Source organism: Selenomonas sp. oral taxon 137 str. F0430 (assembly GCF_000183625.1).
Taxonomy (GTDB): Bacteria; Bacillota; Negativicutes; order Selenomonadales; family Selenomonadaceae; genus Centipeda; species Centipeda artemidis.
This window is the reverse complement of record NZ_AENV01000008.1, coordinates 115344-173014: the sequence shown is the minus strand read 5'-3', so window position 1 is coordinate 173014 and position 57671 is coordinate 115344. Positions and strand designations below refer to the sequence as shown.

Here is a 57671-nt window from a genome sequence, read left to right as displayed (position 1 = left end):
AGTCCGCGCAGACCGAGGCGGTCGCGTTCCTCCTCGGTGAAGGCGCTTCCTTTGTTGAGGAACGGATTGTTCAGAATGTCATACGGTGTCATGATAGATCCTCCCATGTCCCATATATCTAAAAGCTAAATCTAGCATAACACAAAACGAGACGTTTTGGTGCAGGAAAATTGGTGAGTACGTAAAAATACCCTGCGTGGAAATGCCGCACAGGGATGTTGTGTGAGATTAGACCTCTGCTTCGCGCGCCGCGATGATGGCGTCGATTTCGCGCTGTTGTGCGCGCTCCATGCGTTTTTGGATGAAGATATTCGGGATGGAGACGCCGACGACGATGGCGAGGATGATGGTGATGCCGTCGACGCCGAAGCGCAGTGCCTCGAGCAGCTCCTCCACGGAGATGGTCTGTATGTGGAGGATGGCGAAGAGGAGTCGGTAGAGGAGGACGCACGGGACGAGCGGAATGACGGGCGGGATGATGAGGACGGTATTCGGCGTGTGGACGATGTGGATGATCTTCAGCGCGGCGATGCCGACGACGGCGGCGGCGACAAATGAGCCGATCGCCTGCGGCAGTCCGAACTCAAGCATGATGACGTTGCGGATCAGCATAGTCACGATGCCTTCGACGGCGACGACGGCAAGCAGTTTTTTCGGCGTGTTGAACATGATGGAGAAGCCGCCGGCCGCAAGCGCCGCCGCAATCGCTTGGTTGAGATAGGTATCCGTCGGCTGAATGTGGACGTCGGAGATGTTGTGGATCCCGGCGATGAGGATGGCAAACGCGATGCCGAAGGTGAGCCCGCCGATGATCAGCATGGTGTCCATGGCGCGCGTCATGCCGGACGTGATAAACCGATTGAGCATGTCGCTCGCGGCATTGACCGACGGGAACCCCGGCATCAGAAAGATGGTGCAGGCGACGAGCGCATACCACATCGTCTCCAGTCCGAGCGCCGTCGGGATGACCCATGCGCAGAGCGTGGCCGTAAAGCCCGTGATCATGGCGCAGGCATACGGGTTGAACGCATACCTCGTGCTGAGACGATGCGCGATGAAGCCGACGAGTGCCGCGATCGTTGCGACGAGCGCCTCGAGCCAGCTGCCCCCGAACAGCTTGCATGAGCCGCCGGAGCCGACGGCCGCGCCGAGTGCGATGAGCCACGCGGGGTAGCAGAGCGGGCGTTCCCGGATGCGCGCGATGGCGCGCTCGATGGGACGTATGGAGGTGTTGCCGCGCAGGATGCGCCAGGTGAGTTTGCTGACGGCGGCGATGACGGCGAGGTTGACGCCGTGCTTCATACACTTGCGGAACTGCGTGAAGGAGCGCTCGCCGTCGCTGACGCTCAGCATGAGGGTCGTATAGGTGACGTGGGACTGTATCTGGTCGGAGGGAATGCGCAGATGCGCGGCGGCGCGCGTCATATCGCGGATGATGCGCGCGCAGTCCGCGCCGCTCTCCATGAGTGTCTGCCCGATGTCAAGCAGAATTTTCATCTTGCGGTTGAGGGTCTTGTTGTCGTCGCTTTTCGCATTTTGAATGCGCGTTGTTTCCATAGAAGCTACCGTGTGCCTTTCTCATCTATTTACAACTTTTACACATTATAGCATAGAGCCTTGGAAGGGGGAACCGGATGAGGCACGATTTTGAAAGTTTTTCTCCATGGAAAGTACCGGAGACTATGGAAGCGGGACGGCGGCAAAACTTGTTTCGCCCCATTCGAATACGGCGCGTCCCGCTGTTTGATCGGTCAGCGCGCGGGCATGAGTGTCGCATTCTTCCGGGGGGAGGAGGAGCGTCAATGTCACGGTGTCCGTATAGACAGCATCGCCCATGTGGAGTGCGGCATCTCGGATATAGCGTTCGACAGAGCTGAGCAGGTCATAGCCGATGTGCAGGCGCAATGTGCGCAGGGGCGTCATACGTACTTTTGCAGCGGCATCGAGTCCGAGCCCCGCTGCGTGTGCATAGGCTCGGATAAGACCGCCGGCGCCGAGCTTGATGCCGCCGAAATAACGGACAACGGCAACGGCGGCGTTTGTGATGCCGCGCGCCTTGATCGCCGCGAGGATGGGACTGCCCGCCGTGCCGCCCGGCTCGCCGTCGTCGCTCGAGCGCTGCCTGTCGGCGGATGCACCGCAGACAAAGGCGTACGGCGTGTGGCGCGCGTCGAAATGCTTCTTTCGGATCTCCTCGAGCCAAACGCGAACAGAGCTCTCCTCCTCGGCGTGACGAACATAGGAGAGGAAGCGAGAGCGCTCAATTTCATACGCAACAGGGGAGACGCCTGCGATCGGCGTCTCCCCTGTCTTAACAGTTATATAGGATGCAATGGTCATTTGTTTTACGGTTGAAGTAGTCGACGATGGAGGCGTCGAGCAGAATGTAGGTCGGCCCCGTGCTCGCCGTGAGCTCGCCTGCTTGGAAGATGGGGCAGACGAAGCCGCGCCCGCCGAGGAAGTAGTTCACGGGAACCTCTTGGACGGATTTCTCCGGTCGGATGGGGGTGTTGCGGCCCTGCTCGTTGTAGAGGTGTCCGCTGACCGCTTCGCCGTCGAGATCAGACGGTGTGACATGCACGAAGAACGCGAGCGGGAGCCTCTGCCCCGTCTTTTTATAATAGACGAAGCCGTAGTCACGGCGCACGGGCGTGTTCTCGCGCAGGGCATAGCGCAGGTCGGAAAACGTCACGGAGAGGAAATTGTCGTCGTCGAGATGGACGCGATAGCCGAGCTCACCGCGGTAGAATGCGCCGCTCTCAAACTGCGCGCGGTAGCTTTCCGCGAACGCCCGGATATCGGCGTTGATGCGATCTGCGGCAGCCGTGTCGTCAAGACTGAGCACGGGATAGGCGACGGAGAGGTTTACCGCAGTCTCGCGGTGGTCGGTGACGGCAGCAGAAGAAATTCCCGCAGTGCCGAAAACGAGGGCGAGTGCAAGCAATAAGGCTCTAAATTTCATAATGTAACGGCCTCCTTAACTATGGATAATCAAATCATAATAAAAATTTACGTTTTTGTCAAATAAATGATAGTAATCGCCGCGGTCTTGTAGTATGATGAAAGCGGTTTTTTTAAGGACTGTGTTCAAATGCGAAGAAAGGTTGTGTTATCAAGGCAATGAGCGAATCGACCATGCAGCGGAAGCTGAAGCATCGGCATCTTCAGCTCATCTCCATCGGCGGTGTCATTGGGAGCGGATATTTTCTCGGTACGGGCTATGTGATCGAGCAGGCGGGACCTGCATCCGTGATCTCGTATCTGCTCGGTGGACTCATCGTCCTCGCGGTTATGCTCTGTCTCGCGGAACTTGCGGTAGAGAAACCGCTGTCCGGTTCGTTTGTTGTCTATGCGCGGGAAAATATTTCGGCGGCGTGGGCGTGCGGCGTCGGGTGGTCGTACTGGGTGACGTGGGTCTCCTATGTGCCCTCCGAGATGATTGCGGCGGGCATCATCATGAACTCATTCCTGCCCGAGGTCGGGACAATTTGGTGGGCAGTATTCTTCGGACTCATCGTGACGGTCATCAATCTGTTCCGTGTGGATAAATTTGGAGAGAGCGAGTTTTGGCTCTCGCTCTGCAAGATTCTTGCGCTCGTGGCGTTCAGTATCGTTGCGCTCCTCATTTGTCTCGGACTCATCGGGGAGGAGGGCTTTATCGGCACGCGCATCCTTCTCGGGAGCGGGGGCTTTGCTCCGCATGGATATTGGAGCATCGCGCTCACGATGGTCATTATCCTTGTCAACTTCCAGGGGGCGGAGATCATCGGGCTTGCGGCGGGGGAGACAGCGGATCCCGCGCGCAGCATTCCGTTCGCAGTGCGCAATGTGACGTGGCGCATCATCGCGCTCTACATCGTTCCCATTACGCTGCTCATCTCCATTCTGCCGTGGGATCGGGCAACGCTCACGGAGAGTGTGTTTGCAGCGGCGCTCGAGGCGCACGGATTTTCGCAGCTTGCGGCGTTCTTCTCTCTCGTTGTGCTGACGGCGGCGATCTCGTGCTCGAACTCGGGACTATACGGTGCGGCACGCACGGTTCATGCCCTCGCGACGATGGGGATGGCACCGCGGATACTCGGCGGCCTGAACGGGAAGGGAATTCCTTCGCGTGCAATCTATGCATCCATCGCTTTTTGCTGGGTGGTCATCGGCATTTATGCAGCGAACCCCCATGCTGCACTTTACACTTATCTGCTCGCGCTCTCCGGATTCTCGGGGGCGGCGGCGTGGATCTCGATCTGCTGGAGCCAATATCGGCGGCGGCGCACACTCGAGGCACGGGGCGAGGTCTCACTGCTGCGCTACCGTATGCCGCTGTTCCCCTATGTGACACTCTTCGGCATTTGGGCACAGGTGCTCTGTCTCGTGTTCATGATCTTTACGCCCGAACTGCGTGCCGCACTCTATCTTGGCGTACCGATGCTCATCGTACCGATGCTCGTCTATCGCGTTTTACACCGCACGCGCTGACGTGATATAATGAGGAAAACAGAGAGAGGGAGGAAGTAAATATGTTCGGTTTTTTGGGGAAGAAAAAAGAGGAGTCGGAAGTATCTCTCGCGGATCGGATTAAGGCAAAGCCGCTGACGTCCGGGGATACGCCCAAAGAGACGCCTGCCAAAGCACACGTGCCCTTTGAGGGGCTCGGGGCACCGGTCGGAGGCGCAGACATCAAGACAGCGTATCTTTCGCGCGCGGAGCTGACGGCGGAGCGGCTGCGGGAACTATATGACTTGCCGGGCGGACCTGCCGTTGTTTTGGGATTCGTTTCGGCGGATCTTTCAATGGAAGACGTCTCACGTGCCGTATCCGCCGCGTCACCGCCGAATGTGAAGATCCTTCTCATGACGACCTGCGGGGAGCTTGCCTATGAGCAGGGATCGCGTTCCTATTACTTAGATGCGAAGGAAGGGCGTGCAAAGATCCTGCTGCAGGCGTTCTCTCAGCGGATGATCGTGCAGTCGCATATGCTGACGCTCTCTCTGCATAACGACGACATGCGGCGGGGCGTGTCCGAGCTCACACCGGCAGAGCGTACCCGGCGCATACGTGAAGATCTGCGTCACGAGAGTATTCCGTTTCCGGTACGTTTTGACGATACGTTCGCCTTCGTTTATGTCGACGGGGTGAGTTCATGCGAATCCTTTGTGCTCAAGGGGATCTATGACGCAGGAATTTTGCCTTGTCCCTATATTGGCGGCAGTGCGGGCGGTGCGCTGGATTTCTCGCATACCTACATCTACGACGGGAAAAAGGTTCTTGAGAACCATGCGGCTGTTCTTGTTGTCAAGCTTGCCGAAAGTTACCGCTATGCAATATTTAAGACGCAGGCGGTAGAGGATACGGGGAAGAAGTGGACGGTCATCGGGTCAGATTCGACATTCCGCACTGTGGATACTGTTGCAGATGCTGACGGGCATCCTGTATCGTTTGCCGAAGTGCTGATGAAAGAGCTGCATGTTTCCGACATCTCCGGGCTTATAGATGCTATGGCAGGTTATAATTTTGCAACGCGCATCGGACGCGAACTTTGTATCCGGGCACTGCACAGCATCGATGAGAAGACCAAGAGCCTGCGCCTTTACTGCGATATCACGGCAGGGGAAGAAATCCGTCTGGTGCGCCGCACCAAGCTCATCGAAACCCTCAAAGCGGATTATCGCGCGTTCGCAAAGGGAAAACCGACGCCGATCGGTGCGGTGCTCAACGACTGTGTGTCGCGGCGGCTCGTTTTTTCGGCCGAACTGGCGGGCGCAGATCTCTTCGCGGGCATTCCTGTGGCAGGGTATTCCGCACTTGGCGAAATCTCGGGAGTACACCTCAACGAGACATTGACGGCAATTTTCTTTTATCGGATGTCCGGCGAAAAATTTGAAGATAATTATCTGGATCATTTTCCGACGATCTATGCAGACTGTCAAAAGTCGTTCCTCACGCGTGAAATCACCCACATGCAGATTATCGGCGATTTGAAGGACGGCATCATTGGTGAGTTCGCTTCCTATCGAAGCCAAATGGCGGGGCTGGCGGAGACGATGATGCGTGTCTCCGAGAGCGCCGGAAATGTTTCGGAACTTGTGGGGACGCTGAGCAGCAGTCTCGGCGGGCAGGGGGATATGACCAAAGAACTCCTTGGACGCAACGCTGAGATCACACCAAAGCTGCAGACCCTCACAGAGAGCACGAAGAAGATCGAACAGGTTATGCAGATGATTACGGAGATCTCGGCACAGATCAATCTCCTCGCGCTCAACGCGGCGATCGAAGCCGCTCGTGCAGGCGAGGCGGGACGCGGATTTGCCGTTGTGGCAGGAGAGGTACGAAAGCTCTCCGAGAATACGCGCGAACGCCTGGAGGCTTCCGATGAGGCGATTACGCAGCTCCTGCGCGATGTACAGGAGATTGACAAAATGCTTGCGACGAATCAAGAGTTTGAAGAGAAGGTCGAGACCTTTGAACACGGCTTTGACGGACAGATCGAGACCCTGCGTCGGAATCTCGACGGTGCGCTGAGCGCAGTTCAAAGTTCCGGCGCGTCCATCGAAAAAGCGGCAGAGCTCGGAGAGAGCCTAGGACGGCGCTTTGACGAATTGGAAGCGGTTCTCCGGTCGATTCGCTGAGAAACGTATCCATAAAAATGCGGTCAATTGACCGCGTTTTTTATTGCATCAAAGTGATTTCCCCACGATTGAGATAATCGTGTAGATCGAGGCGATGTAGAGGATGATGAAGATGAATTTGCGAAAGAAGGATGCGGGGATATAGCGCATGGAGAAATGTCCGGCGATGATGCCGGTGACGAGCGCAGGCAGGAGATAGAGAAACTGATTGAACGCACCCGTAAGCGGATAGCCGCCGATGAGATAACTGACGAGCGAGGTCGCGTTGCCGAGGAAAAAATAGATGAAGCAGGTCGCGCGAAAAACGTTTGCGGGCATTTCGGTATACGCGAGATAGATGAGGAAAGGGAGACCGCCCATTCCCGTCGTGATGGCGGTGAACCCCGAGAGCATTCCCGTGATGATCGTGTTGCGGCGGCACTGGGTGATGCGTCGGTGAGAGACGTGCATGAGGAGGAGGGTCAGCAGAACGACGACATTAATGAATACCTTGAGCGCGTCGTTCGAGATGTAGGTAAAAAGAAAAATCCGAAGGGCTGACCGAGCAGCATACCGAGATAGAGCGTGCCGATGAGCGGATAGTTTGCCCGGCGCCGCATGAGAAAACCCTGTACCGAGTTGCTGCTGCAAGCGATGAGCAGCATGATGGGGACGGTGAGCTTTGGCTCGTAAAAGAACATGAGCAGGGGCGCGGCGATGATGACGAGACCAAATCCGGTAATGGACTGAATGAATGCCGCGCAGAAAACAGCAAGTGCGGGGCCTGCGTGCGCAGCGACGCCTGAAAGATACGCGTCCAAGCGAAAATCCCCCTTTTTGTTACAGTCGATAATTCTGTCTATTATAGCATAAAAATGCATGGGATGCACTGCAGCCATAACATGTATGCATGAAAAGAAATATAAGAAAAAAGTCCTAATTATTTTTGCTGTGTGATAGGAATAGCGATTGACGCTTTCCATGGCTTTAAGGTATAATGTATTACATCTATATATGATGATGAGAGAGCTATGAGCCGCGTTCACGGGGACGCAGTTTTGCCGTTTGATATTGGGAGGAGCACGAGGAACGTGGAGAGATATTGCCCGCAGGAGATTGAGGCAAAGTGGCAGGAGATATGGGACAAGGAGCATAGCTATCGGACGCAGCAGGATCCCGCAAAACCGAAATACTATGTACTGGAGATGTTTCCGTACCCTTCGGGCAACCTCCATATGGGTCATGTCCGCAATTACTCGATCGGGGACGTTGTGGCGCGCTTCCGCACGATGGCAGGATACAACGTACTGCATCCGATGGGCTTCGACTCTTTCGGGATGCCCGCGGAGAACGCGGCGATCAAGAACAATGTGCATCCCGCTGCGTGGACGTATGCGAACATCGAGAATATGAAGCGCCAGCAGCGCGCGATGGGGCTCTCCTACGATTGGGATCGCGAGGTCGTGACTTGCCGCGAGGATTACTACCGCTGGACGCAGTGGATTTTCGAACTCTTTTATAAAAAGGGACTTGCCTATAAGAAGGAAGCGTCTGTCAACTGGTGCGATACCTGCGGCACGGTGCTCGCGAACGAACAGGTAGAGGACGGAAAATGCTGGCGCTGCAAGTCCGAGGTGCAGAAGAAAAATCTCGCGCAGTGGTTCTTCAAGATCACGGACTATGCGGACGAGCTGCTTGCCGACCTTGACAAGCTGCCGGGATGGCCGGAGCGCGTCAAGACAATGCAGGAGAACTGGATCGGGCGCAGCGAGGGACTGGAATTCCAACTGCCTGCCCCCGCCCTTGATACGGAGATTCCCGTCTATACGACGCGCCCGGACACGGCGTTCGGTATCACGTTCCTCGCACTCGCACCCGAGCATCCGCTTGTGGAGAAGATCTGTGAGGGCAATCCAAAGGCGGACGAGATTCGCGCATTCTGCACGCGCGTGCGCAGACAGTCGGACATCGAGCGCGCCTCGAGCGAGTCGGAGAAGGAGGGCATCTTCACCGGCGTTTACTGCACGAATCCGTTCAACGGGGCGCAGGTGGAGATCTGGATCACGAACTACGTCCTCTTCGAATACGGCACGGGCGCGGTTATGGGCGTGCCGTCGGGTGATCAGCGCGATTGGATGTTCGCGACAAAGTACGACATCCGAAAGATTCTTACCTTGCAGCCAAAGGATCGCGCGCTGAACATTGACGAGATGACCGAGGCATACGTCGAAAAGGACGGCGTGCTCGTGAACTCCGGCAGGTTCACGGGGATGGAGATGCACGCGGCAATGTCGGCGATCATGGACGAGGCGGAGGAACGCGGCTTCGGGAAACGCCGCGTCAACTATCGCCTGCGCGATTGGCTGATCTCGCGTCAGCGATACTGGGGGGCGCCAATTCCGATTGTGAACTGTCCGCAGTGCGGAGAGGTACTCGTCCCCGAGAACGAACTTCCCGTGCGGCTGCCCGAAGACGTTTCGTTCGCACAGGGAGCGGTGTCGCCGCTCTCGAGCAGCGAGAGCTTCCTGCACTGCAAGTGCCCCAAATGCGGCGGCGACGCGACGCGCGAGACGGATACGATGGATACGTTCATCTGCTCGTCGTGGTATTACTTCCGCTACGCTGACCCGCACAATGCGGAGCGTCCGTTTGACCGCGATGCCGTGAACTACTGGGCGCCGGTCGATCAGTACATCGGCGGCATCGAGCACGCGATTCTGCATCTCCTCTATGCACGCTTCTTTACAAAGGTGCTGCGCGACACGGAGATGCTCGACTTCGACGAGCCGTTCACGAACCTCCTGACGCAGGGCATGGTTATTAAGGATGGCGCGAAGATGTCCAAGTCGCTCGGCAACGTCGTCTCGCCTGAAGAGATCATTGATCGCTACGGCGCAGATACGGCGCGCCTTTTTATCCTCTTCGCCGCACCCGTCGAGCGTGATCTCGACTGGAGCGATCAGGGAGTCGAGGGTGCATTCCGCTTCCTCAGCCGCGTATGGCGCATCCTGGGGCAGTTTGAGGAGACGATCCGATCGGCATCCGATGCCTATGATACCGACACCCTTAGTACCGAGGAGACGGAGCTGCGCCGTGTACTCCACAGTACCGTGAAGAAGGTCACGGAGGATGTACGCGACCGATTCATGTTCAACACGGCGATCTCCTCCGTTATGGAGCTGGTCAATGCATTTTATGCCTTCCAAGACCGTGCACTGCATCCGGGACTGGCACGGGAGGCAGCCTCTGCACTTGTGCGCATGCTCGCACCCTTTGCGCCGCATATTACGGCGGAACTTTGGTCACGCCTCTTTACAGGGAGCGTTCATGTGCAGCGGTGGCCGCAATACGATGAGGAAGCATTGGTACAGGATGAGATCGAAGTTGTTCTGCAGATCAACGGGAAAGTCCGCGATCGCGTGAAGATCGCCGCCGATCTTGACAGAAAATCGATGGAGCAGATCGTCATGGAGCTGCCGCGGGCAAAGGAACTGACCGCGGGAAAGACCGTTGTAAAGGTCGTCTGTGTGCCGAAGAAGCTCGTGAACATCGTTGTAAAATAAATCGGGGAAGATTTTACAAAAGGAAAAGGGAGAGAAAGCCATCATGTTAAAAGCATTTGCCGTTCGGAGCCTCTTGCCGGACATGCTCGTCGGCCGTACGGTCTATGAGGGAGATACCGACATTGTGCTCATCGAGGGCGGAACTGTTCTCGACCGTGAGAAGATCAAGCTTCTCAAGGAAAAAGAGGTTGCATCGGTCTATGTGGATGAGGACAGTATTCTGAGCGCCGTCCAAAAGGAGAAAAAGGCAAAGGAAGAGCGTTCTTCCGCCGAGGAAGAGGCGCCGCTCTTTAATATTACCGTGCTGCCGGAGCGCGATGCCCTCGTAGATACCAAATATGAAGAGGACTACAAATTCGTCTATGGCGAAATGGAAAAGCTCTTCGCAGATGCCGCGCTCACGGGGAAGCTCAACATGGACATCCTTCAGCCCGTGATGGCAAGTCAGCGCCTGCGCGACCTCTACAAGGAGGGCGCGACAGCCGTCTCCATGATTTACAGTATGAACCAAGAGGGAGACTACAACATTCACCATTGCGTGCATCTCGCCATTCTCGGTGGACTGATGGCAAAATGGATGCACCTCTCGGGCATTGATCGTCAAAATCTTGTGCTTGCAGGGCTCTTCCTCGATATAGGAAAACAGTTTATCCCGCATGAAATTTTGGAAAAGAAGGGAAAACTCACAGACGAGGAGTTTGACCTCATGAAGAATCATGTCGTGGACAGCTTTAAGCTCGTTGAGGGCAGCCCTCTCGCAGGGCGCAGTGACCTGATGAACGGCATTATTCAGCACCATGAGCGCAGCGACGGATCGGGCTATCCGTCGGCGCTTCAGGGAGAGCAGATATCGACATTTGGGCGCGTGCTTGCCGTCCTCGACAGCTACGATGCCATGGCGTCGAGCCGCGCCTACGCACAAAAGCGCGCACCGTTCGAGGTGTTTAAGGTGCTCTATGCGGACGTGCTCGATGGGAAACTCGACTCGGAATACGCGGTGCTCTTCATGCGTAAGCTCAACGCCGCCCTCAACGGCTGTTGGCTGCGACTTTCGGACGGAACAGCAGGGCGTATCGTTTATATCGACGAGTCGCGTGTCACTGCAATGCCTGTTGTGCAGCTTGATTCGGGCGGATTCCTTGACCTCAATACGGTTAAGGATATCACCGTCGTTGAGATCATGACAGCGGCGGAGGTCAGCGCACTCTAAGCACAGCATCAATCAAAGAGAAAAGAGGATACTGCACGGATCATTCGTGCAGTATCCTCTTTTTGTGTGTTGTTTGACGTATCTTTTATTTGCGTGCGTTCTTTGCCGCGCGTCCGCGTGCCGTACGGTCGAGAATTGCCTTGCGCAGACGGATGTTCTCCGGTGTCACCTCGACGAGCTCGTCGTCGTTGATGTATTCAAGCGCCTGCTCGAGACTCAGGATGCGCGGCGGGGTGAGGCGGATCGCCTCATCCGATGCCGAGGTGCGCATATTCGTGACATTTTTCTTCTTGCACGGATTGATGTCCATGTCGATGTCGCGCGAGTTCTCGCCGACGATCATACCCTCGTAGACTTGCTGTCCCGGCGAGATGAACATCGTGCCGCGGTCTTGGAGGGAGAAAATGCCGTAGCCCGTCGTCTCTCCCTGCTCGAACGCGACCAGCGAGCCGTGCGAACGTCCGCTCATATCCCCCTTGTACGGTACATAGCCGTGGAAGATATGGTTCATGATGCCGTTGCCCTTTGTGCTCGTGAGGAGCTCCGAGCGGAAGCCGATCAGCCCGCGCGCGGGAATGAAGAACTCCATGCGGATGTATCCCGAGAGCTCCGTCATGTTCGAGAGCTCCGCCTTGCGTGTGCCGAGCGCCTCCATAACGGCACCCATGTATTCCTGCGGCACCTCGACCGTCAGATTTTCCATCGGCTCGCAGCGCTGTCCGTTGATCGTCTTGTAGACGACCTCGGGCTTGCCGACCTGCAGCTCGTAACCCTCGCGGCGCATCTGTTCAATCAAAATCGAGAGATGAAGCTCGCCGCGCCCCGAGACCTTGAACACATCCGCCGAGTCCGTTTCCTCGACGTGCATGGCGACGTTCGTCTCGATTTCCTTAAAGAGACGGTCGCGCAGGTGACGCGACGTCACGAACTGCCCCTCGCGTCCCGCGAACGGGCTTGTGTTGACGCCAAACGTCATGGAGAGCGTCGGCTCGTCGATGTTGATGGTCGGCAGCGCCTCCGGATTCTCCGCATCCGCAACCGTGTAGCCGATGCTCACATCGCCGAGACCTGTCAGCGCAACGATCTCGCCCATGCCCGCCTCGTTTACGTCCACGCGCTTGAGTCCCTGATAGACATAGACCTTGCCGACCTTTGCCTTCGTCTCATGATCGCCGCTGATGACGACCACGTTTTGATTCGGCCTCACAGAGCCGCGGATGATGCGCCCGATCGCCACGCGGCCGACATAGTCGTCTGCCTCAAGTGTCGTCACCATCATCTGAAGAGGCCCTTCCGCATCCCCCTGCGGTGCGGGAATCTCCTTCACAATCGTCTGCATCAGCGGCTCGAGGTTATCGCTTTCATCCTCCATGTTGAACTTTGCAATGCCGTCGCGCGCCGTCGCATAGATCACGGGGAAGTCGAGCTGATCGTCGTCCGCATCGAGCTCCATGAAGAGCTCGAGCACTTCGTCGTATACATCATCCACACGCTGATCCGGACGGTCAATTTTATTGATGACAACGATGGGCTTGAGCTTTTGCTCCAGCGCCTTGCGCAGCACATATTTCGTCTGCGGCATCGGCCCCTCGAACGCGTCCACGAGGAGCAGGACACCGTCCACCATATTCAGGACGCGCTCCACCTCGCCGCCGAAATCCGCGTGACCTGGTGTATCCACGATGTTGATCTTGATGCCGTCGTAGAGAATCGCCGTGTTTTTCGAAAGAATCGTAATGCCGCGCTCGCGCTCAATGTCGCCCGAGTCCATCACGCGCTCGCCGACCTGCTCGTTCGAGCGGAACACATGACTCTGACGCAGCATCGCATCGACCAGTGTCGTCTTGCCGTGGTCAACGTGTGCGATGATCGCAATGTTGCGCAGCTTCTCATTTGTACTCATATAAAAATTAACCTCCCCAAGGTACCCGTTCAAAAATAGCTTTTCTATCTTATTACAGCCTGCCCCTTTTGTCAACAAATGAAACGCCGGCGCTCAAATTTTGGCGATAGACCACCGTGGTAATGTGCCTTTCTGCTCTCTTCCGGCTTTTTCTATGGCTGTCTATTGCTATTCGTATCCTTAAATCGTATAATGGAGAAATGATTTTTTACGAAGCGGCATAAAGGAGGGCGTGTGATGGCGACGGTTCCAAAACTCAATACGACGAATTTGGGGGAGGAGATCCCGTTCAAGGTTATTGCGCCCTTTGAGCCGATGGGGGATCAGCCGCACGCGATCGCGGATCTTGCGGGCGGCATTGAGAACGGGCAGACGGCGCAGGTGCTGCTCGGCGCGACGGGGACGGGCAAGACCTACACGATGGCAAAGGTCATTGAGCGCGTGCAGCGTCCGACGCTCGTCATCGCGCACAACAAGACGCTTGCCGCGCAGCTTGCGAGCGAGTTCAAATCGTTCTTTCCAAATAATTACGTCGGCTACTTCGTCAGCTACTACGACTACTATCAGCCGGAGGCGTACATCGCGCAGACGGACACCTACATCGAGAAGGACGCGTCCATCAACGACGAGATCGACGAACTGCGTCACTCCGCGACCTGCTCGCTGTTCGAGCGGCGCGACGTCATCATCGTGGCAAGCGTCTCCTGCATCTACGGTCTCGGTTCGCCGGAGAGCTATCACGAGATGGTCCTCTCCGTGCACAAGGGGCAGACGATCCCGCGCGAGGAGATTCTGCAAAAACTCGTCTCCATCCGCTACGAGCGCAACGACATCGCCTTTGAGCGCGGACGGTTCCGCGTGCGCGGCGACGTCGTAGAGATCTTCCCCGCGGGGTACAACAACCGCGGCGTGCGCATCGAGATGTTCGGCGACGAGGTGGAGCGCATCATCGAGTTCGACGTAGTCTCGGGTGAAATCTACGGAGAACGCCTGCATTCGATGGTCTTTCCCGCGTCGCATTACGTCACCGAGGACGAGGATATGAAAATCGCGATGGCGGATATCCGCACGGAACTCGAAGAGCAGCTTGCCATGCTCAAGGGCGAGGGGAAACTTCTCGAGGCACAGCGGCTCGAGCAACGGACGAATTACGACCTCGAGATGATGCAGGAGATGGGCTACTGCTCCGGCATCGAAAACTACTCGCGGCATCTGACGCACCGCAAAGCGGGCGAAACGCCGTACACACTGCTCGACTACTTCCCCGAGGACTTTCTCATCATGATCGACGAGTCCCATGTGACCTTGCCGCAGATTCACGCGATGTACGGCGGCGACCGCAGCCGTAAGGTCTCGCTCGTGGACAACGGGTTTCGCCTGCCGTCGGCGTTTGACAATCGCCCGCTGACGTTCGACGAGTTCGCGGCGCGCGTGAATCAGATCGTCTACGTCTCGGCGACGCCCGGGAAATACGAGATGCAGCAGGCGCAGCAGGTGACGCAGCAGATCATCCGCCCGACCGGACTGCTCGACCCCGTCGTCGAGGTGCGCCCGCTCGACGGGCAGATCGACGATCTGCTCTCAGAGATTCGTCTGCGCATCGAACGCCGGGAGCGCGTGCTCGTCACGACGCTGACGAAGCGCATGGCGGAGCATTTGACGGACTACCTGCGCGAGGCGGGGGTGAAGGTGCGCTACCTCCACTCCGACATCGCGACCATCGAGCGTGCGGAGATCATTCACGACCTGCGCGCGGGCGAGTTCGACGTCCTCGTCGGCATCAACCTCCTGCGTGAGGGACTCGACATGCCCGAGGTCTCGCTCATCGCAATCCTCGACGCGGACAAGGAGGGCTTCCTGCGCTCCGACACCTCGCTCATCCAGACCATCGGACGCGCCGCGCGCAACGCGAGCGGGCATGTCATCATGTACGGCGACGTCGTGACCGGCTCCATGCGGCGCGCGATCGACGAGACGGAGCGCCGCCGCGAGATACAGGAAGCCTACAATAAAGAACACGGCATCGTGCCCAAGACCATCGTCAAGCCCGTCGTCCCGCTCATCGAGATGACATTGGTCGCAGCCGAGGGGACTGCGCCCTATGGGAAAAAGGACGGGAAAAAGAAGAAACTCGGCAAAAAGGAGCGGGAAAACCTCGTCAAGAGTCTCCTGCGCGAAATGCAGCAGGCGTCGCGCGCCCTCGAATTTGAGCGGGCGGCGGAACTGCGCGATATGATTGTCGAATTGGAGGGCGAACTTCCAAAGAAAAAATAGGGGAAAATATGAACGAAAGCATTAAGATAGAGGGCGCGCGCGCCCATAACCTCAAGAATATCAACGTCGAAATCCCGCGCGACAAACTCGTCGTCGTGACGGGGCTCTCCGGCTCGGGGAAATCCTCACTCGCGTTCGACACGATCTATGCCGAGGGACAGCGACGCTACGTTGAGTCGCTGTCCGCCTATGCGCGGCAGTTTCTCGGGCAGATGGACAAGCCCGATGTGGATAATATAGAAGGATTGTCGCCCGCGATTTCGATCGACCAAAAGACCACGAGCCACAATCCGCGCTCGACGGTCGGCACGGTCACGGAGATCTACGACTACCTGCGCCTGCTCTATGCGCGCGTGGGGCGTCCGCACTGCCCGAGCTGCGGCAAGCCCATCGCACAGCAGAGCGTCGATCAGATGGTGGATCAGATCAAAATTTTGCCCGAGGGGACGAAGCTGCTCATCATGGCGCAGCTCGTGCGAGGGAAAAAGGGCGAGCACCGCAAGGTCCTTGACCAAATGCGCCGCGACGGCTATGTGCGCGTCCGCATCGACGGCGAGGTACGCGACCTCGGCGAGGAAATCGCACTCGAAAAGCAGAAGAAACATACCATCGAGGTCGTCGTTGACCGCCTTGTCGTGCGTGCAGGGATGGAGAGCCGTCTCACGGACTCCCTCGAGACTGCCCTGCGCGCGGGCGGCGGCGTCGTCTATGTGCAGATCGTAGACGGCGAACTCCTCATGTTCAGCGAGAACTTTGCCTGCGTGGACTGCGGCATCTCTCTGCCTGAGATCGCGCCGCGCATGTTCTCGTTCAACAGTCCGTTCGGTGCGTGTCCCGTCTGCACGGGACTCGGCAGTCACAAGGAGTTCGATCCCGAGCTCGTTCTGCCCGACCCGACGCTCAGCGTTGCGGACGGCGTATTTGCGCCGCTCTCGAAAAACCCGAACTCCTACAGTATGCGTGCGATCTCTGCGCTCCTCGACGCGCATGACTACGACGTTCACACGCAGTGGAACCGCATGGACAAAAAGACACAGCATCTCCTGCTGCACGGCGCACCCGACGAATATGTCTCCTTTCGCTATGTCAACATGTTCGGCGAGGAGAAGGAGTACAACGTCCCGTTCGAGGGGGTCCTGCCCGCGCTTGCGCGCCGCTACCGCGAGACGGACTCCGAGGAGATGCGCGAGAGCTACGAGGACTACATGACGGATACCCCGTGTACGGCGTGCCGGGGCGCACGTCTGAAGCCCGAAACGCTTGCCGTCACGATCGGCGGGAAGAACATCGCACAGCTCACCGCGCTGACCATTCACGAGGCGGACGATTTTCTCACGGCGGCGGCACAGGAGTTCAGTCCGCGCGAGGCGAAGATTGCCGTGGAGATATTGAAGGAAATCCACGCGCGTCTGCATTTCCTGCTCGACGTGGGGCTTGACTACCTGACGCTCTCGCGTGCGGCGGGGACGCTCTCGGGCGGCGAGGCACAGCGCATTCGGCTCGCGACGCAGATCGGCTCGGGGCTGATGGGCGTGCTCTACATCCTCGACGAGCCGAGCATCGGTCTGCATCAGCGCGACAACAACCGCCTGCTCGCGACGCTCCGGCACCTGCGCGACCTCGGCAACACGCTCATCGTCGTCGAGCACGACGAGGACACGATGTATGCCGCCGACCACATCATCGACATCGGCCCCGGCGCGGGCGAACATGGCGGCGAGGTCGTCGCGGAGGGCACGGCTGAGGAGATTATGCGCGTTCCCGCCTCCGTGACGGGCGCATATCTCTCGCGGAAAAAATTCATCCCTGTGCCGGAGACGCGGCGCAAGGGGAACGGGAACGCGCTCGAAATCGTCGGCGCGCAGGAGAACAACCTCAAGAATATCAACGTGAAATTCCCGCTCGGCACGCTGACGCTCGTCACGGGCGTCTCCGGCTCGGGCAAATCCACGCTCGTCAACGAGATTCTCTACCGCGGCGTCGCCTCGCGCCTCTATCGTGCGAAGGGAAAGCCCGGCAAACACAAGAAGATCAAGGGACTTGAGCACATCGACAAGGTGATCAACATCGACCAGCAGCCGATCGGGCGCACGCCGCGCTCGAATCCTGCAACGTATACGGGCGTCTTTGACGCGATTCGCGAGCTGTTCAGCCAAGTTTCAGAGTCGCGGATGCGCGGATACAAGGCGGGGCGGTTCAGCTTCAACGTCAAGGGCGGGCGCTGTGAGGCGTGCCGCGGCGACGGCATCCTCAAGATCGAGATGCAGTTCCTCCCGGACGTCTACGTCCCGTGCGAGGTATGCAAGGGCGCGCGCTACAACCGCGAGACGCTCGAAGTGCATTACAAGGGCAAGACCATCGCCGAGGTGCTCGACATGACGATCGACGAGGCGGTGGAGTTTTTTCAAAATGTGCCGCGCATCGCACGCAAGCTTGAGATCATTCGCGATGTCGGGCTCGGCTACATCCGGCTCGGGCAGCCCGCGACGACGCTCTCGGGCGGCGAGGCGCAGCGCGTCAAGCTCGCGACGGAGCTCGCCAAGCGCAGCACGGGCAAGACGCTCTACATCCTCGACGAGCCGACGACGGGACTGCACGCGGCGGATATTCATAAGCTGCTCGTCATCCTCCAGCGTCTCGTAGACGGCGGGGATACGGTCGTCGTGATCGAGCACAACCTCGACGTCATCAAGGCGGCGGACTATGTTATCGACCTTGGTCCCGAGGGCGGCGTACGCGGCGGTACCGTTGTGGCGAAGGGAACGCCCGAGCAGATCGTCAAGGTCAAAGAATCCTACACGGGGCAATTTCTAAAGCCCCTCTTGGAAGAGAAGCATTGAACTGTGGGAATGGGAAATGAAGAAGGTAATTTAAGATGCTCATTTTAGGCCAGATGGTCGTATTTTTTCTAATGATCTTTGCGGGCGCGCTTGCACGGCGGTACAACATCATCATCCCGAACAATCAGGAGCAGTTTTCCTCGCTGATTGTCAACATCGCATGTCCGGCGCTCATCATCTCCGCCGCGATGCACGCGGAGGAACACATGGGGCTCGCGCAGGTCATCGAGACCTATACGGCGTACGCCGTACTGCTCGCCATGATGTGCATCGTCGGCTTCCTCCTGCCGCTCATCCTGCGGTTTCGCGGGCGTCTGCGCGGCGCGGTGAACCTCTCGTTCTGGTTCAACAACTCGCTCTTTATGGGATTGCCGCTCGTGCAGGGCGTGTACGGCGATCAGGCGGTCGTCTATATGACGCTCTTCTTCATCCCCGTGAATCTGCTGTTCTTCGTCTACGGCGTGTCGTCCATCAGCATTCACAAGCGGCGCGGCGCAGACCTCATCCGTATGCTGATCAACCCCGGCATTGTCGCATCGCTGATTGCGTGCGTGATCTATTTTGCCGAAATCCCGACGCCGGCGCTGCTCATGCAGGCGTTCACGATGATCGGCGCGCTCACGGCGCCGCTCGCGATGATGATGATCGGCGCGTCGCTCAAGGACATCCATGTGCGCCATATGCTGACGGATCGAAAACTGCTCCTCTATACCTTTTTGAAAGCGGTGGTGCTCCCGATTCCGCTGCTCCTCATCATGAAACTCTTCGTCACGAATCCGTATATCCTCGGGTGCAGTCTCGTCATCGTCGCCGCGCCGACGGGCGGCATGGTCGCGATGGTCGCGCTGCTCTACAACAAGGTCGCCTATCCGCTCATGACGGAGATCATCGCGCTCTCGACGATGATTTCGGTGGCGACCATACCGCTCGTCTCGGTGCTCACCGGCATCTGAGTTCGTGCAGAAAGGGGCGCCCTTGCTCATATTCACTTTGATCCTCATCGGAGCGGTCGGCCTGATCCTCGGCGCGTCGCTGTATTTCCTGCGCTATCTCGCCGCGGGGCGGCGGCTGTTCTTTGCGCGTCTCGGCGTCTCGGCGTTTGACATCCTCGGTATCGGCAGTCTGATCCTCTTCATTCGCAATGCATTCATGCACGGTGGGGCGCGGCGGTCGCGTTTCTCATCATTCTGCTCTTTACGGCGCAGTGGATTACGCTTGCGGCGGTCGTCGCGGGCGTCACACTGCGGTATCTGCGACGCAGACTGCTCGCTGCGCCGTATGATCCCGCACGGCGGCGGATGCTCACGGGTGCTGCCGCCTATCCTGCGGTAGGGCTGCTGCTCAGCGGATATGGCGCGTTCTTCGAACGTCTGCATACGGTACAAAACGACTATACGATTCCCATCGCGCGCCTTCCGCACGAGGCGGAGGGCATGGTCGTCGCGCAGATCAGCGACATGCATCTGGGACCCTATTTTTCCGTGGAGGATTTTGAGCAGCTGCTCGGGGAGGTCGCCGCGCGCGGCGCGGATCTCCTCGCCGTGACGGGTGATCTCTTCGACGATGAGCGTCAAAATGAGGCGGCGGCAGAGACGCTTGCCGCACATGTCAGAGATTATTCGAACGGCATTTGGTACTGCATCGGCAACCACGAATACTATCACGACGGGCGGCGCATCGTAGACGCGATGGCGCGCGCGGGGCGTGTGCGGGTCGTGCTGAACGGTGCGGCTGAGGTGCCGGGGCGCGGCATCTATATCGCAGGCGTCGATTATCCCTTTGCGCACGGTGACGGATTTGCGGCGCAGAAGGCGGCGTTTTTCGATGCGGCGATGGCGGATGTCCCGCCGGATGCCGTGACCGTCCTGCTCGCGCATCACCCGGAGTTCATCGACGACGCGGCGGCACGCGGCAATGTACCGCTGACGCTCACGGGGCATACCCATGGGAGCCAGTTCGGCTTCCTCGGGCTTCCGCTGTTCCCCGTATTCAAATACACGCGCGGCATGGTGCGCATCGGCGACAACTACGGCTACGTGCACGTGGGCAACGGAAGCTGGTTTCCTCTGCGCATCGGATGCCCGCCTGAAATCGCATTTTTTAGACTGGAAAGGAAAAAAGAGCAATGAGTTGGATGGAGGACTACAGCGCGATTCGCGAGGATATTCACACGGGATACATCTATGAGGCGATTGAAGCGATCCTGCACATGCGCCGCAACAACGAGATCCCGGACGAGGAACAGTGGCGCTTCTCCGAGATGATGGGCGCGTGCTGCGGCGCGCTCGCCGATACGGAGGGCGCGCTCGCCTCGTATTTTGAAGCGGCGACGGAGGATAAATTTCTGCGGAGTCAGCGCGAGCACTTCTCCAACTACCTCTACCTCTGCCATGCCGTGCCGAACCTCACGCCGAAGGAGCTCAAGGCGCAGTTCGACATGTACGCGACGCTCTACCGCCACGAAGAACCGCTTGCACCGCGTGAGAACGTACGGCATGAGCGTCTGCGCATCGGCTTTATCGCACCGCATTTCCTCGATTCGTCCTCATCGCTCTTTTACGCGGGGCTGATGCGCGGCCTCAGGGAAAAATACGATATTTACGCATACTCGCTCAGCGACCGCGCGGATGCGTTCACGGAGTCCCTGTGCGCCGACGTACGCTATGCGTCTCTTGAGAACATCTCCATCGAGGAGCAGGCGGAGTGCATTCGCACTGATGAGATCGACGTGCTCGTCGACCTCGGCGGACATACCGAGGGCGGCATGACGCTCATGGTGCTCGCACGCTGCCCTGCGCCCGTGCAGATCTCCGGCATCGGCTGGTTCGCGACGACGGGGGTGTCCTTTGTCGACGGCTTCCTGACGGACGAAGTACTCTCGCCGGCGGGGACGGAGGAGTTTTACAGCGAGGAGCTGCTGCGTCTCCCGCACGCGTTTGTCATGACGCCGACCGCCGAGATGCGCGCCGCGAAGGTCTCCGCGCGCCCAGCAGATGAGCCGGTGACCTTCGGCGTCCTGCAAAACTTTATGAAAATCAACGAGGCGGTTCTGAAGGTGTGGGAGCGCATCCTCAAAAAGGTGCCAAAATCGCGTCTCGTGCTCCAAGATGCCGTGGACAGTCCCCTGCGCGTGACGACCATTCTCGAGATGCTTGACGGCATGAAGATGTCGATGAAGCGCATCTTCGTGCGCCGCGGCAAGCAGGACTATCTCGCAGACTACGGCGACATCGACATCGCGCTCGACACATTCCCCTATGCGGGCGGCGCATCCACGGCGACCGCACTCTACATGGGCGTTCCCGTCGTCTCCCTGCGCGGAGAGACCCATGCCGCGCGGTTGGGGGCGAGCATCCTCACGGCGGCGGGACATACGGAGTGGATCGGCGCGGACGAACGCGCCTATGAGCAGATCGCCGTCGATCTCGCGGGACGCATCGGCGAGGTGCGCGCGGGACGCGCGGCACTCCGTGCGCAGGTGGAGACGTCGCCGCTGATGGACGAGGCGGCATATCTGCGTGCCGCCGAGGAAGCGATTGCGCGTATCTGGGCAGAACGCGGAGACTTTGCATTGTGAAAACGGATTTGGCGGAGCTGCTGACCGAAAGCCCCGAGCGGTTGACGATCCTCATTATCAACGGATCGGAGCGGCTCGCGCATCTGCGCGCGCTTTACCCGAACGCCGAGATTCATGCCGTCACGCCTTACGAAGAGGTCGCGGCACATGAAACGCTCGCGCCGCTTCGGATACACTGGCATGTGACGGACTGGCAAAAAGAAATTCTGCCGTTCCCCGAGGAAATGTTCGACCGGATCATCGCGGAGTTTGCGCTCGAGTTCGCACACGAACCTTACGACGTCCTCATGGCGCTGAACCGCAGGCTCAAGGAGACGGGGACGCTCTACACGAGCTATCCGAACGTGCGCTACCACGGCATGCTCGACCTCCTGCGCGCGGGTGATTTCCCCGTGCGCGGCGAGCGTAGGCTCTATGCCAAGCCCGAGATCGTGCGCCTCCTGAACGACGCGCTCTATAAGGAGATTCACTTTACGCCCGGCGATCGGGACGACGATCTCTCGGCGGGGGAGGAATGGGCGCGTGAGGGCTTCGCAAATGTCAATGACGACCTCTCGACGCGCACATGGCTCGTGCGTGCAGAGCGCAGTACGGCGGCGGTTGCAAATCTAAAGCTGCTCTTTAGCGCCGAGACGCGGCGGGAGCTCGCGCGGCTTCTGCATCGCATCGAGTACGGCCTCGCGCCGGAGGAGAGCAAGGCGGCGCTGCACGCGCTCTGCGTACGCGAGGGGATCTTTCCGGAATACCTCGCGGATTTCATCAATGAGGTCTGCGTGCACACCGCGCGCGTTCATGCGGAGCTGCGGGAACTCTTCGAAAATATGTGAAAAGTAAACAGTAAACTAAATATCTAGTTGACGGAATACGATTCCTGTTTTATAATAAGCAAAATAAAAATTACTTATGATAAGGCAGGGATTTTTGTATGCGCAAAGGATATATCGCAGAACTTACCCAAAAGATCATCGCGGGCTATCGTCTGGGATGCGACACCGACCGATCGCTGTTCCTCGAAGCTCCGCTCGACGAGCTCAAGGAGGGGGCATACCGGCTTCAGCGGCAGTTCTGCGGCAACCATATCGACCTGTGCACCATCGTCAACGGGCGCAGCGGGCGCTGCGGCGAGAACTGCAAATACTGCGCACAGGCGGCGTGCCATAAGACAGGTGTCGAGACCTACAGCTTCCTCCCGCAGGAGGAGATCATCGCGCACGCAAAGGCGAATCAGGACGCCGGCGCAAATCGGTTCTCCATCGTCACTTCGGGCGGTGCGCTCAGCGGCAAAGAATTTGAACAGGCGATCGATACCTACAAAGAGATCAAGCGCACGCTCACGATCGATCTCTGCGCCTCGCACGGACTCCTCTCGCGCATCCAGCTCCGCCGTCTCCGCGAGATCGGCGTGACGAGCTATCATCACAACATCGAGACCTCCGAGCGCTATTTCCCTGAAATCTGCACGACGCACACCTATGCCGACCGCATCCGTACGATCAAGGACGCGCAGGCGGAAGGGCTCTGCGTCTGCTCCGGCGGCATTATCGGCATGGGCGAGACATGGGACGACCGCTTCGAGATGGCGTTCGCGCTCCAAGAGCTCGGCATCGAGTCCATCCCGCTCAACTCCCTCATGGCGATCCCCGGAACTGCGCTCGAGCATCTCGAGCCGCTCTCGGGCGACGAGATCCTGCGCACGATTGCGATCTTCCGCTTCATTAATCCGACGGCGAACGTCCGCCTCGGTGCGGGACGCAAGCTCCTCCCCGAGAATGGTGCAACCGCGTTCAAGGCGGGCGCATCCGCATCCATCACCGGTAACATGCTCACCACCTCCGGCACAACGATTGCAGAGGACATGGAGCTGTTGCGTGAACTCGGCATGACGAATAAGGATGAGGATTGTAGGGCTTTAACAGGAACCTGCGGCGCTCGGTAGGCGTGACGTGCGATATTTGCGCATGGCGGCGTCATATCGTCGAATGCTTCGTCGACGTAGGTTGCATCTACGCCTTCCTCGCATTCTCCTCAATTCCTAGCCCTGCATCAAATCTTGCACGTCACTTACTGTACGGCTTTGCGTACGGGATTTTTGCGCCTAGCGTCGTTATTCGTCGAATCCTGCGCTCGACGTAGCTCTTAACTACGCCTTCGCTTGTATTCTCCTCATGCCTAGCTATGCATCGAAACTTCCGCGTCACTTAGGTTTCCTCTGAACACGGGATTTTGGTGCCTAGCGGTGTTCTAGCATCGAACCAATGAAAAGGCGCTTGTATCAACGTAATGATGCGTTGGTACAAGCACTTTTTTGTTGTCACAAATACGATTCGAATACATCCATATCCAGCACGCGGATTTTGCGTCCCGTTGCCTCGATGATGCCTTCGCGCTGCATGGTGCTCAACTCGCGCGAGAGGGAGGGGCGGCTGACTGCGAGATACGCCGCGATGAACTCTCGGCTCACCGTGAGCATTACGTTTCCTTCTGCATCCACATGGGGGAAGAGGTAGCGCACAATCTTTTCGCGCAGGGTGCCGCTCGCGAGAATCTTGAGTTTCGTGTGCATTGCGTACGCCTTGCCTGCAAAGATTTTCATGAGATTGCGCTGGACGATGAGCGCACTGCGATGCGGTGCTGCGCCGACATCGAGCGTGAATAGATGACTCGACACCTCGAGCAGACGCACCTTCGTTACGGCGCGGACATACATGTCATATGGACGGCGCAGGACCTCATAGACCTCACCGAACATATCGCCCGGCCGGTCGATCTCCGAGATAAAGATCTGCCGCCCCGAGTAGGTATCCTTTAGAATATGCACCTCGCCCTCGAGCAGGATATAGAGCGAGTGCGGCATATCTCCGTCGTGAAAAATCATCGCGCCTTTTGGATAGGTGCGCAGCGCCACCTCGGCGGAGGCGAGCAGCTCATCGAGATCCTCTTCGTTCATTCCCTCCGCGAGGGACGTCTTTGCGAGAATCTGTGCCGCGTTTTTCGTGTCGTTCGTCGCCATCATGTACTCCTTTGCACAGAGGGAGAAATATTTTCATTGATTATAACATAGGATGAATAGGGCTGCAAAAATGTTTCGGTCGATTTTCGACATGCAGAATCATTTGAACAACGAATTTATAGATTTTCATTTTCAATGATTGACGATTTGTCAAAACATGTTAAAATACTATGGAAGATGAGACTGAAAAAGCCGGAGCAATGTCGAAGCTGTATCCGTGTCGGTCGTGTTATAAGGAGGGAAGATACTTTCGACATTCGAAAAGACGTAAAATTCATAGGATTTGAAGAAAGGATTATTAATGAAAAAGCTTTGTATGTGTTTGATGGCGGCGCTGATGCTGCTCGCAGTCGGCTGCGGAGGAAGCGAGCAGCCGAAGAATGAACGCGCCGATAAGGGGGAAATCGTTATCTCTGTCGGTAAATACATGGTCGGCGAGGGCTTTGACCCGACGGCAGGTTGGGGGCTGTGGGGACCCGATCCGTTTCACAGCGCGCTCATGGGGCACGATCGCGACAACAATCTCGTGAAGGAGCTCGCGACGGAGGTCAAGCAGTCGCCCGACGGGATGCAGTATGTCTTTACGCTGCGCGATGATGCGAAATTCTCGGACGGGACGCCGGTGACGGCGGAGGACGTCGTATTCACCTATGAGACGGCAAAGGCTGCCGGCGGCGCCGTGGATCTGACGGCGCTGGCGTCCGCGCGTGCGCTGTCGAATACGCAGGTGGAGTTCACGCTGACGAAGCCGTGGTCAGTGTTCCTCGAGACGGCGGCGAGCCTCGGCATCGTGCCGAAACATGCCTACAAGGAGGGCTATGCAACGGCGCCCGTGGGCAGTGGTCCGTGGAAGGTGGTCTCGTTCCAAAAGGAACAGCAGCTCATCATGGAGCCGAACGAGTATTACTATGGGGAGAAGCCGAAGCTGAAAAAGGTCACAGTGCTGAACCTCGGCGACGACGCGGTGCTCGCGGCGGCGCAGTCCGGTCAGGTCGATCTGATCTTTGCACCGCCCGAGTTCGCAGGGGCGAGCGTGCCGAATATGAAACTTGTTCTTATGGACTCGATCGACAGCTTCTGCATCAATCTGCCGCAGGTACCGGAGCATGACGAAAACGGTGTGCTCATCGGAAATAATGTTACGAGCGATCCCGCGATCCGCCGTGCGCTGAACATCGGCATCGACCGCAAGACGATCATCGATAACGGGCTCGGCGGATTTGCAAAGCCGACGATGAACTTTGCCGAGGCGCTTGCATGGGCGAACGACGATCTGCAGGAGCCTGACAACCGCGTGGATGAGGCAAAGCAGATCCTCGAGGATGCGGGCTGGAAGGACACGGACGGGGACGGCATCCGCGAGAAGAACGGCGTCAAGGCGGAGTTCGTCATCAACGGGCGCGCGAATGATCTGCAGCGCTACAACACGGCGGTTGCGCTCGCCGACGATGCAAAGAAGCTCGGCATCAATATCATCGCGAAGTCGACGCCGTGGTCGGAGGCACGCAAGGTCGCGCGTAACATCCCAACGACATGGGCGTTCGGCGACTACACGCCGCAGGCGCTCTATAACTACTTTCATTCGTCTCAGATCGGCGTCAACGTCATCAATAACCCCGCCGTTTACCACAATCCCACGGTCGATATGCACATCGACAAGGCAATGGCGGCAACGTCAAACGAGGAGGCGCTGCGCGAGTTCAAGGCGGCACAGTGGGACGGCGTGACCGGGCCGAAGGTCGATCTCCCGTATCTCTGGATTGCAACGGTGCAGGTGCCGTATTTCGTCAATGAACATCTCGATATTGGAACGCTCCATGTCGGCGAGCGCGGGCAGGGCATGGGCATCCTCGCCAATATCGACGAATGGCAGTGGAAGTAATCGGATGACGACGCATATGGCACGACTCCTCGGACGCAGCACGCTGCGGCTGGTACTACTGTTGATCGCCGTGAGCATCGTCAGCTTTATCCTGCTGGCGCACTCGCCGATCGATCCGATCGACGCGTACTTCGCGAATAAGACGGCGTCGGCGGAGCAGCACGCGCTGGTTGCGGCGTATTGGGGCTTTGACCGCCCGCCGCTCGACCGCTTCCTTTTGTGGGGCGGGCATATCCTGCACGGGGACTTCGGCATGTCCTTCATCTACCGTGCGCCTGTGCTCGAAGTCATTGGGGAAAAGTTTCGCTTGACGCTGCTCCTCATGATGACGGCGTGGGCGCTCTCGGGCATCATTGGCTTTGTGCTTGGTGTATTGGCGGGGATGTACCGCGACAGTGTGCTCGATAAGGCGATTCAAGGATTTTCTCTGCTCTGCGTGTCCGTGCCGATTTTTTGGCTCGGGCTGCTCTTTTTGATGATTTTTTCCGTTCAGCTGCAGTGGTTTCCGCTCGCGCTCGCGGCTCCCATCGGGAAACTGCACGAGGAGGTGACGCTGGCGGATCAGATTCGGCATCTGATTCTCCCTGCGCTTACGCTCAGTGTGACGGGGATCTCCTCGATCACACTCCAAACCCGGGAGAAGCTGCTCGAGGTGATGAGCACGAATTACATGCTCTTTGCCGAGGCGCGCGGCGAATCCCTGTGGCAGCGCGTGCGGCGGCATGGTCTGCGCAATATCGCCTTGCCTGCGATTACCTTGCAGTTTGCGTCGTTCAACGAGCTGTTCGGCGGCGCGATCCTTGCGGAGACGGTGTTTTCCTATCCCGGGCTTGGCGGCACGGTGACGCTGGCGGGACTGCGCGGCGATCTCTCGCTGCTGCTCGGCATCGCGATCTTCAGCGCGATATTTGTCTTTGCGGGCAATCTCATTGCGAATATCCTCTACGGCATCGCCGATCCCCGCCTGCGCGAGGGGAGGGAGACGTCATGATGAAGGCTTTGGCACTGTCTGCGGCAGGAGGGCTGAACCTGCGCCGACGGTATTTGATTTTTGCCGTGATTGCGGCGTCCTTTCTCGCGGGGCTGTTCCTCTGGGGCGTTACAATGCCGGAGAGCGCCTATGCGGTGAACTACGGGCAGAAGAATCTCGCGCCGTCGATATCGCACCTCTTTGGCACGGACTATATGGGGCGGGATATGTTTGCCCGCTCGGTCAAAGGGATGTCGATCAGTCTGCAAATCGGGTTCGGCGCGGCCTTCTTCAGCTCGTGTATTGCGCTGCTGCTCGGCACGCTGTCCGCCGCCTTTGGGGGAAAGGTAGATCAGGTCGTCCTTTGGCTCGTGGATCTCTGCATGGGGATTCCGCATATCCTGCTCATTTTGATGATTTCGGTCATGCTCGGCGGCGGCGTTGCGGGCGTTTCCACCGGGATCGTTGTGACACACTGGCCGCGGCTCACGCGCGTGATCCGCGCCGAGGTCATGCAGCTCCGTACGGAGCCGTACATCATGGCGGCGCGGCATTACGGGCACTCGTGGCTGACCGTGGCGCGACGGCATTTCGTGCCTCATGTTCTGCCGCAGTATATCATCGGACTGGTGCTGCTCTTTCCTCACGCCATCATGCATGAGGCGGCGGTGAGTTTTCTCGGCTATGGGCTGCCGCTCGACATGCCCGCGATCGGCATTATCCTCTCGGAATCGATGCGTTACCTTGCCCTCGGCATGTGGTGGCTCGCGTTCTTCCCGGGATTTTTGCTGCTCGTTGTCGTATTGCTGTTTGACCGGTTGGGTACCGCACTGCGCGAGATCATTGACCCGCAGCGCGTGCAGGCGTAGGAGGGGATGCGTATGACCGGTGAGATTCTTTTAGAGGTCGAGCACCTCTCGGTATCCTTCCGCATGTATCGGAACGCGCTGACACACACGCTCTCGTCAGGCGTCAGCGACGTCAGTCTGCGCCTGCACCGCGGTGAGATCATCGCGGTCGTCGGGGCGAGCGGTTCGGGCAAAAGTCTGCTCGCGCACGCCGTGCTCGGGATTCTGCCCTACAATGCCGTGATGAGCGGAGAGATGCGCTACTGCGGCGCACCTCTTGATGCCGCGCGTCAAAAGGTATTGCGCGGGCAGGAGATCGCGCTGATTCCGCAGTCCGTAACCTATCTCGACCCGCTCATGCGCGTCGGCACACAGATTCGCGGGCTGCATGGGACGCAGGAGAATATGGAGGCGACACTGCGCCGCCTGCATTTGGAGGAGCATGTCACCGCGCTGTATCCGTTTCAGCTTTCGGGCGGGATGGCGCGGCGTGTGCTCTTTTCGACCGCTGTGATTACGGACGCCGCGCTTATTATTGCCGATGAGCCGACGCCCGGGATGGATGCCCGGAGCGCCGCCGAGGCACTGCAGATTCTGCGGGAACTCGCGGATACGGGCAAAGGTGTACTGTTGATCACGCATGATATTGATCTTGCCGCCCTCGTTGCGGATACGGTTGCCGTATTTTACGAAGGCCGCAGTGTCGATATGGTTCCGGCGGCGGCATTTCGCGGAGACGGTACGGCGCTCGCGCATCCCTATACGCGGGCGCTGTACCATGCGCTGCCGCAGAATGGATTTGCCTGCTATACGGCAGAGGAAGTGGCGCGGATGGCCGCAGCGGGAGGTGCGTAAATGCTGTCCATACAGAATGTTTCCTATCGATATGGGAGCGCCGCACCTGTTCTGCGCCATGTTTCGCTCGAGATCGCACGCGGCGAGCGTGTCGCACTGCTCGGACCGAGCGGCTACGGGAAAAGCACGCTTGCACTCCTACTCGCGGGCTATCTGCCGATGCAGGAAGGCAGGATCACGCTGGGCGGGAATCCAATCCTGCGGAGCGGCTACTGCCCCGTGCAGCTCGTCTATCAGCACCCGGAGAAAGCCATGGATCCGCGTTGGAAACTGGCAAAAACACTCTCCGAGGCGTGGGACATTCCCGCCGAACTCTTCACCGCCATGGGTGCAGAGGAACATTGGCGTTCCCGCTTCCCACACGAACTCTCAGGCGGGCAGCTGCAGCGTCTCTCGATCCTGCGTGCGCTGAATCCTGCGACGCGCGTCCTCATCGCGGATGAGATCACGGCGAGTCTCGACCCCATCACACAAGCACAGATCTGGTCGGTGATCTCAGGGCAGGCGGCAGAGCACGATATGACGCTCATTGTCATCACGCACAACGAACATCTTGCGAAGCGGATATGTACGCGGATCGTGCGTGTCGAGGAATTGCAGGACACTGCGGAACATTGATTTTGTAAAAATACGATTGTTAGAAAAACGCCGGCGGCGAAGGTTTTACCCTTTGCCGTCGGCGTTTTTTGCGTGCGGAAATTTTTATGAAGAATAAGAAAGCATTTTATATCGTCAGCGCCCCGTACCGACCTCGGCATTGCTCAAACCAAACTCCAATAAAATACCGATCAGCTCGTTGCGTGTACGACCCGTTTTCGCAGACAGATCCTCAATGCCGTCGAAGATTTCCTCCTTGATGCGAATGGAAAAAATCTTATAGCCGTCCTCACCCTTCGGGGGCTTTTTTGTGATGATCAATTTTCCTGTCATACTATCACCTCTGTTATATCATACGAAAGCGACATACAACAAAGTATGATAAGAACATATATGTATTTTTTAAATTAGGAAAACATATAAAATCATATATATGCTTATTTAGAAAACAAAAATTACGATATAAATATTGTAAGTAAAAATATGTTATATTTTATGTTATAAAATATAGGAGGTGGAGGAATGAAAACAATGTCTGTTCCGCATACGCTCGGAGCATTATCGGCAGGGATGCCGCAGGAGCTCAGGGGGAAGACGGAGGAGCGTGGGGATGTACGGACGAGTTTTGCCGATGTGCTCGCGGCATCGGAGCGGCGCGTGAATTTTTCGCGGCACGCCGTGCGACGGCTTGAGGAGCGCGAGATCGTGCTCTCACCGCAGGAACTTGAACGCCTTGACGGCATGGTGGATCGCATGGCGGCGAAGGGGGCACGGCAGGCGCTCATCCTCATGAACGATACCGCGTTCGTGCTCGCAGTGCCAAAGCGTACCGTCATTACCGTGCTGGACGGCGAACATGCGAAAGACAATATTTTCACGAACATTGACAGTGCGGCAATACTCTGAGCCGGACCTTCGGGGGAGCTCTTGGCTGCTGAACGAGTGAAGCAGCGTGCTGCAGAAAAGGAAGGTTGATTCATTATGATGCGTTCTATGTTTTCGGGTGTCTCGGGGCTGAAATCCCATCAGACACGAATGGATGTCATCGGCAACAACATCGCGAACGTCAACACGACGGGCTTTAAGGCCGGGCGTGTGACGTTTGAGGATATGCTGTCGCAAACCTTGTCGGGGGCAGCAGCCCCGGGGACGACCATTGGCGGGACGAACCCCAAACAGATTGGTCTTGGCGTGAGTGTGGGCAGTATAGATACCATCTTTACCGATGGATCTGTGCAGGGAACGGGAAAGAATACGGATCTCGCTCTTTCCGGTGGTAATTCGACGTTTATTGTGAAACGTGGAGAGCAGACCTATTACACGCGTAACGGTGCCTTTGAGTTTGACGCGAAGGGGAATTATGTCTTGCCGGGTTCCGGACTCCATGTGCAGGGCTGGGTGAATAAGACCACGGAGCACAGCAAAGTATCCACCGAAGGCGCGGTGGAAAATATTGTCGTAGAGACGGGAAAAATGATGCCGCCGAAGGCTACGGAGAAGGCGACCTATTCGGAGAACCTAGACTCCACTACACCTATGATTACAGGGTATACCTTCTCGGATACAAGAACGACTCCGCCAACCGCGGTTGTGCGTACAAGTGCGAATGACGGGATGTATATCACTGCAAGTGAGGCGCAGCCGGTTACACTGAGCCTGAGCGACGGGACGAAACGGACGGTTACATCCGGCACATATACGATTGGTCGTTCTATGCCGAAGGTAACGTCATTTGCTTATTACGATACCTTGGGGAAAAACATGAGAGCGTCGTCTTTATGGAAAAAGCCATTACCACGACGGTAACCTATACGGATAAGGACGGGAACGCCGTTACGAAGCGTGCCAGCACATGGATTGTGAGACCGGGGAATCCTGAGGTGACCAACACAGACGGTTCAAAGACGAAGCACACAATAGCGGCAACAACGCTTGCGTTTGACGAAGACGGGGCACTGCGTGCAGGCGTGCTCGGGGATACACAGACAGTGCAATCGGATCCGAAAAGTCATGTGACAACACCTGTTGTACCGCCGTCCACAACGGCGAACAGTTCGGAAGTTGCAACCTTGAAAGCAGAGCATACAAAGCCCAATGGAGCAAGGCAAAACAAGAGTCTGTGAAGAAAAGTCTGTAAATCGGATCTTCTATGATGTGTGCAAGTGTTAATCAGGCAATCTGTTCGGATACATAATGGCCAGTTCGCCTCGGATTTTACCCCAGTTCTTTATCGGCATCGTCCATTTCTTAGTGGCTTCAAACGTCGTCAAATAAAGAACCTTTAATAACGCTTGTGCACTAGGAAATACGCTCCGTTGTCGATTTAATCTGCGGTATGATGCATTAAGACTCTCTATGATATTCGTGGTATAAAATGCGGTGCGAACACCCATAGAGAACTTGAATATCGGTGTTATGACGTCCCAATGATCATACCATCTCCGCATGGCCGCTGGATAATGGGAACTCCATTTTTTATCTGCCTCTTCTAGTCTTTTGAGGGCGGTCTTTTCATCAGGAGCCGTGTATATGCTGCGAAGATCCTTGGCAAAGAATTTCATGTCCTTATGCGCCACATATTTCAGGGTATTGCGTACCATGTGTACGATGCAGCGCTGATGCTCCGTTTCCGGAAAGGCCGCCTCTACCGCTTCCTTGAGCCCGCTGAGCCCGTCAGAGCAAAGGATAAGAACATCTTGAACCCCCCCGATTTTTTAGGCTGTTAAGAATGCCAAGCCAATATTTGCTGCTCTCATTTTCTCCAATTTCAATGGTTAAGACTTCTTTTCGCCCGGCATCGTTAATCCCTACAACGACGTAGGCCGCAAGTTTGCTTACGATGCTGTCCTGACGCACGGAAAAATGGATGGCATCAATGAAAACGATCGGGTAAACGCTGACAAGGCAGCGGTTCTGCCATTCCTCAATGTGGGGCAGAATCTTATCGGTTACGTCGGATACAAATCCTTCCGATGCCTCAAAACCGTAGATGTCATTGATCGTTTCGGAAATCTGTCTCGTAGTCATTCCCTTGGCATACATGGATATGATTTTCTGATCAATCGCAGAGATATCCTTCTGCCGCTTTTTTACCACCTGTGGTTCAAAAGAAGACTGTCGGTCTTGGGGGACTTCAATCCGAACGCTCCCATAGCTGCTGTTTAATGTCTTGGATTTGTACCCATTGCGAGCGTTCTCATTGGCGGAGCGTTGGGATTTTTCGTAGCCTAAATGGCTGTCCATTTCTGCCTCCATCATTTCCTTGATGGTTCCGCCCAGCAGGTCTTTTAGTGCGTCTTGGATGTCGGATGTGCTCTCAATGTCATACTCTTGAAAGAGTTGCTGAATGATCGCTCTTTTCCCATCGGTCATTTTGACTTTGTGAACTTCTTTTTGTTGTTTTGCCATAAACAAAGACCTCCCATGATTTGATTTTACCATAGAAGTCCTTATTCCTTCGAGTCGGAAGTTTTTACAGAATTTCTTTCACACACTCCAAAACAACACAATTTCACTTCAGTTCGCCGACTCCGAATCACCGCTCACCCAGTATGCGGGGCATGATACAATCAAAGCGGCTGCGGACGGCTATACCGACGGTACGTTGGCGTCTGTATCTATTGATACATCCGGCGTGATTACGGGCACCTATACCAATGGCGTTCGAAGAGCAGAGGCTCAGGTAGCCGTTGCCAAATTCCCAAATCCTTCAGGACTTACAAAGCTTGGCGGAAATCTTTATCAGGAATCGAACAATTCCAACGTGAAAACCGTTCAGCCTCAGACTGTTGAGACTGCCGGCGCAAAAATTACGCCGTCCTCGCTCGAGATGTCGAACGTCGACATCTCCGATCAGTTCTCCGACATGATCATCACACAGCGCGGATTCCAGTCGAACTCGAAGATCATTACCGTCTCCGACGAGATGCTCGAGACGCTGATTAACATGAAGCGGTAACATAATATTTCGGTAAACGAAAACGGGGCGATTGCACGAATCAAAGTGCAATCGCCCCGTTTTGTCGTGTTATACGGCGGCTTCTTTTTGATAGAGTTCGGTGAGCGCATCCTGCAGGACTTTTGAGATGTTGAGTTTTTTCTGTGCGGCGAACGTATCGAGCCACGCGGGAATCGTGAGATTCTTGCGTACGGATTTTTTCCCATACTTCGCGGCGTATGCATCCATATCGAGAGAGAGGAGGCTGACGAACCCCTCTCCAATATCGGGATCGGGACGAATATCGCTGAAATTGCTCGCAGGGGGCGCTTCTTTTCCGTCCTCAATCTCGCCTAGAATCCATCCGGAAGCCGCATCTTCCCCCATGGCAATCGCTTCGGCAAGCGAATTTCCACCCGTCACACAGCCTGGAAGATCGGGGACGGTCACACAATATGCGGTAGAATCCGGATCGGGATAAAAGACTGCAGGGTAAACGAGCTGCATAAAAATACCTCCTTTTTGGGAATATTGATCTCAGAGATGAGTGCCGGCAGCTTTCAAGATATTCTTTACAATGAACAAAGGAATGTCTCCCGGATGGTTTGGTACGGTTAAAGTCTTAGCACTTGCATCGCATTGATATTGGTTATGAGAGCCTTTGGTTCATACCACATGCCAACCGTGTCGTTTCAAAATACGGTCGAGTTCTATATAACGCATCTTTCAGCCCCTTTTAGTTAGATTATACACATAATGCGCAGTTTTTCAAGAGAAAAGTAGGACTGCCCATCTGTATGAAAATGATATATGCCCTATATAGATAGACCTCTTTGTATCATTTCCGATGCTTCCCTTTTTTCGCCGTTCTTCGGGGGCGTGCGGTTCGACGGGCACGGGCGCCGTTCCTTTTCGAAAACCGAGCCATATGAACGCCGCGAGGGCGAGGAGTCCGAACGCAAGGGCTCCCGTCTGGGCACTCGTGAAGAGTCCGAGGTATTTCTCCGTGTAGTCCCCGCGGAAATACTCGAGGAGGAACCGCACGCCGCTGTACAGCATGACGTAGAGGGCGAAGCACTGTCCGCGCGCGTGTCCGTAGGCACGGAACGCAAGGAGGAGGGCAAAGATAACGATGTCGAGCTGGCCCTCCCATACCTCTGCGGGCCAGAGCGCCTGTGCGCCGTAGGTATGGTAGGCGAGTGTGCTCTCCGGGTAGAGGATACCGAAGCTACCGCCCGTGGGCGCGCCGAACGCGTCGCCGTTGAGGAGGTTCGCACAGCGTCCGAGCGCCTGCCCAAAGACGATGGCGGGGGCGAGGACGTCCATGAAATGCAGGGTGTCAAGGCGGTGCCGGCGGCAGTAGAGGATGCCGACCACGACGCCGAGGAACACGCCGCCCTGGATCGCCATGCCGCCCTGCCAGACGTTCAGCAGCTCGGTGAGGTGATGCCGGTAGTAGTCCCAGTCAAAGAAGAACACGTCCCAAAGGCGCGCGCCGAGGAGTCCTGCGATGCCGCAGTAGATGCCGATGTCGGCGACGTGCTTTTCATATCCTCTGCCGTCCGCCTTTGCGAGGAAGTAGCCGACGCCCGTCGCGAGCAGGATGGAGAGAGAGATGACGACGCCGTAGGCGCGGATGGGGAAGTCTCCGATGTAGAAAAGATACTGATGCAAGGAACGGCGCTCCTTTACTCCGCCGCAAAGAGCGGCAGTTCGGCGAGGAAGATGATGTCCTCCCGCTTCACGGCGTTGCCCTCGGCGAGGACGGCGGCTTGTCCGATGACATGACCGCCCGCCTTCTCGGCGAGACTGCGCAGGGCGGTCATGGAGCCGCCCGTGCTGATGACGTCGTCGAGGAGGAGCACGTTCCTGCCCTCGATGCGTTCAATGTCTGTGTTCATGAGATAGAGCCGCTGTTTGCCCATGGTGGTGATGGACTCGTCCTCGACCCAGATGGGATCTTCCATATATGCCTTGACGGATTTGCGCGCTGTGACGTAGTAGGGCATATCGATCTGCCGTGCAAGTGCGGCGGCGAGGGGGATGCCCTTGGTCTCGGCGGTCATGATGATGTCGGTCTCCTGCGGAATCTTTTTCGCGAGGTCGCGCGCGCAGCATTCGCACAGCTCGACGTCGCCGAGCATGACGAAGCCCGCGATGGCGAGCGTTTCGTTGAGGTTGATGATGGGGAGGGTGCGCGTGCACCCTGCGACGGTCAGATCGTAGAATCTTTTTGCCATTTCCCTTAGAATCCTTTCTCAGTGAGTGTGAGTTCGAGTGCGTTCAGTACGTCGTTCACGTTCTCCTCCGTGATGACGAGCGGCGGCTGGAATGCCATGACGTTGCGCCGGACGCCGTTCTTGCCGACGATGAAGCCGCGGCCTTTGAGCGATTCGAGTACGGCGTCTAGCTCTGCGGCGGCGGGGGATTTCTCCTTGTCCGCGTGGACGAACTCGGCGCCGACCATGAGTCCGAGACCGCGGACGTCGCCGATGATGGGGTGGCGGCGCTGAATCTCCTTTAGCCCCTTGCGGAGCTGTTTGCCGCGCGCATCGGCATTGCCCATGAGGTCGTGTTCCTCGATGTACCGGATGACGCCAAGCCCCGCCGTGGTGGAGACGGGATTGCCACCGAGGGTCGACGCGCCGGGCTTCGTATAGGTGTCGGCGATTTTCGCCGATGCGATGAACGCGCTGATGGGCGCGCCGTTGCCGAGCGCCTTTGCCATGGTCATGATGTCCGGGACGACGCCGAAATGCTCGATGGCGAACATCTTGCCCGTCCGCGCAAAGCCCGTTTGCACCTCGTCGGCGATGAAGAGCGCGCCGTAGTGTTCGAGGATTTCCTTCACGCGCTTGAAATAACCCTTGGGCGGGACGATGATGCCCGCGTTGCCCTGGATGCTCTCGGCGATGAATGCGGCGGGATGCCCGGACGTTACGTTCTTGATGGTGTCCTCAAGGGCGTTCGCGCAGTCGAGCCCGCAGGCTTCCGCCGATTTTCGGTGCGGACAGCGGTAGCAGTACGGATTCGGCACGAAGTTGATGCCGCCGACGGGATTCGGGTCGGTGCGCCACATGGAGATGCCCGTGAGGCTCATTGTGAGCTTCGTCCGCCCGTGCAGTCCGCCGCGCAGGGCGAGGAACTCGCTGCTGCCCGTGTAGATCTGCGCGAGGAGCGCCGCGCCCTCGTTCGCCTCGGTGCCGGTGGAGCAGAAGAAGCTCTTTTGCAGATCGCCGGGGGTGATGCGCGCGAGCTGCTCGGCGAGGTTGACGAAGTTCTCCGTGAGGTAGATGTTGCAGACGTGCTGGAGAGTCTCCGCCTGCGCGGTGACGGCGGCGGTGATCTCGGGATTGCAGTGCCCGCAGTTGATGACGGAGACGCCGGCGAAACAGTCGAGATAGCGCCGTCCCTCGCTGTCGTAGAGGTACTGCATCTTGCCGCGCACGATCTGGCGCGGCTCACTGTAAAAATGCCCGAGACAGGGCATGATGTATTTCTTCTTTTTTTCGAGGATGGCGGCGGCGCCGATGTATTGCGTTTCGCCGCGGGAGGTTGTTCCCATATCGCTCCTTTTTTCGAATTAGATGGAATTTCTGCTCTGCCGGAACCGGTAGGTGCCGATGCCGAGCGGGCGCGGGGAGAGCTCTTTGAGCCTTTGAAAATCCGCTTCCTCGTATCCGTCCGCACCTGCGGCAAGGCGGTCGAGCGCGGCGCGGTAGATGCGGACGATCTCGCCCGTGAGCGCGGCACTATAGTCCTGCGCTTCGATGCGCAGTGCGCCGAGCCCCGTGAATTTCTCAAGGTAGGAATAGAGACAGAGATCGTTTGCAAAGTAAATGTGATTGCGCCCGTACTGGTCGATGCGGATGGAATGCACGCCGCCCGCCTCGTTGCGGAAGGCGTAGTGCCGATCCATGACCTCGGGCTGCGAGAGCTCGCTGTAGGCGGGCAGGGACATCGCGGGGAAATTGTAGTCGCAGATCATCGACTCGTACGAACCGTGCACGACCGCCTCGATGGGGAGCACGGCGTTCTCTGCGATGTCGCGCAGTTGGCGGAAGGAGAGCTCGTAGGAGGCTGTCGCCATCGTGAGACCGTTTTCCCGCAGAAACGAGACGGCGAGATGGTTGAAGATGTTGAACGAGTGATCCGCCTGCACGGGGAGCGTTGTGAGCGTCTTGGCGAGCTTCAACGTGCCGAGGTTGCCGACCATGATGCCGTCCACGGGAATATCTCGGAGCGCGGTGAAAAACTGTTCGATCTCGCCGCATTCGCGCCGCATCGTCGTGCGCGGCGTGAGGGCGACGACGCGTGTCTTTCCTCCCGCGTAGTCCGCGATCTCCGCGTAGTCGCGGAGTTTCCACGGGCGGTTCGGGCGGAGCGCTTCGCCGCCGACGTAGACCGTATCGGCGCCGGCGTCGATCGCCGCGCGCGCCGCCGCGGGTGTGCCGACGCGCACGCTGAGTCGATGCTCCGACGGTTGGCGCGCACGGATGGGCTCCTCTGCGCGGAGTACGTCGTCGTCGAATCCCGCCTCCTCGACCGCCTTACTGAAAACCGCGGTTCGCGCTCGCCCGTCATGCCGATGTCGACGGCGGTCGGCTGACCAAAGGCGAACGTCGTCGTATAGTCGCGCACGCGGTTGTCGTAGAGCGTGCGCCAGCCCTCTTCGTCCGTCGTGTATCCGTTCGGATCGGCGATATACGCGTCGATGGCGCGGCGATAGGTCGAGACAAGCCGCCCGATAAATTCGGGCGAGCGCATCCGTCCCTCAATTTTGAACGAATAGACGCCCGCCTGTATCAGCGCGGGGATGGAGCGGTACATGCACATGTCCTTGAGTGCGAGCTTGTAAGGTCCGGGGCTGCTTTCGTCAAGCACCGCGCCCGTCTCCTCGTCGATGAGAGCGAACGGCCAGCGGCAGATTTTCATGCAGCGGCCGCGGTTGCCGCTCTGCCCGAAGAGGACGCCCGAGTGAATGCATTGACCGCTCTCGGAGATGCACATGTCGCCGTGCATGAAGTATTCGACCTCGATGCCCGTGCGTTCGCGGAAGAGCGCGAGCTCGGAGAGCGTCATCTCGCGGCCGACGACGATGCGTGTGATGCCGTATTCCTTGAGCTTTTCAATCGCGTGCTCGTTGTGCGTATTCATCATGACGGACGTGTGCAGCGGGACGCTGACGCCCATTTCATGCACGAGCTGGAGCACGGCAAAGTCCTGTACGAGGATCGCGTCGGGGCGGATCTCGTCGAGATACGCGAGGTAATCGCGCAGCGCGGGCAGTTCCTCGTTGCTGATGAGATTGTTGAGCGTGACATAGAGCTCGACGTTGTGCGCGTGCGCGTATTCGACCGCGGCTTTCAGCCGCTCGTCGTCAAAATTGAAATCGCCCTCGTGGAGCCGCATATTGAAATGTTTGCCGCCGAGATAGACGGCATCCGCGCCCGCTTCGATGCCCGCGGTCATGGCGTCCCATGTGCCGGCGGGGGCAAGCAGTTCGACGGATTTACGGTGTAACAGCATCGTGAAAATTACTCCTTCTGATCGGAGAACGCGCTCCTGTCAAAGGGGGGCTATTCTCCCATGTTATGATGATTATAGCAGGAAAAGTACTTTCTTTCAAATGATGGGCGCCATGCGGACAAAGATAAATTGCATTGGTCTCTGACCTATGCTAGAATACGCGTAGGGCGTCGTCTTTTTTGTGGAAAAGACGAGCCGCTGCTTCGCATAAGCATGCGGGGTGGATGTCGCATCTCGAACGAGAGGCGTGGATTGAAACCGGAGCGATAAGGCATGGGATATTTCTATAAGGCGATGTCAATAATTACAATAATTGATTTCGGAGTGATAACGTATGAAAAACTTAAGGAGATGGTATCATAGAAAAATGAGGAAGAGATAAAAAGTGCGGATTCCATGGGCATGAAATACCGTGTCGATTTTGGGGGATACAAAAGTGCAGGGGAGCATCAATGCACGACTTGCCGAAAAGACCGGATTTAGCGAAGAAGCTAGAAGCTGTATGGAAACTCAAAGAGGTGTTACGAACAATGTTTGAAAACAACGACTCATCGGCGCGTCTTAAGGGGACAATAGAGATGCGTCGACTTTATTTGGATCGAACACAACAATAAAACTGATGTCTTATCGACCGGAAAAGCGCATCGGGGTGTCACCGGGCATAAAAAGACGGCGTAGATTATGCGCTAGAGGGTATACTTAAACTGAGGGACAGATATAATGTGCGCCGAGCGACCGAGCCCTCCAGTAGAGCGCATCCTCTGCGGGCGGGTGAGGAGGTATGCCGATATACAGGGAATCTCTTTCTAGTAGTTTGGCAGATGAAGCGTTGGGAAAAACTGCTATAGGTTTTATTAGAGTAACTCTTTATGTGTGCGAAAGTGGAGTGAACAGAAAATACCGTAATAAATATAATAGGAATACCGTATCAAAGGAGGGCTGTGGGACAAAACGGTGAGAAAAAACATATTTGTGGCAAGTAATACCCACGAATATGTGGCAAAAGAAACCTTCCATGGAACCTTTTGCGTCGCGCCGCGCATGCGGCGTGTGGATTGAAACACGGTGATTATATCATGCCGAGGGAGTAAAGAAAGTCGCGCCGCGCATGCGGCGTGTGGATTGAAACGAGGAGACGGCGGAATACAAAGAGATCACCGCCAGTCGCGCCGCGCATGCGGCGTGTGGATTGAAACCATCTGCAGGTTGGGGCGTTATTTGCTTCGCACGGTCGCGCGCCGACGAGTGCGTGGATTGGCACTTGTAGATTTGTCTACGATTTGCCTACAAAATCTTGCTTCACTTGACACAGTCACGCAGATTAAAATTCATGAGAACTTTTCAATTGATTTTGAAAATTTTATGGGAATAGCAATTGAAACACTTGTACCTTTGCGTTATGTATGATATACTATCGTCATATCCAAGATGAGGGCGCTTGTTTTTTGAGGCGGCGACGTTACAACTTGTGTTGAATCGCGTGGATTGAAACATTGCCGATCCGTTGAGACCAAGAGTGAGAGTGTATCGTGTCGCCCTAACAACAGTGTGGATTCAAACGATATTATAGAAACGACATTATTATAGGCAACAAGAACCGGAGTGTGGTAAGATTTGCTTCACGATATTCAAATCGGCAGATATTTACCGGGGGATTCGTTCCTGCACCGCATGGATGCGCGTGTAAAAATCCTCTTACTGATCGGGTTCTTGTTGCTTATTTTCTTTGTGGAAAATCCGGCGGGATTTGCCGTCCTCTCCGTCGCAGTTGGTGTTCTGATGGTGATGTCTCGTGTGCCTCTGATGATGCAGCTGCGCTCGGTTCGTCCGATTCTGTGGATTGTTGTCTTTACATTCTTTGTTCATCTCTTTATGACGCCGGGGGAGGAAGCGTTTCGGCTTGGTGTGTTGACGGCGACGTGGGAGGGGCTTGCACGCGGCGGCTATATCGGATTGCGCCTGATCCTTCTCATTTTGCTGAGCACGCTGCTCACGCTGACGACGAGTCCGCTGCGTCTGACAGATGGGCTGGAGGCGCTGATGTCGCCGCTGCGGCGTGTAGGTGTGCCGGTGCATGAGCTTTCGATGATGATGACGATCGCGCTGCGCTTTGTGCCGACGCTTCTTGAGGAGATGGATCGCATTATGAAGGCGCAGAAAGCGCGGGGGATGGACTTCGAACAGGGGAATATTCTGCGGCGAATGCGCGCGATTGTGCCCATTCTCGTGCCGCTATTCCTCTCGGCGTTTCGCCGGGCGGACGAGCTGGCACTTGCGATGGAGGCACGGTGCTATCAGGGTGGCGAGGGGCGTACGCGGATGAAGGAGATGCGCATAGGGCGGCTCGACTACGCGGCGGTTGCGATCTTTTTGACTGGGGCGGCGGGTGTTTGTGCCGTGAGTCTTGGAGGCTCGTATCTTGCGCCCTGAGCATATGGAGATAATGAAGGCACGTGCGCGTAATATCGCACTGCGCCTTTCCTATGACGGTACGCGTTACCATGGGTTTCAGCGACAATCACTGCCTGTTGTTGCGGTACAAAATGTGCTGGAAAAGGTGCTTGCGGAGGTCTGCGGGGAATCGGTGGAGCTTGCGGCGGCGGGGCGTACGGATACGGGCGTACACGCCTATGGGCAGGTGGTTAATTTCTTCACGGACGGGCGGATTCCGGTTGCGCAGCTGCCGCGTGCGGTGAACGGGCTCCTGCCGCCCGATATTGCGGTGATGGCAGCGTGGGAGGCGGAACGGGATTTTAGTGCGCGTCACTCTTCGACGGGCAAGGCGTATCTTTACCGTATCGAGCGGTGTACGGTTCCGAACCCGTTTACGCGCAATTATGCGTGGCAGATCTTTCGTCCCCTTGATGTGGCGGCGATGCGCACGGTGCTCAGGCTGCTTGTCGGCACACACGACTATAGTTCGTTTCGTGCAGCTGGGGGCGCGCCGATGTCGCCTGTGCGCACGCTGGACGAGATCCGTCTCGATGAGGAGGAGGGCGGGCAGCTTTCCTGCTATATGCACGGAAACGGGTTCCTCTACCATATGGTGCGCAATATCATGAGCACGGTCGTTCATGTGGGGCTGGGGCGTATTTCTACGGACCGTTTCACCGAGATTTTTGCAGCGCACGATCGGCGTTTGGCAAGCCCAACAGCGCCCGCCTGCGGGCTTTATCTGCTCCATGTAGACTATGCGGGGCGCACGGATGTGCCGGACTGAAAGGGGCGGACGCCATGGAGCAAGTGTTTCCGGAGAGACTTGTGGCGGCAGCGATGCGTGATCTGCGCGCCGGCACTCGTGAGGGTGGGGCACAGGGCAGTCCGGTTGTTGCGCTCGTGAACGCGATTCTAGGAGCCGGGCTTTCCGAGGGGGCGACGGACATCCACCTCGAGCCTCAGGGCGGCGGGATGCGTATCCGCCTGCGTGTGGACGGGCTGCTGCGGGAAATTGCGCCGCATCTGCCAAGAGAGCTCGCTCCCGTTGTGATTGCGCGACTCAAGGTGATGGCGGGCATCGATACGGCAAAGCGCAACCGCCCGCAGGATGGTAAGCTCTCCCACTCGCATGAGGGGCGTGTTGTGGATATGCGTGTTGCGGTGCTTCCCGTTATGGACGGTGAGCGGATGGTTGTGCGCATTATGGATGCGGACGCGCGGTTTCTCGGTTGTGCGGAGTTGGGCTTTTCCGCGCGGAATCTCTCACTTTTTGAAAGCCTGATTCGTCGCCCGACGGGGCTGCTCCTCCTCTGCGGACCGATGAACTCGGGCAAGACGACGACGCTCTATGCGGCGATTGCGGCGCTCAGCGATGTGAGCTGTAATATCATGACGCTCGAGGATCCTGTGGAGCGGCGCATCGATGGGGTGAGCCAAATACAGGTAAATCCGGAGGCGGGGCTGACGTTTGTCGCAGGACTGCGCGCGGCGCTCCGGCAGGATGCGCAGAAGATCCTTCTCGGTGAGATCCGCGATCGAGAGACAGCGGAGATGGCGGTGCGTATCGCGCTGACGGGACATGCGCTCTTTTCGACGCTGCACACGGAGGATGCGGTGTCGGCGGTCTTTCGCATGGCGGAAATGAGCGTGCCGCGCTATCTTCTTGCGGCGACGCTCTCGGGGGTGATTGCGCAGCGGCTGGTACGTCGTATCTGTCCGCACTGCCGTGAGCGCTATACACCGGGAGAAAAAGAAGCGGCACAGCTCGGCGCGTTTTATCAGGAGGGGCTGCAACTCACACGCGGACGGGGCTGCGCGCATTGTCGCGGCACGGGCTATAGCGGTCGCATGGCGATCCATGAGGTGCTGCCTGTCTCCGAACGCATTCGCGGCGCAATCCTGCGGGAGGAGGACAAAGCGGCGCTCTATGCGGCGGCAGCGGAGGACGGCGTGGAGACGCTGTGGCAGGACGGCGTGGTCAAGGTGATCAGAGGAGAAACGACTCTGGATGAAGTCGGGAGGGCGCTCTATGGATGAGCAGATGCAATGGGAGAAAATCCTGCGGCGGGCAATCGCGGCGGAGGCGTCCGATCTCCATGTCTCTGCACATCAGCGAGTACAAATGCGCTGTGACGGTGTGCTGTGTGCGGCGGAGATGACGCCGACCGCAGACTTTATGCATGTGCTGACGGCCTCGATGCTCTCCGAGGGGCAGCAGGCGGTACTTGCCGCACAGCATGATGTGGACTTTTCGTGGCAGTACGAGGGACGTCGATTTCGTGGAAATGTATACAGGGTACGGGATGTTCCTGCGCTTGCGTTTCGCCTTTTACCGGCGCGGATTCGTACGCCTGGGGAAATCGGGATGCCCGCTTCGCTCCGTGCGCTCGCTGCGGCACGTGAAGGACTGGCGCTCGTCTGCGGGGCGACCGGCTCGGGCAAGACGACGACGATTGCGGCGCTGCTCGAGGACATCAATCAAACGCGGGCGGCGCATATTGTGACGCTCGAGGATCCGATGGAATACATATTTGCGCCTAAGCGCTCGTTCATTAGTCAGCGAGCTCTTGGGCGCGATTTTTTATCCTTTCCGGCGGGCGTGCGGAGCGCGCTGCGTGAGGATCCTGATATCCTGCTCATCGGCGAAATCCGCGACCGTGAGACGATGGAGGCGGCGCTTTCGGCGGCGGCGACGGGGGTGCTCGTGCTCGGTACGCTCCATACACGCAGTGCTGCGCAGACGGCGCTCCGCGTGGAGAGTATGTTCCCGGCGGATGTGCGTGATGCCGTGCGTGCGGCATTTGCCGATACGGTAACGGGCATCTTTGCACAGCAGCTCCTGCCGTGCGTGTCCGGCGGGCGCGTTGCGCTGATCGAAGCGCTTTGCGCGACGACTGCCGTACGCAATATGATTCGGCAGGGACATTATGCGCAGCTTGACTCCGTGATGATGAGCGGTGCAGCGCAGGGAATGCAGACGGCGGCGATGGCGGAGGCGACTCTGCGGGCAGAGGGGCGCATCCGATGAAGTCGTTTTCCTATCGTGCGTGCGCGACGGATGGAACGCGTGTCAAGGGGACGGTTACGGCGGAGCATCCTGTGAAGGCAGTGCGCAGTCTTGCTGCAGAGGGGCTGACGGTGGTCGATCTCAAGGAGCGGCGTCGTCTGCTGCGCGTGGGGGACATTCGCTTATGGTGCCTTGATGTGCCGTCGGAGGAGGAGCGCATCGCACTCTTTGAGGAACTGGCGGCACTGCTGGCTGCAGGGATGCCGGTTCATGAGGCGCTGGGGCAGATCGCGGCGGGGGCGGATGCCGCATCTGCTTACGGACGGCTTGTTGCCGTGCTCCATGCGGATGTGCTGTGCGGTACGGCGCTGTCACAGGCGATGGAGCGCCGACCGAGGGTGTTCTCACCGAGTGTTGTCGGCATGGTTCGTGCGGGAGAGGAGAGCGGCACGTTGGATCATATCTTTGCGGAGACGGCGGCGTTCCTCACGGAGGCGCATACACTGCGGGAGTCGATGAAAAGCGCGCTTGCGTATCCGCTCTTTTTGCTCGTGGCGACGGGATTTTTGATCGTGCTCATGACGATGTTTATCCTGCCGGTATTTGCCTCTCTCCTGCGCGACCTCGGGGCGGAGCCGCCGCTTCCGACGCGTCTCCTGTTGCAGGCTGCGGATGTATTTACGACTCATCCCTACCTCGTCCCCGGCGCCGCCGTTTTGCTCCTCGTCGGAATGATTGCGCTCGTGCGTGTGCCTGCGCTGCGGTATTATTTGGATGCGTTGCTGCTTTGTGTGCCTGTATTGGGGCGCTTTCTGCGATTTTCGGCGTGGGGGATGATCCTCAGAACTCTAGCTATCCTGATGCACAGCGGTATACGGCTGGACTGCGCGGTGCATTTAGCACGTTCTGTGGCGGGGAACTGCGTGCTCGTCCGCTCGCTCGGGCGCGTGGAGGAACGTCTCATGCAGGGACGCACGCTTGCCTATGCGCTTGCACAGGAGGGACAGCTCCCTCAGCTTTTGCAGGGAATGCTTGCGGCGGGGGAGACGGCGGGTGACCTCGAGAGGCTGCTGCGACGGTCGGCGGACTACTGTAAACGTGTGTCGAAACAGCTCGCGGCGCGCATTGAGGCGCTTGCTGAGCCGATCATGATCGTCGTGATCGGACTCGTGATTTTCTTCGGGGTACTGTCATTCTTACTGCCCGTCTTTGAGGCGATGGATCGGATGATGTAGTTTTTTCGCCAAACTAATTTGAAGTATCGGCAGGGAGGCTTGTATGGCGCGTGTGTATCTTGCACATATGAAGAAAGACGATTTGAATAGGAAAAACGGCGCGCCCCAAGCGCAGTCGCTTTCTGAGCATCTGCGTCACGTTGCCGGTCTGATGTCGGCATCCGCCGAGGCGGCGGGGCTTTCCTCGACAGCGTATCTTATCGGTATCCTGCACGATCTAGGCAAATGCAGCGAGGCGTTTGCAGAATATCTTTCTTGGAGCCATGCACACCCCGGCGACTATAGTAGGAAGGGCACAGTTGACCATTCCTCGGCAGGCGGGAAGCTCCTCATGGCTCGATACGGGGGGAAAAGTGATGACCAACAGCTTGTCATTGAGCTTGCTGCGCTTGCAATATTTTCTCATCATACGGGACTTTTGAATTATATTGGTGAACATGGGCTGATGAACGCCTCCGGCAGAGAAGATGCCTATACGTTTTCACATCGGATGGACAAAGCGGATATACTGACGGGTGTTGACCTTGGATATTTTTTTGAAAATATTATCTCGGAAGAGGAATTGGATAACCTCTTTGCAAAGGCGGTGCATGAGCTGTCTGCGTTGGATGAGCAGATACAAAAACAGAAGTCGGATGAAATATATTTTTTCTATTGGGGTATGGTCATCAAGCTTCTTTTTAGTATGCTCGTGGATGCGGACCGCTTGGACAGTGCGGAGTTTGAACTGGGCGACAATCTGACATGCGCATGGGAGACGAAGCCACTTTGGGAGGAGTTCTCCGCAAAGCTCGAAAAGAAGATTGCGGGCTTTCCCATACCGCGGGAAGAAAAGGCGAAGAGCATCGTACAGCTGCGCCAAAAGATCAGCGACGACTGCCTGCACGCGGCGGAGCAGACGCCGGGCATCTATCGGCTCACTGTTCCGACGGGCGGCGGCAAGACGCTTGCCGGTATGCGTTTTGCGCTCGCGCATGCAAAGCGCTGGCATAAGAAACGAATTATCGTTGTGATACCGTTTACCTCAATTATCGACCAAAATGCCAAGGAGATTCGTGAGATCTTTGACCGGGACGAGGCGGTTCTAGAGCATCACTCCAATGTCATCTTGGAAGAGGATGACGGAGAAGATACGGAGGGCATGGATTGGCGGCGCATCCTAACGGAGCGCTGGGATGTCCCCGTGATATTTACGACGCAGGTGCAGTTTCTCAATACGCTCTTTGCCGGCGGAAACAGTTCCATCAGAAGACTGCACGCGCTGCAGGACAGCATATTGATATTTGACGAGATACAGACGCTTCCCGTGAAATGCACGTATATGTTCAATCTTGCGATAAACTTTCTCAAGGATTTCTGCCGGACGACGACCATTCTGTGTACAGCGACGCAGCCGCCGCTGGAAAAATTGGATTTCCCGATTGATGCCGGGAGGGGCGCCGAGCTGACAACGGATATATCGGAAGTGTTCGACGCATTCCGACGCGTGCGCATCGAAAATTGCTGCCGCGACGGAGGCAGCTCCGTGGAAGATATTGCCGCGGCGATTTGCAGGAGTGCGGAGGAAGAAGGCGATGTGCTCTGCATTGTGAACCTCACGAAGCAGGCGCGGGAACTCTATCGGGGGGTATTGGAGCTCGTTCAGGATGCTGATATAGAGATTCGCGCGGTACACCTGAGCACGAAGATGTGTCCCGCACATCGTAAGAAAGTCCTCGCAGAAGTGCGAGAGGAACTCAGGTGCCGCAAAGAACATCCCGAGAGACGGCTCATTTGCATCAGTACTCAGCTCGTCGAAGCGGGTGTGGATGTTTCGTTCCCCGTCGTTTATCGCGCGCTTGCGGGTTTTTCCTCCATTGCGCAGGCGGCAGGGCGGTGTAATCGGCACGGCGAACTGGCGCAGGGGACTGTGCGCATCTTTGCATTTACCGATGAAAATCTCAGCCGTCTTGAGGATATACAAGCGGGACAAAAAATTGCGCGCGCACTGCTGTTTGAGAAGGAGGCAGATGGGATCCTTTCTCCTCAAGCGATGGAAGAATACTTCCGTAAATTTTATAAAGAGCAAATAGAGGGGCGCATGGGCTACCCCCTGCATGATGGGAATACCTTGCTTGACCTCTTGTCCGTCAACCATGCGGGGGTGAGCGTATGCAAGGAGCGCGGAGATGAGGTACATACCGGTTTTGCGCACGCATTTCATGATGCAGGCCGGGCGTTTGAAGTCATAGATTCTCATGCAGAGGCTGTGCTGGTGCCTTACGGTGCGGGAAAGGAGCTGGCACTTGCATTTGATACGAAAACAGAGGATAAAAGACTGTTTTATAAGAATATGAAACGGGCGCAGCAGTACACGGTGAACCTTTTCTCTTATGAAATAAAAAGGCTTTCCGGCATGGGCGCCGTCCGGAGGACAGAGAGCGGGGTGATTGCGCTGCGCGAAGAATATTACAGCGAGGCATTCGGCGTGCAGTTCGAGGAGCAGCAGAATGCGTACTGCATGATTTAAGGAGGTGAATATGATGAGAAATGGAATCGAGTTCCAAGTATACGGCAGGATGGCGCTCTTCACCGACCCGATCACGAAGATCGGCGGCGAACGCTCCTCCTACTCTGTGCCGACCTATCAAGCGCTCAAGGGCATCACGGAGAGTATCTATTGGAAGCCCACCATCTTTTGGGTGATTGACGAGGTGCGGGTGATGCATCGGATTGCCACGCAGTCGCGCGGTGTAAAGCCGTTAAAGTACGGCGGCGGTGGAAATGACCTCTCTGTCTACAAATATCTGAGCGATGTTTGCTATCAAGTGCGCGCGCATTTCGAGTTCAATACGCATCGCAAAGAGCTTGCAGGGGACAGGGATGAGCATAAGCACCACAACATCGCAAAGCGCATGGTGGAGCGCGGCGGGCGCCGCGATATCTTCCTCGGCACGCGCGAGTGTCAGGGCTATGTCGAGCCCATCACCTATGGGGAAGGCGAGGGATATTATGACCACGCGGGTGAGATGCCGCTCGGTACGATGTTTCACGGGTTTAACTATGCCGATGAGACGGGAGGCAATATGCTCCAAGTGCGGCTATGGCAGCCGATGATGAAGGACGGCGTGCTCCGTTTCCCGCGCCCCGAGGAATGCACCCTTGTCCGCGATGTGCGCAAGGTAACGACCAAGCTGTTTGACAAGAACAGCGTTACGTTCGCGGAGGAAGAACTCAAAGAGCTGGAAGGAGGGCGTCTATGAGCTGGATGGAGCAGTTGGTACAAACGTATAACGAAAACGAACAGTTTGCCGGAAAAGTCGGCGCTGCCGGCATGAAGGCGCTCCTTCCTCCCGTTGGGCATATCGTGCAGAACGCTCTGATTGAGATGACATTGAGCGGAGACGGACGGCTCATTCATGCCGAGGTCGTGTCGGATAAGGGGCAGCAGCCGACGCTCATTCCCTGTACGCCGGATTCGGCGTCGCGGACGTCCAGCCCATCGCCGCATCCGCTGCATGATAACCTGTCCTATATCGCGCGGGATTATCATTCGTTCGTCCCGGCGAAGAAAAAAGACCAGAAGAGTGCTTATGAGCAGTATAAAGAACTGCTGAGTGCATGGGCGCAGTCGGAGGACACTGACCCTAAGGTGCGAGCCGTTTATCGTTACATCACGGAGCATGATGCGATTCACGATTTGATTGCAAAGAAGGTGCTCTATTGTAACGAGAAGGGGGAGATTCTTCAAAAGTGGACGGATAAGGAACAGGAAAAGCCGCCGATTTTTAAGGCTGCTGCCGGCGACGTTCTGAAATCGATGGTGCGGTTCCGCGTGGAGCTCGACGGCGACGATTGTCCGGAGCTTTGGAGAGACACCAATTTACAAAAGAAATACCGGCAGTTTTTTGCGCATCACTTCTCCGATATGGAGCAAAAATTATGTTATGCAACGGGAGAGATGCTCCCCGTGACGGACAAACACGGCAAGGGGATTCGGTTCGCGGGCGACGGCGCGAAAATCATTTCCTCCAACGACAGCCAAGGCTTTACGTTTCGCGGTCGGTTTGCCGATGCGGACGAGTGCCTTGCCATCGGTTATGAAACTTCACAAAAGGCGATGAATGCCCTGATGTGGCTCATTCGCAGTCAAGGTTACGTCGTCGATGGGCGCGTATTCCTTGCGTGGGGGCGGCATGCGCAGGAAATTCCCTCCGCGTTCGACGATACGGCAAGGATGACGCGCCGACGGCGGGCAGCGGGCGCAGCGCCATCAATGCCGGTCACGATGAAGGACTGGGCTGCGTCCATGAAGCGCACGCTGGAAGGCTATCGCGCCGAATTCAAACGGGCGGAGACGAGTCAAGTTAACGTCATGATTCTCGATGCCGCAACCCCCGGGCGTCTTTCTATCTGCTATTACAGCGAGATGGCGGGGGAAGACTTTATCAAGCGCATCGAGAAGTGGCACAGCTGCGGACGCTGGCTCCAGCACGGCTATGACAAGGAGACCGGGAAGTCCTATGCGTATTTTGGCGTGCCGGTACCGAAGCGACTGGTCGAAGCCTGTCATGGAGAAAATATTGGCGACAACCAATTAAAAATGGAGTTGGAGCGTATCTTTTGCGCCATTGTGCAGGGACAGGCGCTACCGCTCGATATGGCAAAAATGGTGCTCAGCAGAACGGTGAAAAGAGCCGCGATTGACGATTATTTCGGTTGGCACAGACGGCTGCTTGAGCCGGCGTGCTCCATTATCTGCAATCGTCTCAATCATATGAAGGAGGAGTATACTGTGGCGCTTGACGAGGAGAAGAAAGACAGGTCTTATCTGTTTGGCAGGCTGCTTTCCGTCGCCGACCAGATGGAGCGAGCGACGTTTAGTCGGGAGGAGCTTGCGAGCCGCACGACCAATGCGATGCGCTATATGGAAATCTTTTCGGTTCGTCCGGCATCGACATGGATGACATTGCGGAAAAAGCTGCTTCCGTACGAACAGAAAAGGGAACGCTATGGTGGTAAAGAAAGGAAGCTGATTGATAAAATTTGTTGGCTGTTCGACGATAAAGATTTTAGTTCGGATGCGCCGCTCGATGTGAAGTTCCTGTTGGGGTTCTCTTGCCAAAATTATGCAATGGACCTCGAGCGGAAAGAAAATCGGCAGAAAGCGGAAGAGAAGAGAGAGGAGAATGTATAATGGTTGCATTAACAAATAAAATTGATTTCATCGGGTTCGTCGTCGTGGATCATGCGAACCCGAATGGAGATCCTCTGAACGGCAATCAGCCGCGCGAGGACTATGACGGCTACGGAGAAATCTCAGACGTATGCCTCAAGAGGAAGCTCCGTAATCGTTTGCAGGATGCGGGCGAATCCATCCTCGTCCAGTCGAATGAACGCGTGGATGACGGTTACGACAGCATCCGTTCGCGTGTTGAGGGCAATCCCGCGATGGAAAAACCATTGAAAATGAAGGATAAAGAGAAGGGACGCATTCGTCTCATTGCGGAAGAAGCCGCGAAGGCATGGTTCGACGTCCGTGCATTCGGACAGGTATTCGCGCTGAAAGCCGGCACCGGGGTCGATGCGGTCTCCGTAGGCGTGCGCGGTCCCGTGACGATTCATACGGCGGTCAGTCTTGATCCCGTCACCATTACGGGCGTTCAGATTACGAAGAGCGTCAATAACGAGCCGGGGGATAAGAAGGGCTCGGATACAATGGGCATGAAGTACCGTGTGGACTTCGGCGTTTACAAAGTGCAGGGGAGCATCAATGTCCAGCTTGCCGAAAAAACAGGATTCAGCGAGGAGGATGCGCGCAAGGTCAAGGAGGCCCTGCTCACAATCTTTGAGAACGACGCTTCGTCGGCACGCCCCGAGGGCAGCATGGAGATGAACCGGTTCTACTGGATTGAGCATCACAATAAGACCGGTGCCGCGTCAAGTGCAAAAGTGCATCGGAGTGTCGAAGGGCATAAAAAAGACGGCGTGGATATGCCAAAGTCGCTCGAGGACTATACGTTTAACGACAGCGCCCTCTATGCACTCAGCGGCGTTCGCATCGAAAAATACATCGAGGGCAGTAAGGTCGAGTGATATGGGCTATGCGGAGGAAGACTATCTGCAGCTCTCGGAGATTCAGCATTATGCCTTTTGTCCGCGCCAATGGGGGCTGATTCATCTCGAGCAGCACTGGCAGGAGAACGTATTGACCGTTGAGGGCAATGCCCTGCACGAAAAGGCGCACGATGAGGACATCAAGGAAAAGCGCGGCGGTAAAATCATCGTGCGCGGCATGCGCGTCGCGTCCGGCCGCCTCGGCATCTCCGGCGCATGCGACGTCGTCGAGTTCCATGCCGATACCGCAGGCGTTGCGATTCCCTCTTATGCGGGGCGATATCGTGTTGTCCCCATCGAATACAAGAGAGGAAAGCCGAAGGAAGGGAATGAGGATGTGCTTCAGCTGACACTGCAGGCACTCTGCCTCGAGGATATGCTCGCGGCAGAGATTCCCTTCGGGTTTCTTTACTACGGAGAGATTCGCAGGCGCGTTAAGGTGGACATCTCGGATGAGCTGAAAGCGCAGATTCCCGTTCTGGTTGCGCAGATGCGCCGGTATATCGCACGCGGACACACGCCTGAGGTAAAACGGAGAAAAGGCTGTGCCAACTGTTCGCTCAGCACGGTCTGCGTTCCGAAACTGAAACGGCTCGGGTCGGCAAAACGGTATTTGGAGAGGAGGCTAGCCGAAGGATGAAACCGCTCCTCAACACGCTTTATGTCAACCAAGACGAGGCATATCTCGCGCTCGACGGAAACAACGTCGTCGTTCGTCGCGAGAATAAGGAACTCGCGCGTTTTCCGCTCCATAACTTTGAGCAGATTACAACCTTTGGCTATACGGGGGCGAGCCCTGCGCTCATGAGAAAATGCGCCGAAGACAACATCGCGCTGACGTTCATGACGCCGGAGGGCCGGTTCCAAGCGCGCGTCATCGGCAAGACCAACGGCAACGTCCTTTTGCGCAAAGAACAGTACCGGCGTGCGGACAGCGAGGAGGAATCTCTGCCCCTTGCGCAGAACTTTATCCTCGGGAAGATATATAATGCGCGTTGGACAATCGAGCGCACACGCAGAGATCATGCGCTGCGGATTGACGAGGAGAAATTCAGCAGTATGAGCGAATTTCTCCAAACATCGTGTCGTGAAGTGATGAAGACGCGGGATTTAGAAGAGCTGCGCGGCGTCGAAGGGAAGGCCGCAGTCGCGTACTTCTCCCTATTCGACGATATGATTCTCAAACAAAAGAAGGATTTCTTCTTCACGGAACGCAACCGCAGACCGCCGCTCGACAACATGAACTGCCTGCTGTCCTTTCTCTATGCGCTGCTCATGAACGATGTCGCATCCGCGCTCGAGGGCGTCGGACTGGATTCCTATGTCGGTTTTCTGCATCGCGATCGTCCGGGGCGGCAGTCGCTCGCGCTCGACATGATGGAAGAACTTCGTCCGACGGCAGATCGCACGGCGTTTTCGATGGTCAATACGAAAAAGATTTGCGGAAGGGATTTTAAAACCGAGGAGAGCGGCGCCGTTCGTCTCACGGACGACGGGCGGAAGAAAATTCTTGAAGCGTGGCACGCACACAAGGAGACGAGCATCACGCATCCCTTTATGGAGGAAAAGGTGAAGCGGGGTCTTGTGCCGCATGTGCAGGCCATGCTCCTCGCGCGCTATCTGCGCAGTGACCTCGACGCATATCCGCCGTTCCTATGGAAGTAGGAGGGGGATGTCATGTATGTTCTGATTACCTACGATATCAAAACTGTCGATGTCGAAGGGAGGCGGCGCCTGCGCCAGGTTGCGCGGAAATGCCGCGCATATGCACAGCGCGTGCAGAACTCTGTCTTCGAGTGTAAAGTAGACCCAACACAGTGCAAACAGTTGGAACTCGCCCTGCTTGACATCATAGACCTGCAGGAAGACAGCCTTCGGTTTTATTTTCTCGGGAAGGATAAAGGGCCGAAGGTGAAGCATTACGGAACCAAAGAGTCTTACGACTTGGAGGCGGCCGTCATCATCTGAGCAGTTCTTTATGAGTGCGAAGGTGAAGTGAACAGAAAATAGCATGATAAAATATAGGCGGAAGAACCGTGCCAAAGGAGGGACGTGGGACGAACCGCCGAGAAAAATCGTATTTGTGGCGAGTAACACCCATAAATACGTGGCAAAAGGCTCCCTTTGTGGAACCGGTTGCTGTCGCGCCCCGCACGGGGCGCGTGGATTGAAACCGCCGGCGGCGCGTGCACGGATTGATGAGATGCAGTCGCGCCCCGCACGGGGCGCGTGGATTGAAACTCCCTCTCGGACTGCTCGATGGAGGTAGCAAGGCGTCGCGCCCCGCACGGGGCGCGTGGATTGAAACATTCTCCGGCAGGGAAAAGACCTCATGCGGCAGGTCGCGCCCCGCACGGGGCGCGTGGATTGAAACGGCTGGGTACATCGGGAGACAGGGCTTCGTCGTTGTCGCGCCCCGCACGGGGCGCGTGGATTGAAACATACGCTTGGCGATGCCCTCGGCGATTGCCGTTGTCGCGCCCCGCACGGGGCGCGTGGATTGAAACGTCACGGTGCGCTCTCTGCCGCCCTCTCCGATGGCGTCGCGCCCCGCACGGGGCGCGTGGATTGAAACCTGCAAGACTTAGAACGCCGCCGGGGGAACAGCTGTCGCGCCCCGCACGGGGCGCGTGGATTGAAACGTGAAGGCATACAAAAAGCGCCCCGCAGGACGCTGTCGCGCCCCGCACGGGGCGCGTGGATTGAAACCACGCCGTTGGCACCCTGCTTGATTCCCGCAATGTCGCGCCCCGCACGGGGCGCGTGGATTGAAACAGACGCCCCTGTGCTGCGATTATCCAGTCCGGCGTCGCGCCCCGCACGGGGCGCGTGGATTGAAACTTGTTGTGGCAGTACTCAGACGCATTTCAAATCGTCGCGCCCCGCACGGGGCGCGTGGATTGAAACGGCAACGGCGCTCCTTATGAACGAGTCTTCGAGTCGCGCCCCGCACGGGGCGCGTGGATTGAAACGAAGACTATCATGTGAATATCACAGGGTCGGGGCGTCGCGCCCCGCACGGGGCGCGTGGATTGAAACCCTTAACCACTCCATGTATTGCACGGCGTTGAGGGTCGCGCCCCGCACGGGGCGCGTGGATTGAAACGTCGACTGTGAGCGGCTCGCTGACGCTCTCGCCGTCGCGCCCCGCACGGGGCGCGTGGATTGAAACATTTGTTCCTCCTATCACCGCGCCACCTGCCCGCGTCGCGCCCCGCACGGGGCGCGTGGATTGAAACTTTGACAGCTTATTTGACAGCCTGGGGGTCTTAGTCGCGCCCCGCACGGGGCGCGTGGATTGAAACTGTCTCATCAAATGGGACACGCGGCGTGAGCATGTCGCGCCCCGCACGGGGCGCGTGGATTGAAACTTCTTGGACTTGACACCGTCCACGTAGTAGTCGGTGTCGCGCCCCGCACGGGGCGCGTGGATTGAAACATGTTTCCTCCTTACGCACTCTCAGCCGCATAGGGTCGCGCCCCGCACGGGGCGCGTGGATTGAAACCGTCGTGGCTGTTCATATAGTCTATGACTTTGCGGTCGCGCCCCGCACGGGGCGCGTGGATTGAAACTATGCCGGCAGATTCTGGAAAGCGGTCCACCTCAGTCGCGCCCCGCACGGGGCGCGTGGATTGAAACGTCCTGTACCCACTGCGGGGGCGATATGACAACCGTCGCGCCCCGCACGGGGCGCGTGGATTGAAACCTGCCATGCAGCAGACAACCTCTTGACCTCCGCCGTCGCGCCCCGCACGGGGCGCGTGGATTGAAACCTTCAATTCATCAATGAGCAGATCAATGACCGCTGTCGCGCCCCGCACGGGGCGCGTGGATTGAAACGTTAAGCTCATCAAATCCGCTAAAATCAATCTCGTCGCGCCCCGCACGGGGCGCGTGGATTGAAACGGACAAAAACAGCGGCATACGGAGGGCTGGAAGAGTCGCGCCCCGCACGGGGCGCGTGGATTGAAACGCCTTGACGTAGCCCGCAGGGAGATAGAGACTCGTCGCGCCCCGCACGGGGCGCGTGGATTGAAACAGCAACCGTCCGAGGATCGGGACTTCCTCCTTGTCGCGCCCCGCACGGGGCGCGTGGATTGAAACGTATCCGCGGAAGAAGCGTTGAAATATGCGCACGGTCGCGCCCCGCACGGGGCGCGTGGATTGAAACTTGCCCTCGCGCTGGTACTTCATGAGCGCATCGGTCGCGCCCCGCACGGGGCGCGTGGATTGAAACAGCAGACGCACGTGATCCAAATCTCTCATCTCATGTCGCGCCCCGCACGGGGCGCGTGGATTGAAACGTCTAGGTCATAAACGAACGTGTTGAGCGCAGCTGTCGCGCCCCGCACGGGGCGCGTGGATTGAAACTACACCGATTGAGAGAGCCGCTCGGTTTTTGGTACGTCGCGCCCCGCACGGGGCGCGTGGATTGAAACTATTTCTGATATGCCTGTTCTACAATATCGAGAGTCGCGCCCCGCACGGGGCGCGTGGATTGAAACCCGTATCATTTCGGCACTTTTCAAAAAGTTAGGGGGTCGCGCCCCGCACGGGGCGCGTGGATTGAAACCCTCATAAACCCTCATGGCGGCGTAGACTCCACAGTCGCGCCCCGCACGGGGCGCGTGGATTGAAACTCAAAAAGTTGGGCGTGAGAGAGGATCTCAAGAAGTCGCGCCCCGCACGGGGCGCGTGGATTGAAACTGCCTTGATTGTGCAGAGGAAAATAGTGAGCGGTGTCGCGCCCCGCACGGGGCGCGTGGATTGAAACCCTATAGGGGCAAATGACACTTTTAATACAATTGTCGCGCCCCGCACGGGGCGCGTGGATTGAAACTTTGGCGGCGAACGCGTCTGTGAGAATCTGCCGAGTCGCGCCCCGCACGGGGCGCGTGGATTGAAACCGTCTGCGTCGTTCTGTGTCTCGCCGAGGTAAAGTCGCGCCCCGCACGGGGCGCGTGGATTGAAACATTCTCCGGCAGGGAAAAGACCTCATGCGGCAGGTCGCGCCCCGCACGGGGCGCGTGGATTGAAACATCACCCATTTGTTTTCTGGCATCGGCCGCACCCGTCGCGCCCCGCACGGGGCGCGTGGATTGAAACATGATCCACGCATTGCTTTTGCCCATATCAACCAGTCGCGCCCCGCACGGGGCGCGTGGATTGAAACTATGTAGCCCGCAGGGAGATAGAGACTACCTCGCGTCGCGCCCCGCACGGGGCGCGTGGATTGAAACTGAAACAGCCACGTACCGCCGCCTAATGCCATAGGTCGCGCCCCGCACGGGGCGCGTGG

General features: G+C 57.3%; 45 protein-coding genes, 4 pseudogenes and 2 CRISPR repeat arrays (2 of these 51 cut by a window edge). Of the genes and pseudogenes, 34 read left to right on the top strand and 15 right to left on the bottom strand.

Features of this window, described 5'->3' with window-relative positions:
• The 4 genes from HMPREF9162_RS06115 to HMPREF9162_RS06100 all read right to left on the bottom strand — a co-directional run.
• A protein-coding gene (locus tag HMPREF9162_RS06115) for a malolactic enzyme (RefSeq protein ID WP_009438709.1) crosses the window boundary here: on the bottom strand, positions 1-92 show its beginning. 1540 nt of this gene lie to the left of the window's left edge; only the first 92 of its 1632 coding nucleotides appear in the window; the start codon lies at positions 90-92; its stop codon lies beyond the left edge, outside the window.
• Positions 93-228: 136 nt separating this feature from the next.
• The gene (locus tag HMPREF9162_RS06110; RefSeq protein WP_009438762.1) at positions 229-1557 is read right to left on the bottom strand and encodes a threonine/serine exporter ThrE family protein; all 1329 of its coding nucleotides are present in this window, start codon (positions 1555-1557) and stop codon (positions 229-231) included.
• A 123-nt stretch (positions 1558-1680) separates the two neighbouring features.
• Positions 1681-2340, bottom strand: a complete 660-nt coding sequence (locus tag HMPREF9162_RS06105) for a YigZ family protein (RefSeq protein WP_009438680.1) — start codon at positions 2338-2340, stop codon at positions 1681-1683.
• Positions 2312-2962, bottom strand: a complete 651-nt coding sequence (locus HMPREF9162_RS06100; RefSeq protein WP_009438632.1) for a hypothetical protein — start codon at positions 2960-2962, stop codon at positions 2312-2314. The genes HMPREF9162_RS06105 and HMPREF9162_RS06100 overlap by 29 nt, the downstream gene beginning before the upstream one ends.
• A 158-nt stretch (positions 2963-3120) precedes the next feature.
• Here HMPREF9162_RS06100 and HMPREF9162_RS06095 point away from each other — a divergent pair, with 158 nt between their 5' ends.
• Positions 3121-4473, top strand: coding sequence for an amino acid permease (locus HMPREF9162_RS06095; RefSeq protein WP_009349310.1), 1353 nt, complete (start codon positions 3121-3123; stop codon positions 4471-4473).
• Between the two features lie 41 nt (positions 4474-4514).
• Complete coding sequence (locus tag HMPREF9162_RS06090) at positions 4515-6623, top strand: methyl-accepting chemotaxis protein (RefSeq protein ID WP_009438916.1); 2109 nt, start codon at positions 4515-4517, stop codon at positions 6621-6623.
• A 48-nt stretch (positions 6624-6671) separates the two neighbouring features.
• On the opposite strand, the pseudogene HMPREF9162_RS06085 reads toward HMPREF9162_RS06090, so the two are convergent.
• Positions 6672-7423, bottom strand: a pseudogene (locus HMPREF9162_RS06085) (sulfite exporter TauE/SafE family protein).
• Positions 7424-7693: 270 nt separating this feature from the next.
• Between HMPREF9162_RS06085 and leuS the strand changes: the two are divergent.
• Both leuS and HMPREF9162_RS06075 read left to right on the top strand, forming a co-directional pair.
• Positions 7694-10165 (top strand): leucine--tRNA ligase, encoded by a 2472-nt coding sequence (gene leuS, locus HMPREF9162_RS06080; RefSeq protein WP_037350315.1) that lies wholly within the window; start codon positions 7694-7696, stop codon positions 10163-10165.
• Between the two features lie 43 nt (positions 10166-10208).
• On the top strand, positions 10209-11375 hold the full coding sequence (locus tag HMPREF9162_RS06075; protein WP_009438810.1) for an HD-GYP domain-containing protein: 1167 nt from the start codon (positions 10209-10211) through the stop codon (positions 11373-11375).
• An 85-nt stretch (positions 11376-11460) separates the two neighbouring features.
• Here HMPREF9162_RS06075 and typA read toward each other — a convergent pair whose 3' ends face one another.
• Entirely contained in the window at positions 11461-13278 is a 1818-nt protein-coding gene (gene typA / locus HMPREF9162_RS06070; protein ID WP_009438650.1) for a translational GTPase TypA, read from the bottom strand.
• Between the two features lie 237 nt (positions 13279-13515).
• Here typA and uvrB point away from each other — a divergent pair, with 237 nt between their 5' ends.
• From uvrB to bioB, 8 genes are all read left to right on the top strand, one after another.
• Positions 13516-15552 carry an excinuclease ABC subunit UvrB gene (uvrB, locus tag HMPREF9162_RS06065; RefSeq protein ID WP_009438722.1) on the top strand — a complete coding sequence of 679 codons (2037 nt, stop codon included), beginning with the start codon at positions 13516-13518 and terminating at the stop codon, positions 15550-15552.
• 8 nt (positions 15553-15560) lie between these two features.
• Positions 15561-18392: an excinuclease ABC subunit UvrA gene (gene uvrA / locus HMPREF9162_RS06060; protein WP_009438732.1), complete on the top strand. Its 2832-nt coding sequence runs from the start codon at positions 15561-15563 to the stop codon at positions 18390-18392.
• Between the two features lie 35 nt (positions 18393-18427).
• Positions 18428-19345, top strand: a complete 918-nt coding sequence (locus HMPREF9162_RS06055; protein ID WP_009349300.1) for an AEC family transporter — start codon at positions 18428-18430, stop codon at positions 19343-19345.
• Between the two features lie 37 nt (positions 19346-19382).
• On the top strand, positions 19383-19724 hold the full coding sequence (locus HMPREF9162_RS12755) for a hypothetical protein (RefSeq protein WP_009438740.1): 342 nt from the start codon (positions 19383-19385) through the stop codon (positions 19722-19724).
• The gene (locus HMPREF9162_RS06045) at positions 19691-20521 is read left to right on the top strand and encodes a metallophosphoesterase (RefSeq protein ID WP_009438841.1); all 831 of its coding nucleotides are present in this window, start codon (positions 19691-19693) and stop codon (positions 20519-20521) included. The genes HMPREF9162_RS12755 and HMPREF9162_RS06045 overlap by 34 nt, the downstream gene beginning before the upstream one ends.
• Positions 20518-21969 (top strand): glycosyltransferase family 41, encoded by a 1452-nt coding sequence (locus tag HMPREF9162_RS06040; RefSeq protein ID WP_009438881.1) that lies wholly within the window; start codon positions 20518-20520, stop codon positions 21967-21969. Before HMPREF9162_RS06045 ends, HMPREF9162_RS06040 begins: the two co-directional genes overlap by 4 nt.
• Positions 21966-22796, top strand: a complete 831-nt coding sequence (locus HMPREF9162_RS06035; RefSeq protein ID WP_009438622.1) for a bifunctional 2-polyprenyl-6-hydroxyphenol methylase/3-demethylubiquinol 3-O-methyltransferase UbiG — start codon at positions 21966-21968, stop codon at positions 22794-22796. Before HMPREF9162_RS06040 ends, HMPREF9162_RS06035 begins: the two co-directional genes overlap by 4 nt.
• 98 nt (positions 22797-22894) lie before the next feature.
• Positions 22895-23905, top strand: a complete 1011-nt coding sequence (bioB, locus tag HMPREF9162_RS06030) for a biotin synthase BioB (RefSeq protein WP_009438930.1) — start codon at positions 22895-22897, stop codon at positions 23903-23905.
• A 375-nt stretch (positions 23906-24280) separates the two neighbouring features.
• On the opposite strand, the gene HMPREF9162_RS06025 is transcribed toward bioB, so the two are convergent.
• Entirely contained in the window at positions 24281-24979 is a 699-nt protein-coding gene (locus HMPREF9162_RS06025; RefSeq protein WP_009438797.1) for a Crp/Fnr family transcriptional regulator, read from the bottom strand.
• Positions 24980-25114: 135 nt separating this feature from the next.
• Here HMPREF9162_RS06025 and HMPREF9162_RS12600 point away from each other — a divergent pair, with 135 nt between their 5' ends.
• Genes HMPREF9162_RS12600 through HMPREF9162_RS06000 form a run of 6 tightly spaced genes read left to right on the top strand, consistent with a single transcriptional unit; the run spans position 25115 to position 30152 of the window.
• Positions 25115-25363: a hypothetical protein gene (locus HMPREF9162_RS12600; RefSeq protein ID WP_217490389.1), complete on the top strand. Its 249-nt coding sequence runs from the start codon at positions 25115-25117 to the stop codon at positions 25361-25363.
• Positions 25281-26861, top strand: a complete 1581-nt coding sequence (locus HMPREF9162_RS06020) for an ABC transporter substrate-binding protein (protein ID WP_037350311.1) — start codon at positions 25281-25283, stop codon at positions 26859-26861. The genes HMPREF9162_RS12600 and HMPREF9162_RS06020 overlap by 83 nt, the downstream gene beginning before the upstream one ends.
• Before the next feature lie 4 nt (positions 26862-26865).
• On the top strand, positions 26866-27852 hold the full coding sequence (locus tag HMPREF9162_RS06015; RefSeq protein WP_009438608.1) for an ABC transporter permease: 987 nt from the start codon (positions 26866-26868) through the stop codon (positions 27850-27852).
• On the top strand, positions 27849-28700 hold the full coding sequence (locus HMPREF9162_RS06010) for an ABC transporter permease (RefSeq protein WP_009438757.1): 852 nt from the start codon (positions 27849-27851) through the stop codon (positions 28698-28700). Before HMPREF9162_RS06015 ends, HMPREF9162_RS06010 begins: the two co-directional genes overlap by 4 nt.
• A gap of 12 nt (positions 28701-28712) precedes the next feature.
• Complete coding sequence (locus tag HMPREF9162_RS06005; protein ID WP_009438667.1) at positions 28713-29534, top strand: ATP-binding cassette domain-containing protein; 822 nt, start codon at positions 28713-28715, stop codon at positions 29532-29534.
• Positions 29535-30152, top strand: a complete 618-nt coding sequence (locus tag HMPREF9162_RS06000; RefSeq protein WP_009438661.1) for an ABC transporter ATP-binding protein — start codon at positions 29535-29537, stop codon at positions 30150-30152.
• A 114-nt stretch (positions 30153-30266) separates the two neighbouring features.
• On the opposite strand, the gene HMPREF9162_RS05995 is transcribed toward HMPREF9162_RS06000, so the two are convergent.
• Positions 30267-30464, bottom strand: a complete 198-nt coding sequence (locus tag HMPREF9162_RS05995; protein WP_009438926.1) for a CopG family transcriptional regulator — start codon at positions 30462-30464, stop codon at positions 30267-30269.
• A gap of 189 nt (positions 30465-30653) precedes the next feature.
• On the opposite strand from HMPREF9162_RS05995, the gene HMPREF9162_RS05990 reads away from it, so the two are divergent.
• From HMPREF9162_RS05990 to HMPREF9162_RS12750, 3 genes are all read left to right on the top strand, one after another.
• Positions 30654-31037, top strand: a complete 384-nt coding sequence (locus tag HMPREF9162_RS05990) for a TIGR02530 family flagellar biosynthesis protein (RefSeq protein WP_009438784.1) — start codon at positions 30654-30656, stop codon at positions 31035-31037.
• 75 nt (positions 31038-31112) lie between these two features.
• Positions 31113-31937 (top strand): flagellar hook-basal body complex protein, encoded by an 825-nt coding sequence (locus HMPREF9162_RS05985; RefSeq protein ID WP_009438698.1) that lies wholly within the window; start codon positions 31113-31115, stop codon positions 31935-31937.
• Positions 31910-32254, top strand: a complete 345-nt coding sequence (locus HMPREF9162_RS12750) for a hypothetical protein (protein WP_009438864.1) — start codon at positions 31910-31912, stop codon at positions 32252-32254. The genes HMPREF9162_RS05985 and HMPREF9162_RS12750 overlap by 28 nt, the downstream gene beginning before the upstream one ends.
• A gap of 42 nt (positions 32255-32296) precedes the next feature.
• Here the strand turns inward: HMPREF9162_RS12750 and HMPREF9162_RS05980 are convergent.
• Positions 32297-33539, bottom strand: a pseudogene (locus tag HMPREF9162_RS05980) (IS256 family transposase).
• 31 nt (positions 33540-33570) lie between these two features.
• Between HMPREF9162_RS05980 and HMPREF9162_RS05975 the strand changes: the two are divergent.
• Entirely contained in the window at positions 33571-34089 is a 519-nt protein-coding gene (locus HMPREF9162_RS05975; protein WP_256359074.1) for a flagellar hook-basal body complex protein, read from the top strand.
• Positions 34090-34158: 69 nt separating this feature from the next.
• Here the strand turns inward: HMPREF9162_RS05975 and HMPREF9162_RS05970 are convergent, their stop codons facing one another.
• The 6 genes and pseudogenes from HMPREF9162_RS05970 to HMPREF9162_RS05950 form a co-directional block, all read right to left on the bottom strand.
• Positions 34159-34575, bottom strand: a complete 417-nt coding sequence (locus tag HMPREF9162_RS05970; protein WP_009438758.1) for a type II toxin-antitoxin system HicB family antitoxin — start codon at positions 34573-34575, stop codon at positions 34159-34161.
• Positions 34576-34605: 30 nt separating this feature from the next.
• Positions 34606-34719, bottom strand: a pseudogene (locus tag HMPREF9162_RS12870) (type II toxin-antitoxin system HicA family toxin); the annotation flags it as partial.
• A gap of 117 nt (positions 34720-34836) precedes the next feature.
• The gene (gene lgt, locus HMPREF9162_RS05965; RefSeq protein ID WP_009438662.1) at positions 34837-35742 is read right to left on the bottom strand and encodes a prolipoprotein diacylglyceryl transferase; all 906 of its coding nucleotides are present in this window, start codon (positions 35740-35742) and stop codon (positions 34837-34839) included.
• 14 nt (positions 35743-35756) lie between these two features.
• Entirely contained in the window at positions 35757-36308 is a 552-nt protein-coding gene (locus tag HMPREF9162_RS05960; protein WP_009438817.1) for a phosphoribosyltransferase family protein, read from the bottom strand.
• Between the two features lie 5 nt (positions 36309-36313).
• Complete coding sequence (locus HMPREF9162_RS05955) at positions 36314-37633, bottom strand: aspartate aminotransferase family protein (protein WP_009438604.1); 1320 nt, start codon at positions 37631-37633, stop codon at positions 36314-36316.
• 18 nt (positions 37634-37651) lie between these two features.
• A pseudogene (locus tag HMPREF9162_RS05950) lies at positions 37652-39597 on the bottom strand (peptidase U32 family protein).
• Between the two features lie 1028 nt (positions 39598-40625).
• Positions 40626-40793: direct repeats of the CRISPR family, unit length 33 nt; unit sequence GTCGCGCCGCGCATGCGGCGTGTGGATTGAAAC.
• A gap of 418 nt (positions 40794-41211) precedes the next feature.
• On the opposite strand from HMPREF9162_RS05950, the gene HMPREF9162_RS05945 reads away from it, so the two are divergent.
• From HMPREF9162_RS05945 to cas2, 12 genes are read left to right on the top strand one after another with little or no spacing between them, the layout of a single operon-like run.
• On the top strand, positions 41212-42027 hold the full coding sequence (locus tag HMPREF9162_RS05945) for an energy-coupling factor transporter transmembrane protein EcfT (RefSeq protein WP_009438712.1): 816 nt from the start codon (positions 41212-41214) through the stop codon (positions 42025-42027).
• Between the two features lie 13 nt (positions 42028-42040).
• Entirely contained in the window at positions 42041-42817 is a 777-nt protein-coding gene (gene truA, locus HMPREF9162_RS05940; protein ID WP_037350372.1) for a tRNA pseudouridine(38-40) synthase TruA, read from the top strand.
• Between the two features lie 14 nt (positions 42818-42831).
• Positions 42832-44070: a GspE/PulE family protein gene (locus HMPREF9162_RS05935; protein WP_037350308.1), complete on the top strand. Its 1239-nt coding sequence runs from the start codon at positions 42832-42834 to the stop codon at positions 44068-44070.
• On the top strand, positions 44063-45061 hold the full coding sequence (locus tag HMPREF9162_RS05930) for a type IV pilus twitching motility protein PilT (RefSeq protein ID WP_009438786.1): 999 nt from the start codon (positions 44063-44065) through the stop codon (positions 45059-45061). The genes HMPREF9162_RS05935 and HMPREF9162_RS05930 overlap by 8 nt, the downstream gene beginning before the upstream one ends.
• Positions 45058-46275: a type II secretion system F family protein gene (locus HMPREF9162_RS05925; RefSeq protein WP_009438885.1), complete on the top strand. Its 1218-nt coding sequence runs from the start codon at positions 45058-45060 to the stop codon at positions 46273-46275. The genes HMPREF9162_RS05930 and HMPREF9162_RS05925 overlap by 4 nt, the downstream gene beginning before the upstream one ends.
• A 43-nt stretch (positions 46276-46318) precedes the next feature.
• Positions 46319-48784: a CRISPR-associated helicase/endonuclease Cas3 gene (locus tag HMPREF9162_RS05920; RefSeq protein ID WP_009438825.1), complete on the top strand. Its 2466-nt coding sequence runs from the start codon at positions 46319-46321 to the stop codon at positions 48782-48784.
• A gap of 13 nt (positions 48785-48797) precedes the next feature.
• Positions 48798-49517, top strand: coding sequence for a type I-C CRISPR-associated protein Cas5c (gene cas5c, locus HMPREF9162_RS05915; protein WP_037350306.1), 720 nt, complete (start codon positions 48798-48800; stop codon positions 49515-49517).
• On the top strand, positions 49514-51451 hold the full coding sequence (cas8c, locus tag HMPREF9162_RS05910; RefSeq protein ID WP_009438895.1) for a type I-C CRISPR-associated protein Cas8c/Csd1: 1938 nt from the start codon (positions 49514-49516) through the stop codon (positions 51449-51451). Before cas5c ends, cas8c begins: the two co-directional genes overlap by 4 nt.
• A complete protein-coding gene (gene cas7c / locus HMPREF9162_RS05905) occupies positions 51451-52350 on the top strand; it encodes a type I-C CRISPR-associated protein Cas7/Csd2 (RefSeq protein WP_009438669.1) in 900 nt (299 codons plus the stop codon). Before cas8c ends, cas7c begins: the two co-directional genes overlap by 1 nt.
• Before the next feature lies 1 nt (position 52351).
• Positions 52352-53011: a CRISPR-associated protein Cas4 gene (cas4, locus tag HMPREF9162_RS05900; protein WP_009350458.1), complete on the top strand. Its 660-nt coding sequence runs from the start codon at positions 52352-52354 to the stop codon at positions 53009-53011.
• The gene (gene cas1c / locus HMPREF9162_RS05895; protein ID WP_009438944.1) at positions 53008-54036 is read left to right on the top strand and encodes a type I-C CRISPR-associated endonuclease Cas1c; all 1029 of its coding nucleotides are present in this window, start codon (positions 53008-53010) and stop codon (positions 54034-54036) included. The genes cas4 and cas1c overlap by 4 nt, the downstream gene beginning before the upstream one ends.
• Before the next feature lie 12 nt (positions 54037-54048).
• Positions 54049-54339, top strand: a complete 291-nt coding sequence (gene cas2, locus HMPREF9162_RS05890; RefSeq protein WP_009438724.1) for a CRISPR-associated endonuclease Cas2 — start codon at positions 54049-54051, stop codon at positions 54337-54339.
• A 173-nt stretch (positions 54340-54512) separates the two neighbouring features.
• Positions 54513-57671: direct repeats of the CRISPR family, unit length 33 nt; unit sequence GTCGCGCCCCGCACGGGGCGCGTGGATTGAAAC (it continues 3550 nt past the right edge of the window).

What these genes read in the sequence shown, in the direction of transcription:
- HMPREF9162_RS06110 (WP_009438762.1), bottom strand. Translation starts at nt 1,557, where the DNA reads ATGGAAACAACGCGCATTCAAAATGCGAAAAGCGACGACAACAAGACC.
- HMPREF9162_RS06105 (WP_009438680.1), bottom strand. Translation starts at nt 2,340, where the DNA reads ATGACCATTGCATCCTATATAACTGTTAAGACAGGGGAGACGCCGATC.
- HMPREF9162_RS06100 (WP_009438632.1), bottom strand. Translation starts at nt 2,962, where the DNA reads ATGAAATTTAGAGCCTTATTGCTTGCACTCGCCCTCGTTTTCGGCACT.
- HMPREF9162_RS06095 (WP_009349310.1), top strand. Translation starts at nt 3,121, where the DNA reads ATGAGCGAATCGACCATGCAGCGGAAGCTGAAGCATCGGCATCTTCAG.
- HMPREF9162_RS06090 (WP_009438916.1), top strand. Translation starts at nt 4,515, where the DNA reads ATGTTCGGTTTTTTGGGGAAGAAAAAAGAGGAGTCGGAAGTATCTCTC.
- HMPREF9162_RS06075 (WP_009438810.1), top strand. Translation starts at nt 10,209, where the DNA reads ATGTTAAAAGCATTTGCCGTTCGGAGCCTCTTGCCGGACATGCTCGTC.
- typA (WP_009438650.1), bottom strand. Translation starts at nt 13,278, where the DNA reads ATGAGTACAAATGAGAAGCTGCGCAACATTGCGATCATCGCACACGTT.
- uvrB (WP_009438722.1), top strand. Translation starts at nt 13,516, where the DNA reads ATGGCGACGGTTCCAAAACTCAATACGACGAATTTGGGGGAGGAGATC.
- uvrA (WP_009438732.1), top strand. Translation starts at nt 15,561, where the DNA reads ATGAACGAAAGCATTAAGATAGAGGGCGCGCGCGCCCATAACCTCAAG.
- HMPREF9162_RS06055 (WP_009349300.1), top strand. Translation starts at nt 18,428, where the DNA reads ATGCTCATTTTAGGCCAGATGGTCGTATTTTTTCTAATGATCTTTGCG.
- HMPREF9162_RS06045 (WP_009438841.1), top strand. Translation starts at nt 19,691, where the DNA reads ATGCTCACGGGTGCTGCCGCCTATCCTGCGGTAGGGCTGCTGCTCAGC.
- HMPREF9162_RS06040 (WP_009438881.1), top strand. Translation starts at nt 20,518, where the DNA reads ATGAGTTGGATGGAGGACTACAGCGCGATTCGCGAGGATATTCACACG.
- bioB (WP_009438930.1), top strand. Translation starts at nt 22,895, where the DNA reads ATGCGCAAAGGATATATCGCAGAACTTACCCAAAAGATCATCGCGGGC.
- HMPREF9162_RS06025 (WP_009438797.1), bottom strand. Translation starts at nt 24,979, where the DNA reads ATGGCGACGAACGACACGAAAAACGCGGCACAGATTCTCGCAAAGACG.
- HMPREF9162_RS12600 (WP_217490389.1), top strand. Translation starts at nt 25,115, where the DNA reads ATGATTGACGATTTGTCAAAACATGTTAAAATACTATGGAAGATGAGA.
- HMPREF9162_RS06020 (WP_037350311.1), top strand. Translation starts at nt 25,281, where the DNA reads ATGAAAAAGCTTTGTATGTGTTTGATGGCGGCGCTGATGCTGCTCGCA.
- HMPREF9162_RS06015 (WP_009438608.1), top strand. Translation starts at nt 26,866, where the DNA reads ATGACGACGCATATGGCACGACTCCTCGGACGCAGCACGCTGCGGCTG.
- HMPREF9162_RS06010 (WP_009438757.1), top strand. Translation starts at nt 27,849, where the DNA reads ATGATGAAGGCTTTGGCACTGTCTGCGGCAGGAGGGCTGAACCTGCGC.
- HMPREF9162_RS06005 (WP_009438667.1), top strand. Translation starts at nt 28,713, where the DNA reads ATGACCGGTGAGATTCTTTTAGAGGTCGAGCACCTCTCGGTATCCTTC.
- HMPREF9162_RS06000 (WP_009438661.1), top strand. Translation starts at nt 29,535, where the DNA reads ATGCTGTCCATACAGAATGTTTCCTATCGATATGGGAGCGCCGCACCT.
- HMPREF9162_RS05995 (WP_009438926.1), bottom strand. Translation starts at nt 30,464, where the DNA reads ATGACAGGAAAATTGATCATCACAAAAAAGCCCCCGAAGGGTGAGGAC.
- HMPREF9162_RS05990 (WP_009438784.1), top strand. Translation starts at nt 30,654, where the DNA reads ATGAAAACAATGTCTGTTCCGCATACGCTCGGAGCATTATCGGCAGGG.
- HMPREF9162_RS05985 (WP_009438698.1), top strand. Translation starts at nt 31,113, where the DNA reads ATGATGCGTTCTATGTTTTCGGGTGTCTCGGGGCTGAAATCCCATCAG.
- HMPREF9162_RS12750 (WP_009438864.1), top strand. Translation starts at nt 31,910, where the DNA reads ATGGAAAAAGCCATTACCACGACGGTAACCTATACGGATAAGGACGGG.
- HMPREF9162_RS05970 (WP_009438758.1), bottom strand. Translation starts at nt 34,575, where the DNA reads ATGCAGCTCGTTTACCCTGCAGTCTTTTATCCCGATCCGGATTCTACC.
- HMPREF9162_RS05960 (WP_009438817.1), bottom strand. Translation starts at nt 36,308, where the DNA reads ATGGCAAAAAGATTCTACGATCTGACCGTCGCAGGGTGCACGCGCACC.
- HMPREF9162_RS05955 (WP_009438604.1), bottom strand. Translation starts at nt 37,633, where the DNA reads ATGGGAACAACCTCCCGCGGCGAAACGCAATACATCGGCGCCGCCGCC.
- truA (WP_037350372.1), top strand. Translation starts at nt 42,041, where the DNA reads ATGAAGGCACGTGCGCGTAATATCGCACTGCGCCTTTCCTATGACGGT.
- HMPREF9162_RS05935 (WP_037350308.1), top strand. Translation starts at nt 42,832, where the DNA reads ATGGAGCAAGTGTTTCCGGAGAGACTTGTGGCGGCAGCGATGCGTGAT.
- HMPREF9162_RS05930 (WP_009438786.1), top strand. Translation starts at nt 44,063, where the DNA reads ATGGATGAGCAGATGCAATGGGAGAAAATCCTGCGGCGGGCAATCGCG.
- HMPREF9162_RS05925 (WP_009438885.1), top strand. Translation starts at nt 45,058, where the DNA reads ATGAAGTCGTTTTCCTATCGTGCGTGCGCGACGGATGGAACGCGTGTC.
- HMPREF9162_RS05920 (WP_009438825.1), top strand. Translation starts at nt 46,319, where the DNA reads ATGGCGCGTGTGTATCTTGCACATATGAAGAAAGACGATTTGAATAGG.
- cas5c (WP_037350306.1), top strand. Translation starts at nt 48,798, where the DNA reads ATGAGAAATGGAATCGAGTTCCAAGTATACGGCAGGATGGCGCTCTTC.
- cas8c (WP_009438895.1), top strand. Translation starts at nt 49,514, where the DNA reads ATGAGCTGGATGGAGCAGTTGGTACAAACGTATAACGAAAACGAACAG.
- cas7c (WP_009438669.1), top strand. Translation starts at nt 51,451, where the DNA reads ATGGTTGCATTAACAAATAAAATTGATTTCATCGGGTTCGTCGTCGTG.
- cas4 (WP_009350458.1), top strand. Translation starts at nt 52,352, where the DNA reads ATGGGCTATGCGGAGGAAGACTATCTGCAGCTCTCGGAGATTCAGCAT.
- cas1c (WP_009438944.1), top strand. Translation starts at nt 53,008, where the DNA reads ATGAAACCGCTCCTCAACACGCTTTATGTCAACCAAGACGAGGCATAT.
- cas2 (WP_009438724.1), top strand. Translation starts at nt 54,049, where the DNA reads ATGTATGTTCTGATTACCTACGATATCAAAACTGTCGATGTCGAAGGG.